General features: G+C 59.4%; 46 protein-coding genes, 1 tRNA gene and 6 pseudogenes. 36 read left to right on the plus strand and 17 right to left on the minus strand.

Features of this window, described 5'->3' with window-relative positions:
- Window positions 1-123 precede the first annotated feature (123 nt).
- Together IQK56_RS09590 and IQK56_RS09595 are read left to right on the plus strand one after the other, a co-directional pair.
- Window positions 124-1,056, plus strand: a complete 933-nt coding sequence (locus tag IQK56_RS09590; RefSeq protein ID WP_193861804.1) for an iron-sulfur-binding ferredoxin reductase — start codon at window positions 124-126, stop codon at window positions 1,054-1,056.
- A gap of 30 nt (window positions 1,057-1,086) precedes the next feature.
- On the plus strand, window positions 1,087-1,836 hold the full coding sequence (locus IQK56_RS09595; protein ID WP_150675596.1) for an enoyl-CoA hydratase-related protein: 750 nt from the start codon (window positions 1,087-1,089) through the stop codon (window positions 1,834-1,836).
- A gap of 63 nt (window positions 1,837-1,899) precedes the next feature.
- Here the strand turns inward: IQK56_RS09595 and pyk are convergent, their stop codons facing one another.
- Window positions 1,900-3,351: a pyruvate kinase gene (gene pyk, locus IQK56_RS09600; RefSeq protein WP_032890873.1), complete on the minus strand. Its 1,452-nt coding sequence runs from the start codon at window positions 3,349-3,351 to the stop codon at window positions 1,900-1,902.
- A 175-nt stretch (window positions 3,352-3,526) separates the two neighbouring features.
- Here pyk and IQK56_RS09605 point away from each other — a divergent pair.
- Together IQK56_RS09605 and IQK56_RS09610 are read left to right on the plus strand one after the other, a co-directional pair.
- A pseudogene (locus IQK56_RS09605) lies at window positions 3,527-3,900 on the plus strand (tetratricopeptide repeat protein).
- A gap of 225 nt (window positions 3,901-4,125) precedes the next feature.
- Window positions 4,126-4,485: a PilZ domain-containing protein gene (locus IQK56_RS09610; protein WP_122306497.1), complete on the plus strand. Its 360-nt coding sequence runs from the start codon at window positions 4,126-4,128 to the stop codon at window positions 4,483-4,485.
- Between the two features lie 63 nt (window positions 4,486-4,548).
- Here the strand turns inward: IQK56_RS09610 and IQK56_RS09615 are convergent, their stop codons facing one another.
- From IQK56_RS09615 to IQK56_RS09640, 6 genes and pseudogenes are all read right to left on the minus strand, one after another.
- Window positions 4,549-5,880 carry a DUF58 domain-containing protein gene (locus IQK56_RS09615; protein WP_193861805.1) on the minus strand — a complete coding sequence of 444 codons (1,332 nt, stop codon included), beginning with the start codon at window positions 5,878-5,880 and terminating at the stop codon, window positions 4,549-4,551.
- Between the two features lie 7 nt (window positions 5,881-5,887).
- A pseudogene (locus tag IQK56_RS09620) lies at window positions 5,888-6,882 on the minus strand (AAA family ATPase).
- The gene (locus IQK56_RS09625; RefSeq protein ID WP_193861806.1) at window positions 6,879-8,048 is read right to left on the minus strand and encodes a DUF4350 domain-containing protein; all 1,170 of its coding nucleotides are present in this window, start codon (window positions 8,046-8,048) and stop codon (window positions 6,879-6,881) included. Before IQK56_RS09625 ends, IQK56_RS09620 begins: the two are co-directional and overlap by 4 nt.
- Window positions 8,045-9,565, minus strand: coding sequence for a DUF4129 domain-containing protein (locus IQK56_RS09630; RefSeq protein ID WP_193861807.1), 1,521 nt, complete (start codon window positions 9,563-9,565; stop codon window positions 8,045-8,047). The genes IQK56_RS09625 and IQK56_RS09630 overlap by 4 nt, the downstream gene beginning before the upstream one ends.
- A complete protein-coding gene (locus tag IQK56_RS09635; protein WP_193861808.1) occupies window positions 9,552-10,532 on the minus strand; it encodes a stage II sporulation protein M in 981 nt (326 codons plus the stop codon). The genes IQK56_RS09630 and IQK56_RS09635 overlap by 14 nt, the downstream gene beginning before the upstream one ends.
- The gene (locus IQK56_RS09640; RefSeq protein WP_193861809.1) at window positions 10,529-11,221 is read right to left on the minus strand and encodes an RDD family protein; all 693 of its coding nucleotides are present in this window, start codon (window positions 11,219-11,221) and stop codon (window positions 10,529-10,531) included. Before IQK56_RS09640 ends, IQK56_RS09635 begins: the two co-directional genes overlap by 4 nt.
- A 167-nt stretch (window positions 11,222-11,388) precedes the next feature.
- On the opposite strand from IQK56_RS09640, the gene sbcB reads away from it, so the two are divergent.
- Window positions 11,389-12,816 (plus strand): exodeoxyribonuclease I, encoded by a 1,428-nt coding sequence (sbcB, locus tag IQK56_RS09645; RefSeq protein ID WP_150762053.1) that lies wholly within the window; start codon window positions 11,389-11,391, stop codon window positions 12,814-12,816.
- An 89-nt stretch (window positions 12,817-12,905) separates the two neighbouring features.
- On the opposite strand, the gene mvaT is transcribed toward sbcB, so the two are convergent.
- Window positions 12,906-13,280, minus strand: a complete 375-nt coding sequence (gene mvaT / locus IQK56_RS09650; RefSeq protein ID WP_003175830.1) for a histone-like nucleoid-structuring protein MvaT — start codon at window positions 13,278-13,280, stop codon at window positions 12,906-12,908.
- Between the two features lie 346 nt (window positions 13,281-13,626).
- On the opposite strand from mvaT, the gene purU reads away from it, so the two are divergent.
- Both purU and IQK56_RS09660 read left to right on the plus strand, forming a co-directional pair.
- The gene (gene purU, locus IQK56_RS09655; protein ID WP_122306505.1) at window positions 13,627-14,475 is read left to right on the plus strand and encodes a formyltetrahydrofolate deformylase; all 849 of its coding nucleotides are present in this window, start codon (window positions 13,627-13,629) and stop codon (window positions 14,473-14,475) included.
- Between the two features lie 86 nt (window positions 14,476-14,561).
- Entirely contained in the window at window positions 14,562-14,732 is a 171-nt protein-coding gene (locus IQK56_RS09660) for a hypothetical protein (RefSeq protein WP_177411569.1), read from the plus strand.
- 6 nt (window positions 14,733-14,738) lie between these two features.
- Here the strand turns inward: IQK56_RS09660 and IQK56_RS09665 are convergent, their stop codons facing one another.
- Together IQK56_RS09665 and IQK56_RS31735 are read right to left on the minus strand one after the other, a co-directional pair.
- Complete coding sequence (locus IQK56_RS09665; protein ID WP_425274646.1) at window positions 14,739-16,247, minus strand: methyl-accepting chemotaxis protein; 1,509 nt, start codon at window positions 16,245-16,247, stop codon at window positions 14,739-14,741.
- On the minus strand, window positions 16,208-16,627 hold the full coding sequence (locus tag IQK56_RS31735; RefSeq protein WP_425274645.1) for a hypothetical protein: 420 nt from the start codon (window positions 16,625-16,627) through the stop codon (window positions 16,208-16,210). Before IQK56_RS31735 ends, IQK56_RS09665 begins: the two co-directional genes overlap by 40 nt.
- Before the next feature lie 190 nt (window positions 16,628-16,817).
- Between IQK56_RS31735 and IQK56_RS09670 the strand changes: the two are divergent.
- Window positions 16,818-18,295 (plus strand): annotated as a pseudogene (locus tag IQK56_RS09670) (helicase HerA-like domain-containing protein).
- Between the two features lie 4 nt (window positions 18,296-18,299).
- Here IQK56_RS09670 and IQK56_RS09675 read toward each other — a convergent pair.
- The gene (locus IQK56_RS09675) at window positions 18,300-18,755 is read right to left on the minus strand and encodes a DUF721 domain-containing protein (protein ID WP_099585516.1); all 456 of its coding nucleotides are present in this window, start codon (window positions 18,753-18,755) and stop codon (window positions 18,300-18,302) included.
- Between the two features lie 294 nt (window positions 18,756-19,049).
- Between IQK56_RS09675 and secA the strand changes: the two genes are divergently transcribed.
- The 3 genes from secA to IQK56_RS09690 all read left to right on the plus strand — a co-directional run bounded on the left by secA (window position 19,050) and on the right by IQK56_RS09690 (window position 24,090).
- Window positions 19,050-21,785 carry a preprotein translocase subunit SecA gene (gene secA / locus IQK56_RS09680; protein WP_150675601.1) on the plus strand — a complete coding sequence of 912 codons (2,736 nt, stop codon included), beginning with the start codon at window positions 19,050-19,052 and terminating at the stop codon, window positions 21,783-21,785.
- Between the two features lie 124 nt (window positions 21,786-21,909).
- Complete coding sequence (gene argJ / locus IQK56_RS09685; protein WP_193861811.1) at window positions 21,910-23,127, plus strand: bifunctional glutamate N-acetyltransferase/amino-acid acetyltransferase ArgJ; 1,218 nt, start codon at window positions 21,910-21,912, stop codon at window positions 23,125-23,127.
- A gap of 18 nt (window positions 23,128-23,145) precedes the next feature.
- The gene (locus tag IQK56_RS09690) at window positions 23,146-24,090 is read left to right on the plus strand and encodes a Nudix family hydrolase (protein ID WP_193861812.1); all 945 of its coding nucleotides are present in this window, start codon (window positions 23,146-23,148) and stop codon (window positions 24,088-24,090) included.
- A 117-nt stretch (window positions 24,091-24,207) separates the two neighbouring features.
- On the opposite strand, the gene IQK56_RS09695 is transcribed toward IQK56_RS09690, so the two are convergent.
- Genes IQK56_RS09695 through IQK56_RS09705 form a run of 3 tightly spaced genes read right to left on the minus strand, consistent with a single transcriptional unit; the run spans window position 24,208 to window position 27,789 of the window.
- Complete coding sequence (locus IQK56_RS09695) at window positions 24,208-24,786, minus strand: cob(I)yrinic acid a,c-diamide adenosyltransferase (protein ID WP_122306510.1); 579 nt, start codon at window positions 24,784-24,786, stop codon at window positions 24,208-24,210.
- 2 nt (window positions 24,787-24,788) lie between these two features.
- Entirely contained in the window at window positions 24,789-26,825 is a 2,037-nt protein-coding gene (locus IQK56_RS09700; RefSeq protein ID WP_122306511.1) for a sensor histidine kinase, read from the minus strand.
- Between the two features lie 46 nt (window positions 26,826-26,871).
- Window positions 26,872-27,789 (minus strand): putative 2-dehydropantoate 2-reductase, encoded by a 918-nt coding sequence (locus tag IQK56_RS09705; protein ID WP_193861813.1) that lies wholly within the window; start codon window positions 27,787-27,789, stop codon window positions 26,872-26,874.
- A 123-nt stretch (window positions 27,790-27,912) separates the two neighbouring features.
- On the opposite strand from IQK56_RS09705, the gene IQK56_RS09710 reads away from it, so the two are divergent.
- Window positions 27,913-28,398, plus strand: a complete 486-nt coding sequence (locus tag IQK56_RS09710) for a YajQ family cyclic di-GMP-binding protein (protein ID WP_003209785.1) — start codon at window positions 27,913-27,915, stop codon at window positions 28,396-28,398.
- Window positions 28,399-28,534: 136 nt separating this feature from the next.
- On the plus strand, window positions 28,535-29,374 hold the full coding sequence (locus IQK56_RS09715) for a mechanosensitive ion channel family protein (RefSeq protein ID WP_193861814.1): 840 nt from the start codon (window positions 28,535-28,537) through the stop codon (window positions 29,372-29,374).
- A 278-nt stretch (window positions 29,375-29,652) separates the two neighbouring features.
- Here IQK56_RS09715 and IQK56_RS09720 read toward each other — a convergent pair.
- Window positions 29,653-30,992 (minus strand): annotated as a pseudogene (locus IQK56_RS09720) (OprD family porin).
- A gap of 742 nt (window positions 30,993-31,734) precedes the next feature.
- On the opposite strand from IQK56_RS09720, the gene IQK56_RS09725 reads away from it, so the two are divergent.
- Both IQK56_RS09725 and IQK56_RS09730 read left to right on the plus strand, forming a co-directional pair.
- Window positions 31,735-32,160, plus strand: coding sequence for an HIT domain-containing protein (locus IQK56_RS09725; RefSeq protein WP_193861815.1), 426 nt, complete (start codon window positions 31,735-31,737; stop codon window positions 32,158-32,160).
- 3 nt (window positions 32,161-32,163) lie between these two features.
- Window positions 32,164-32,370 carry a SlyX family protein gene (locus tag IQK56_RS09730; RefSeq protein WP_017847119.1) on the plus strand — a complete coding sequence of 69 codons (207 nt, stop codon included), beginning with the start codon at window positions 32,164-32,166 and terminating at the stop codon, window positions 32,368-32,370.
- Between the two features lie 70 nt (window positions 32,371-32,440).
- On the opposite strand, the gene IQK56_RS31400 is transcribed toward IQK56_RS09730, so the two are convergent.
- Window positions 32,441-33,043 (minus strand): cold-shock protein, encoded by a 603-nt coding sequence (locus tag IQK56_RS31400; RefSeq protein ID WP_032890906.1) that lies wholly within the window; start codon window positions 33,041-33,043, stop codon window positions 32,441-32,443.
- A gap of 427 nt (window positions 33,044-33,470) precedes the next feature.
- Here IQK56_RS31400 and IQK56_RS09740 point away from each other — a divergent pair, with 427 nt between their 5' ends.
- From IQK56_RS09740 to nadA, 21 genes and pseudogenes are all read left to right on the plus strand, one after another.
- Window positions 33,471-33,944: a Dps family protein gene (locus tag IQK56_RS09740; protein ID WP_003193874.1), complete on the plus strand. Its 474-nt coding sequence runs from the start codon at window positions 33,471-33,473 to the stop codon at window positions 33,942-33,944.
- 180 nt (window positions 33,945-34,124) lie between these two features.
- Window positions 34,125-34,466, plus strand: a complete 342-nt coding sequence (locus tag IQK56_RS09745; protein WP_122306514.1) for a ribbon-helix-helix domain-containing protein — start codon at window positions 34,125-34,127, stop codon at window positions 34,464-34,466.
- A gap of 170 nt (window positions 34,467-34,636) precedes the next feature.
- Window positions 34,637-34,858: an FmdB family zinc ribbon protein gene (locus IQK56_RS09750; RefSeq protein ID WP_010208103.1), complete on the plus strand. Its 222-nt coding sequence runs from the start codon at window positions 34,637-34,639 to the stop codon at window positions 34,856-34,858.
- 107 nt (window positions 34,859-34,965) lie between these two features.
- Window positions 34,966-36,741 carry an aspartate--tRNA ligase gene (aspS, locus tag IQK56_RS09755; protein WP_150675608.1) on the plus strand — a complete coding sequence of 592 codons (1,776 nt, stop codon included), beginning with the start codon at window positions 34,966-34,968 and terminating at the stop codon, window positions 36,739-36,741.
- 135 nt (window positions 36,742-36,876) lie between these two features.
- On the plus strand, window positions 36,877-37,623 hold the full coding sequence (locus tag IQK56_RS09760) for a YebC/PmpR family DNA-binding transcriptional regulator (RefSeq protein WP_099585504.1): 747 nt from the start codon (window positions 36,877-36,879) through the stop codon (window positions 37,621-37,623).
- Window positions 37,624-37,796: 173 nt separating this feature from the next.
- Window positions 37,797-38,321 carry a crossover junction endodeoxyribonuclease RuvC gene (gene ruvC, locus IQK56_RS09765; RefSeq protein WP_099585503.1) on the plus strand — a complete coding sequence of 175 codons (525 nt, stop codon included), beginning with the start codon at window positions 37,797-37,799 and terminating at the stop codon, window positions 38,319-38,321.
- A gap of 68 nt (window positions 38,322-38,389) precedes the next feature.
- A complete protein-coding gene (gene ruvA, locus IQK56_RS09770) occupies window positions 38,390-39,001 on the plus strand; it encodes a Holliday junction branch migration protein RuvA (RefSeq protein ID WP_099585502.1) in 612 nt (203 codons plus the stop codon).
- The gene (gene ruvB / locus IQK56_RS09775; RefSeq protein WP_122306421.1) at window positions 39,002-40,060 is read left to right on the plus strand and encodes a Holliday junction branch migration DNA helicase RuvB; all 1,059 of its coding nucleotides are present in this window, start codon (window positions 39,002-39,004) and stop codon (window positions 40,058-40,060) included.
- A gap of 139 nt (window positions 40,061-40,199) precedes the next feature.
- Window positions 40,200-40,654: pseudogene (ybgC, locus tag IQK56_RS09780) on the plus strand (tol-pal system-associated acyl-CoA thioesterase).
- 1 nt (window position 40,655) lies between these two features.
- Window positions 40,656-41,351 carry a protein TolQ gene (gene tolQ, locus IQK56_RS09785; RefSeq protein WP_032890916.1) on the plus strand — a complete coding sequence of 232 codons (696 nt, stop codon included), beginning with the start codon at window positions 40,656-40,658 and terminating at the stop codon, window positions 41,349-41,351.
- Window positions 41,352-41,374: 23 nt separating this feature from the next.
- Complete coding sequence (gene tolR, locus IQK56_RS09790) at window positions 41,375-41,827, plus strand: protein TolR (protein WP_160384999.1); 453 nt, start codon at window positions 41,375-41,377, stop codon at window positions 41,825-41,827.
- Window positions 41,827-42,900 carry a cell envelope integrity protein TolA gene (gene tolA, locus IQK56_RS09795; RefSeq protein WP_032890917.1) on the plus strand — a complete coding sequence of 358 codons (1,074 nt, stop codon included), beginning with the start codon at window positions 41,827-41,829 and terminating at the stop codon, window positions 42,898-42,900. Before tolR ends, tolA begins: the two co-directional genes overlap by 1 nt.
- 17 nt (window positions 42,901-42,917) lie before the next feature.
- A complete protein-coding gene (gene tolB / locus IQK56_RS09800; RefSeq protein WP_174244834.1) occupies window positions 42,918-44,198 on the plus strand; it encodes a Tol-Pal system beta propeller repeat protein TolB in 1,281 nt (426 codons plus the stop codon).
- 55 nt (window positions 44,199-44,253) lie between these two features.
- Entirely contained in the window at window positions 44,254-44,754 is a 501-nt protein-coding gene (gene pal, locus IQK56_RS09805) for a peptidoglycan-associated lipoprotein Pal (RefSeq protein ID WP_003209827.1), read from the plus strand.
- Between the two features lie 6 nt (window positions 44,755-44,760).
- Window positions 44,761-45,597, plus strand: coding sequence for a tol-pal system protein YbgF (gene ybgF, locus IQK56_RS09810; protein WP_122306420.1), 837 nt, complete (start codon window positions 44,761-44,763; stop codon window positions 45,595-45,597).
- A gap of 164 nt (window positions 45,598-45,761) precedes the next feature.
- Window positions 45,762-46,409 (plus strand): 7-carboxy-7-deazaguanine synthase QueE, encoded by a 648-nt coding sequence (gene queE, locus IQK56_RS09815; RefSeq protein WP_099585498.1) that lies wholly within the window; start codon window positions 45,762-45,764, stop codon window positions 46,407-46,409.
- Between the two features lies 1 nt (window position 46,410).
- Window positions 46,411-47,088: a 7-cyano-7-deazaguanine synthase QueC gene (gene queC / locus IQK56_RS09820; protein ID WP_193861816.1), complete on the plus strand. Its 678-nt coding sequence runs from the start codon at window positions 46,411-46,413 to the stop codon at window positions 47,086-47,088.
- A 63-nt stretch (window positions 47,089-47,151) separates the two neighbouring features.
- A tRNA-Lys gene (locus IQK56_RS09825) sits at window positions 47,152-47,227 on the plus strand.
- Between the two features lie 191 nt (window positions 47,228-47,418).
- Window positions 47,419-47,997 (plus strand): NAD(P)H-dependent oxidoreductase, encoded by a 579-nt coding sequence (locus tag IQK56_RS09830; RefSeq protein WP_193861817.1) that lies wholly within the window; start codon window positions 47,419-47,421, stop codon window positions 47,995-47,997.
- A 100-nt stretch (window positions 47,998-48,097) separates the two neighbouring features.
- Window positions 48,098-48,481: a MerR family transcriptional regulator gene (locus IQK56_RS09835; protein ID WP_193861818.1), complete on the plus strand. Its 384-nt coding sequence runs from the start codon at window positions 48,098-48,100 to the stop codon at window positions 48,479-48,481.
- 252 nt (window positions 48,482-48,733) lie between these two features.
- Window positions 48,734-49,792: a quinolinate synthase NadA gene (gene nadA, locus IQK56_RS09840; protein ID WP_193861819.1), complete on the plus strand. Its 1,059-nt coding sequence runs from the start codon at window positions 48,734-48,736 to the stop codon at window positions 49,790-49,792.
- A 135-nt stretch (window positions 49,793-49,927) separates the two neighbouring features.
- Here the strand turns inward: nadA and IQK56_RS09845 are convergent.
- Window positions 49,928-50,045: pseudogene (locus tag IQK56_RS09845) on the minus strand (RDD family protein); the annotation flags it as partial.

Consider the following 50,045-nt stretch of genomic DNA (forward strand, 5'->3'; position numbering starts at 1 on the left):
TTGTAGGCGCGACGCTAAAAAGGCGCGGCAGTATAACCCGGCGCGGTGGCCGATACACCCGACTATGGTCAAACTGTCGCAGGCATGATTCCCTGTGCGCCTCCCCTGTGATTGAGCCCTTATATGCCTGAACTGTACGTTGGCGAACGCCATTGGTCGGTAACTGCCGGTAGCAACCTGCTGGATGCCTTGAACCAGGCGGGCGTGGCCGTGCCCTACAGTTGCCGCGCCGGCAGTTGCCATGCGTGCCTGGTGCGTTGCCGGGGCGAGGTCGAGGACCGGCAGCCCGATGCCCTGAGCCCCGCGCAACTCCAGGACGGGTGGCGGTTGGCCTGTCAGTGCCACGTGACGGGTGATCTGCAGGTTGAAGCGTTTGATCCGCAACGTGATGGTCTGGCGGCTCGGGTGGTGGGCGTCGACTGGCTGAACTCGAATGTTGTGCGCCTGCGCCTGCAACCCGAGCGCGGCCTGCGATATCGGGCCGGGCAGCATCTGGTGCTGTGGGCCGGGAACGTGGCGCGACCGTATTCCTTGGCCAGCTTGCCCCAGGAAGATGCATTTCTGGAGTTTCATATCGATTGCCGGCAGCCCGGTCAATTCAGTGATCTCGCTCGGCAGTTGCAGGTCGGCGCTCCATTGCGCCTTGGCGAGCTGCGCGGCGGCGCTTTGCAATACGATCCCGACTGGCAAGCCCGGCCACTGTGGCTGCTGGCCTCCGGCACGGGCCTCGGTCCGTTGTGGGGCGTGTTGCGCGAGGCGCTGCGTCAGGATCACCAAGGCGCCATCCGTGTGATTCACCTGGCCCATGATGCCGACGGCCATTACCTGGCCGAACCCTTGGCAGCGCTGGCCGCGCAGCATTCAAACCTGTCGGTGGAGTTGTGGACGGCGGCTGAGTCGACCCAGGCATTGGCGCAACTGCGGCTTGTTTCCCGGCAAACGCTGGCCTTACTCTGCGGACACCCTGCCAGTGTCGAGGCGTTTTCCAAGCGCCTGTTCCTGGCGGGACTGCCGCGCAATCAACTGCTGGCCGATGTGTTCCTGCCCCGTGGTTGAGCGCTGAACCCTACAGCCGCGAGACGCACCATGACCGACGCCATCCTGCTGCACCGCGAGCGCGGGTTGCTGACCCTGCAGCTCAACCGCCCGGACAAGAAAAACGCCCTGACCCGCGCCATGTACACCCAACTCGCCGAGGCGCTGGAGCTGGCGGATGCCGATCCAGCGATCAGCGCCGTGCTGATCCACGGCAGCAGCGAGTGTTTTACCGCCGGTAATGACATCGGCGATTTTCTTGAACAGCCGCCCAACGACCTCGACAGCCCACCGTTTCACTTTATGAAAAGCCTGCTCAACTGTCGTAAGCCCGTGATTGCGGCGGTGGCAGGAGCGGCGGTGGGGATTGGCACAACCCTGCTGCTGCACTGTGACCTCGTGTATATCAGCCGTGATGCGCGCTTGCGCATGCCGTTCGTTAACCTGGGGCTGTGTCCTGAGTTTGGTTCGAGCCTGATCCTGCCGCGTTTGCTGGGGCATGCGAAGGCGGCTGAATTGTTGTTGCTGGGCGAGGGGTTTACCGGGGAGCAGGCTGCTGCATGGGGGATCGCCACCGAGGCGTTGGGCAGTGGCGAAGCGGCGTTGGCCAAGGCGCGGGAAATCGCCGAGCGCTTTGAAACGCTGGCGCCGGGGGCGGTGCAGGTGACCAAGCAATTGATGAAGAGTGTGGATCGTGAGCAGTTGCGGCAGGTGATTGAGGAGGAGGGCGCGTTGTTCGTCCAGCGTTTGAAGTCACCGGAGGCGATTGCGGCGTTATCGGGGTTTATCACCAAACGCTAAGCCACATCAAAAGCAAAAAGCCCTGCCATTCACATGGCAGGGCTTTTGTTTTCAGCGTTTGACTCAGACCATTGGGTCGCCAACGTGCAGGATTTTCATGCCGTTGGTGCCGCCGATGGTGTGGTAGCTGTCGCCCTTGGTCAGGATGACCCAGTCGCCTTTCTCCACGACACCACGCTTGATCAACTCGTCGATGGCCGCTTGGCTGACTTCATGGGGCGGCAACGAAGCCGGGTCGAACGGTACGGTGTACACGCCACGGAACATCGCAGCGCGGGCCTGGGTTTCGCGGTGTGGGGAGAACGCGTAGATCGGCACCGAGGAGCGGATGCGCGACATGATCAACGGCGTGTAGCCACTTTCGGTCAAGGCGATGATCGCCTTAACACCCGGGAAGTGGTTGGCGGTGTACATGGCGGCCAGGGCGATGCTCTGGTCGCAGCTTTCAAAGACCTTGCCGATACGGTGGCTGGAGGTCTTGCTGGTCGGGTGCTTTTCGGCGCCGACGCAGATGCGCGCCATGGCCTGCACGGCTTCCAGCGGGTACGGGCCGGCGGCGCTTTCAGCCGAGAGCATCACGGCGTCGGTGTAGTCGAGCACGGCGTTGGCCACGTCGGACACTTCGGCGCGGGTCGGCATCGGGTTCTGGATCATCGACTCCATCATCTGGGTCGCGACGATCACCGCTTTGTTGTGGCGGCGTGCGTGCAGGATGATCTTCTTCTGGATACCGATCAGCTCGGCGTCGCCGATTTCCACACCCAGGTCGCCGCGGGCAACCATCACGGCGTCGGATGCCTTGATCAGGCCGTCGAGGGTTTCGTCATCGGCCACGGCTTCGGCGCGTTCGATCTTCGCCACCAGCCAGGCGGTACCGCCGGCTTCGTCGCGCAGTTTACGGGCGTATTCCATGTCAGCGGCGTCACGCGGGAAGGACACGGCGAGGTAGTCCACTTCCATTTCGGCGGCGAGCTTGATGTCGGCCTTGTCTTTTTCAGTCAGGGCTGGAGCAGTCAGGCCACCGCCGCGACGGTTGATGCCTTTGTGATCGGACAGCGGGCCGCCGATGATCACGGTGCAGTTCAGTTCGGTCGGGGTGGCGGTGTCGACACGCATGACTACGCGGCCGTCATCCAGCAGCAACTCGTCACCGACGCCACAGTCCTTGACCAGGTCCGGATAGTCGATACCCACGACGTCCTGGTTACCTTCGGTCAGCGGATGGCTGGTGGAGAAGGTGAACTTGTCACCGATCTTCAGCTCGATACGCTTGTTGGTGAATTTGGCGATACGGATTTTCGGGCCTTGCAGGTCACCCAGCAATGCGACGAAGCGACCGTGCTTGGCGGCCAGGTCACGCACCAGCTTGGCGCGAGCCTTGTGCTCGTCCGGGGTGCCGTGGGAGAAGTTCAGACGGGCAACGTCCAAACCAGCCAGAATCAGCTGTTCGAGGACTTCCGGCGAGTTGCTGGCCGGGCCAAGGGTGGCGACGATTTTGGTACGACGGACGGACATGCACAGACTCCTGAGTTCAAGCGCTGAGGAAGGCTACTATGCTCTTTGGTTGTAGTCATTGTTCGTTTGCACTACTTATCGACGATTCGCTTGTTTTCGCTCCGATTGAATAGACCAACATCCTTGAAGATTTTCGACGAGGGGTCGATACACTGCACAAGACAGGAGAACCCTCATGCGAATTTTGCTCATTGCTGCCCTGGCCGTCAGTGTTGTCGGCTGCACCCGCTGGTCGATGGACCACCATTGAACAACGCTTACCGTGCGTACAAGGTCGGTGACTGCGAGCGTGTCACGCTGGAATTGTCCCAGGTCGACCGCGAGAGCCGTACCCGGCGCTATGTGCAGCCGGAGGTCTCGATGCTGCGCGGGCAATGCCTTGAACGACAGAAGCTGTTCGTCGATGCGGTGCAAACCTACCAATTCATCATTAATCAGTACCCGTCGAGCGAATACGCCTACCGTGCACGCGCAAGGTTGGACACCTTGCAACAACTGGGGCACTACCCCGGTGCAAGCGTTGCAGTGCCGCGTCCGGCCTCTTTGTAATGGCATTCGTCATTTAATAACTGGCCCATCGCCAGTCTTGAGCTATCCTTTGAATGTCCGTTTGTATAGGTTTCTATTGGAGCGGATGCGGGGCCCGGACTCGGCAGTTGTGCAGTGACAAGGCGTTGTCTTTCGTCACACCGAGGTCCAGGGAGAGCGAGCAATTGCGCTCGTTCCGAATCACTGGCACGGCCAGAGTCATGGCCACTGGATGGCGATCTCATCATGTTTACCGACCGTCGGATCGAGCGGCATCAACTTCCTTATTTCCTGCAGGTGTTTAACCGCCTGACCGACAAGCCCATCGGATATTTGGGTAACATCTCTGACGACGGACTGATGTTGATCAGCCCGTTACCCATGATGGTCGACGCGGAATTCGAGTTGCGCTTGAAAATTCCCGGGGCTGACGACACCTTCCATGCCATTGACCTCACGGCGACCTGCCTGTGGAGCCATGAAGATATCAACCCGCAGCATTACGATTCCGGGTTCAGCGTGCTTCAGGCGCCCAAGGAATATGGGCAGCTCATCAAGGTGCTGTTGCATTACTTCAGCTTCGATCCCTTGGAGGCTTCGGCCTAGAAGCAGCATGCAGTCGACATGTCCGGGGGAATGGTGCTGTCCCCCCGCAGTCGTGCGCTTTTTTCAGAAGACTCCAGCTTTCTTCCAACCCAGGTAGCGTGTTACCAGGGCTGCGCCCATGGCTGATGGCAGCGTATCCAGCACCGACAGACCGTGTGCGTTCAAACGGTCATGCAATTCATCCCGCGTATTGAGGTAGTCGACAGTGCCGCTGTAGGCCAAAGCCTCGGGCAACGTTTGTACGGGAGACTGGCGCAGTAGATCGAGGACTTCCTCCCGCATACTGGCCACCAGCACCCGATGTTGACGGCTGATGCGTTTGACCGCGCTGAGTAGCGCTTCATCGTCCTCATCCCGCAGATTGCTGACCACGATCACTAATGCCCGCCGCTTTTGTCGGGCTAGCAGTTGACTGGCCGCCGCCTCGTAGTCGGCAGTTCGTCGGGTGGTGTCCAGGTCGTAGACCGCATTGAGCAACAGGTTCAACTGGCTACTGCCCTTGACCGGCGCAAGGTAGCGTGACTGGTCAGAAGCAAAGGTGCACAACCCCACCGCATCGCCCTGGCGCAAGGCCACATAACTGAGCAACAGGCAGGCATTGAGGGCGTGGTCGAAGTGGGACAACTCATCATCCTGGCTGCGCATGCGTCGGCCGCAATCGAGCATGAACACGATCTGCTGGTCGCGGTCGTCCTGATACTCCCGAGCGATGGGAGTGCGTTGCCGGGCGGTGGCCTTCCAGTCGATCTGCCGCAGGCTGTCGCCGTCACGAAATTCGCGCAGTTGATGAAACTCCAGTCCCAAGCCCCGTCGTTGGCGTTGACGCACCCCCAGTTGGCTCAGCCAGTTATCCACCCCCAGCAGTTGTGCCCCGTACAGTCGGGCAAAATCCGGATAGACGCGGGTGGCGTCCTCGACTTCGATAAAGCGCCTGGCGGACCAGAGGCCCAGTGGGCTGGGCAGGTGGACTTCGCATCGACTGAACGTGAAATGCCCGCGCCGTAAGGGCCGAAGCCGATAGCCCAGCTCGCTGCGTTCACCGGGGCGCAACTCGATGGACTGGGGCAGGTTTTCCAGGCTCAGCCCGTCGGGAACGTGATCGAACACCTGCACCGTCAGCGCCTGTGGAGAGTCATGTTCCAGGGCCAGGCGTACTTCGCCCCAGCGTCCCAGCGCGAGGCTGCCCGGCATGTGCCGATGCACCTGCGGTGATGGTCTACGGCGCAGTCGCAGCGCGTCCAGCAAGGCCAACAGGAACAGCGCCAGGAGCAGGCCCCACGCCACGGAATGCAGGGTATCGGGTACCTTGAGCTGCAACGCGGCCGCAGTGCCCAGCAGGATGTTCAAGCCCAGCAGCACGCCAAGCCAGACCAATAGCAGACGGGTCGGTTTCATGGGCGTTTCATTGCCGGGGTGCCGGAATCTGGTCGAGCAGTTGCTTGAGTACCTGGTCGACCTCCAATCCGTCGATGTCCAGTTCTGGTGCAAGGCGTACCCGGTGACGCAGTACCGCAAGGGCGCAGCTTTTGATGTCATCCGGTGTGACGAACTCGCCCCCACGTAACAGCGCACGGGCGCGGGCGCCGCGTACCAGGGCGATTGACGCGCGTGGGCCTGCGCCGATGGCCAGGCCGGCCAGCTGCGCGTGGCTCGTGCCAGGCGCACGGCATAATCGAGTACGTGTTCATCCAGGGCCAGTTCACTGGCGATCTGTTGCAGTTGCAGCACATCTTCGGCCTGCAGCACCGTGCGCAAAGGTTGCACATCCAGCATGTCGGCCCGTGACGAGCGCGTCACTTCCCGCACCATATCCAGTTCCTGCTGCGCGTCGGGATAGTCCATGCGTACCTTGAGCATGAACCGGTCCAGCTCGGCTTCCGGCAGGGGGTAGGTGCCTTCCTGCTCGATAGGGTTCTGGGTAGCCAATACCATGAACGGCTGGCCGATGGGCAGGGCTTCACCTTCGAGGGTGACTTGCCGCTCCTGCATGGCTTCGAGCAGGGCCGCCTGGGTCTTGGCTGGGGCCCGGTTGATTTCGTCGGCCAGCAACAGGTGGGTGAACACGGGTCCCTTGCGCAGCTTGAACTGCTCGGTATGCAGGTCGTACACGGCATGGCCGGTGACATCGCTGGGCATCAGGTCCGGGGTGAATTGGATCCTCGCGAAGTCCCCGTCAAAGCAACGGGCCAGGGCACGCACCAGCAAGGTCTTGCCCAGCCCGGGGACACCTTCAAGTAATACGTGGCCGCCGGCGATCAGTGCGGTCAGTACGTCATCGATCACCTGATCCTGCCCGATCACCGCCTTACGCAGTTCAATACGCAGAGCCTGGGCTTGCTGGCTGGCGCGTTGCAGGGGGGCGCCGGTCGAGGCTGTGGTGCTGGGAAAATCGCTCATAGGGCATTCCTGAGGGTTTGCAGGCATGCCACCTGCCGGCTGAAATCGGCGCTGGAAAGCCGTTTTGCCGGGAGTGGGCCGAGGGCCTGGCTGATGACGTGAGAGGGTTGGCGCGTCAGGTGCTCCAGTACCCGCCATTGGTCTGCTGTGTCGAGATGTTCGAAGCCTGGATGGCGGGGTCGTGCCGCACGCAGGATATCGTGCTGCAAAGCCTGCAATAGCGTGCCTTGACCGCTGCGGCGCAGCAGAAAGTCGGCGCTGGCTTTCAAGTGTTCCTGCAATTGCCGGCGCGCCTTGGAGGCTGGGGCCTGGATCGGGCCCTGGCGCATCCAGGCCTGCCAGAGTGCCAGGGCTATCAGTGCAATGAGCGCAACCACTGCTTGGGGGAAATAACGCCATAACAGGGTGAACAGATCATCCGCGTTGCTGTTGGACAGCAGGGTGACGGCAGTGCCCTGGTTCAGGTACCACAGCAGCCAGGCATTATCGTGCTTGCCGATCTCGGGTGTTTTCCACAGTTCGCTGTCGGTGATTACCGTAACGCGGCCTTGCCCAAGGTCAAGTTGCATCAGGTGGCTCGACCTGGCGCTATTGGCTGAAAATTGTGCGAGGTGCCTGGGGTCGATAAGGTTGAAGTCGGTATCGAAGCTGAAGTAGGCCGGGGCGGTGTCATTGTCGATATAGAGTTTGGTCAGGTCCGGCGCTTTCTTTTTACTGGCTGGTGCGGGCTCTTCGGGTTCGTCACTCAGCGCCTGGTGGATGTGCAGGTGATCGAGCAACAGGTCGCCGCTTTTGCCGGTCTCTTCATCCCAGAGTGCTTCGGCCACTAACAAGAGATGTCCACCGGCCTTCGCCCAGTCCAGCAACTGCATGACCTGGCGTGGCGACATGTTGCTGCGTTCTTCCAGCAGCAACAGACTGTTGCCTGCGGCCGGCAGGGTGGCCAGGCGTTCGAGGCTATTGGCATGTTCCACGGGCAGGCCTTGCTGGCGCAGAAAGTGTTCGGCAGCCAAATAGGGATTGGCCAGGGCTTGCGGCGCGGGGCCGCGGTCCACCACCTCTTCATAGGGGATCGCCTTGCTCCAGGCGTAAAAGCCGCCGGCAGTGATCAGGCATGCCAGCAGCAGTCCTATCCCTAATCCTATCCCTAGTAAGCATCGGTTCATTGGGCGCCCCCCGAACTGAACAGGGCACGCCAATCGTTGCATAGTTTTTGCTGGGCCGAGGCGGGTGGGAGTTGATGGCCGTAGGCCAGGTTTTGCCAGTGCCGGGTCAACTCATCGCTGAACGCCATCAGTTGTGGTTGCTGTAACAGGTGAACGCGTTCCAGCACCTGGCCTTCAGTGTCGGCGCTTTTAAGGGGCAGGTTGAAGTCATGCAGCAAGCGGCTCAGCAGGCCACGATACAACAGGCCAAGGGCTTCCCGGGGTTGGGTCGACCAGAGTTGCTCGGCAGTGCTGGCGATATCCCTGGGCAGGCTCTCGGTGGCCAGTTCCAGGCCGAACAACTGCGCGGGTACTGGTTTGGCTGCTTTGGGTTTACGTGGCTCGCGCCGGCTGACAAAGGTGCGCAGCCATTCTCGATAACGCCATATCAGTAGGACCAGGCCGCCGATCAGTACGCTCCACAACAGCACTTCCAGACCTTGGGCGACATGCTTGAAAGTATTGCTGTTGAAGTTGTCCAGCAGTGCTTGCAGCCACGCCGGAAGTTTGCCGTCACTGTGAGCCTTGTTTTTAGCAACGGGCTTTTCTTCGCCAAAGCGATAGCGAGTGACGGTCTCCGGGTTTTTGAAGGGGGGCTGGTCCAGAAGCGACTTGATGGACTGGCTTGCGCTTTCATGGCTCAGTGGTTTGCCTTCCTCTGCCATGGCGTGCGGGCTGTATGGCAGTAATGTCAGCCCGAGCGCCAGGAGTAAAAGCGACGCTACGTTGCTCAGGCGCTGGCGCAGGCGGCGGAATACAAGCTCCAGGTCCCACGCCTCCAGCACGGTGCGGCGATTGAGATAAAGGCTGAAACCACAGGCGACATAAATGGGCTCCCAAAGCACCAGTATCAAGGCGTAGAACGCGTTGCCCAGATGCTCCAGCCACAAGGCTTCGGAGCCCGTCGCCAACGCCAACCGCTGCCAGTCCCAATCCAGTTCAAGTTGCTGCGGAATGAGTAGGTAGAACAGCGCCATGCAGCCAAACCACAGCCCGATTTCCAGGTGCACCCCGACAGTGGTCAACCAGCGTGCGGCACCGGCGTTACGCTGCAGCAGCACCCCCAGGCGTTGTTGACGCGCCTGGCCGTCCAGGCCTTCGAGCTGACTGACCGGCATCACAAAACTGCGGCTGAGGCTGAGTCTGCGCCAGGTCAGGCTGGCCAGCAGTTGGCTGTTAAGCAGTTTTGGCCATTGGCGCACCGCCTGCTTGAGGCCAGGCGTTTCGCCGAACAGGCTTTTGGAGAGAATGTATAAAGGCAAGCGGTCGAACGCCGGTTTGAACCACCAGAACAGGAAGATGGCCGTGGATGGGTAGTTCCATAGCAACGCGGTGAGCAGGGCAAACACCGGCAGGGTCACCAGCGCCCAGCTTCCCATCAACAGCACGCGATGCTCCCGGGCCATTAATACGCCAAGGTCCATGGCCTCCCATGCGGTTCGCGGGCGAATCGCCACGCTGGCATCACTCAGGCGCATGGCGAGTCCGTCCGGCAAAGGTCAGGTAAGCAGCCACCAACAGCCAAAGTGCAGTGCCCACCATGTATTTTATCCAAGGGTCGATTTGGGTGGTGGACGACCAGTAGGCTTCGATAAAGGCTGCGATCAGCAGGAACACCATGACACCGCACAGCAGCTGCACGCTTTTGCGAGCGGCAAGTCGCAAGGATTCGCTGCGTGTCAGTTGCCCAGGCGCAATCAGCGCCCAGCCCATTTGCAAGCCTGCGGCGCCAGCGAGGGCGATGGCCGTCAACTCAAAGGCTCCATGGCCGATGACAAATGACCAAAAGGTCTGCCCATAGCCGATTTCGGTCAGGTGCCCGGAAATCGCCCCGATGATCAGCCCATTGAATATCAGGAAAAACACGCTGCCCAGGCCGAACAGCAACCCGGCGGCGAATGTCTGGAAGGCGATGCCGACGTTGTGCATCACGTAGTAGCCAAACATCATCCAGTCTTCGCTTGACGCCCGTTCGGCGGCGCGACCCAGGCGGCTGGCATCGGGGTCATACATGCCCTGCATCTCGGCCACCTGCTGTGGGCTGACAATGCTGTAGATCAGGTCGGGAAACAGGTAGACCAGCAGGGCAATGCCCAGCAGGCTGCCAAAGAACAGCAGGCTGGCAATCAACACGAAGCGCCATTGTTCCCTTACTTGTCGCGGAAAGTCGGCCAGTAAGAAACTCAGTACATTCGCTGCCAACTGGCTGCGGTGGCGATAGAGTTGTTGATGGCCGCGCAATGCCAATTGTTGCAGCGGGTCCACCAGGTAACTGCTGTAACCACGCTCCTGGGCCAGGGCCAGGTGCTGGCACAGGCGGCGGTATTGATGAGGAAAGTCGGCGAGGTCACCGGCCTTGGCCTTGCCTTGTTCCAACTGCTTCAGTTGTTCGGCAAAGGCTTGCCATTGGGGCTGGTAACGGCTTTCGAAGAGGCTCTGTTTCATGCTGGCCCCAGCAGGCCGCGGGCCACGCCATTGAGTTGCTCCACGGCGCGGGCAGGGGATACCTGCAGCGGTGTCGCGAGGATGGAGGCAAGTTCGTGTACCCGCTCGGCCGACAGTTCAGCCTGGCGTTCGGCGAAACCCAGGATCGCCCGCTGCTCACTCAGGTCCAGGGCAAACGGTAGGCGCAGTGCCGCAGCTTGAGGTATCTGGGGGCGTGCCAGGGGCTGCTCGTGATAGACCACCAAGGTGCCGGCGGCCAGGTCGCCAAGGCGTTTGAAGTGAGGGTGCTGCAGGCAACTGATCGCGCCGAGGAAGTAGCCGAACGGAAGCATGTCGACGAACCGCAGCAGGTTGCGGATCAGTGACGCTGACCAGCCAACGGGCGTGCCATCGTCCTGTACTACCCGCAGGCCCATGACCTGTTTGCCCGGTGAACAGCCCTGGTTGAGGACTTCGAACAGCACCATGTACCACCAACTGACCAGGAACAGCAGCAGCGAGCCCAGGCCGATCCCGATATTGCCGAGCAGCGCTAATGGCACCAGCAATACGCCCATGATCACTGCGCGTGCGCCTAGGTCGAAGGCAAATGCCAGCGCCCGTGGCACCAGGCCGGCGGGGCGCAGTGGCAGGTCGATGCCCTCTGGGGTCTCGATCTGGTAGCGGGTATCCAATGGGGCTGATGGCATCGCGATCCTTGGCAGTGCAGAGCGGCTGGGTGACACGGATGCTAACAGCGTCCGCGATGGAAGCAACCACTCAAGGTTTTGCTGGATGTTTGTACAGTTGATTTGGTGCTGGCCCCGAACCGGGGTCAACGCCTAGACTTTGTCGATCTTCAGCACAGGAATAGCCCGTGACCTCCATTTTCTGGTACGACTATGAAACCACCGGCATCAACCCGCGCAGTGATCGACCGCTCCAGGTAGCCGGCATTCGTACGGATCTCGAACTCAACGAGGTCGGCCCGCCGGTCAACATCTACTGTCAGCCCAGCGACGATATCCTGCCCCATCCCGCCGCGTGTGCGATTACAGGGATCACCCCCGCCATACTGGCCGAAAAGGGCCTGGCCGAGGCTGATTTCATGACCCGCGTACATGCCGAACTGGCAACGCCGGGGACGTGTGGTGCCGGCTATAACACATTGCGGTTTGACGATGAAATGACGCGCTACAGCCTGTATCGCAATTTCTTCGACCCTTACGCGCGCGAATGGCAGGGCGGTAACAGTCGTTGGGACTTGATCGATGTGGTTCGCACCGCCTACGCCCTGCGTCCGGAAGGTATCGAGTGGCCGCAGCAGGACGGGCGTGTGACCCTCAAGCTTGAGCGTCTGACGGCTGCCAACGGGATCGACCATGGGCAGGCCCACGATGCGCTATCCGACGTGCGCGCCACGATCGCCCTGGCTAAATTGGTGCGCGAGAAGCAGCCCAAGCTGTACGACTGGCTGTTTCAATTACGCAGTAAACAGCGGGTGATGGACCAGGTGCGCCTGTTGCAACCAATGGTGCACATATCAGGGCGGTTTTCCGCCGAACGTCATTACCTCGGCGTTGTTCTGCCCTTGGCGTGGCACCCGCGCAACCGCAACGCGTTGATTGTCTGCGACCTTGGCCTCGACCCTCAGGGGCTGTTTGACACTGACGCCGACACCTTGCGCCAGCGCCTGTACACCCGTCGTGATGACCTTGCCGAAGGTGAGTTGCCGGTGCCGCTGAAGCTGGTGCATATCAATCGCTGCCCGGTGGTCGCGCCCTTGAACGTATTGCGGGCCGAAGATCGTGAACGCCTGCAATTGGATATGGACATTTACCAGGCGCGGGCACTGCGGCTAACTGACGCACAGGAACTGTGGCGCGATAAGTTGGCGGTCATTTATGCCGACGAAGATTTTTCAGAGAATACCGACCCGGAACAGCAGCTTTACGACGGTTTTATTGGCGACCGTGATCGACGCTTATGTGAACAAGTCCGGATGGCAGAGCCCGAGCAATTAGCAAGACAGCAGTGGCCTTTTGATGATCATCGATTGCCGGAATTATTATTTCGCTACCGTGCGCGTAACTTCCCCTATACGCTGAACAGCGAGGAGCTACAACGCTGGAAACTTTTCTGTCAGCAACGTTTGTCCAGCCCTGAATTTGGCGCACCCAATACCCTTGAGGCATTTAATCAGGCGCGGCAGGAGTTGGCTGTTAGTGCGACGCCGTTGCAGCAGCAGGTGCTGGTGCAGTGGCAGGAATATGCCGATGCGTTAGCGGCCCGTGTGAATCTGTAATTAGGTTGTACAGAATTGACGGCCAATAAAAAACGCCAGCAAGCTGGCGTTTTTAATGTGTTGCGTATCAGGCGCAGGCCTGGCAAAGCTTAGCCCAGCAGGGTAGCCCAGCCTTCAACCACGTCACCGCCCCACTTGGCTTTCCACTCTTTCAGCGTCTTGTGGTTGCCACCTTTGGTTTCAATCACTTCGCCGTTGTGCGGGTTTTTGTATTGTTTGACCTTGCGAGCACGCTTGGTGCCGGTAGTTTTCACGGCGCCACGAGGTGCTTTAACTTTCGATTCCGGATCCAGCAGCGCGATGATGTCACGCAGGGATTTGGAGTATTCACCCATGAGGGTACGCAGTTTGCCTTCGAATTCCAGCTCGGTTTTCAGCTTGTCGTCTTGGGACAGGTTCTTCAAACGGGCTTGCAGCTCTTTGATAGCTTCTTCGGTGGCACGGTATTCGTTGATCAGAGACATGTTGACTACCTTATGTAGAGCGCTGATTGACAGGGACAGTGGCCTAATAATAGTCAGGCAGTTTCCCCAAGTAAACATTTAGGTCGCATTTATGTGAATTACTTTGAATGTTTGTAGCACAGCTAATGCAATCGAGTTAATTATCACGGTGTAAACCTGAAGATAATATTCCTGACATCAGGGAACAGCCTCGGGGCACAGTAAATTCATAGTAGCGGTGGTAATCCTTGGGTTGGCGAGGGTGAGGTCGCGTGCAGGTGTACAGAATAAGCGCTAACGAATACTGCAGTTTTCCTGCGCAATCGCTAGAATGGCGGCCTTTGCGAAGTTCTGGAGTTTTCCCCTAATGCGCACTTTTCGGCTGGTGATTGCTTGCCCGGACCGGGTCGGCATCGTTGCCAAAGTCAGTAATTTCCTGGCCTCCCACAACGGTTGGATCACCGAGGCGAGCCATCACTCGGACAATCTCAGCGGTTGGTTCTTCATGCGTCATGAAATCCGTGCCGACACGCTGCCCTTTGGCCTTGAGGCTTTTCGCGAGGCCTTTGCGCCAATCGCCGAAGAGTTTTCGATGACCTGGCGTATCACCGACACCGAGCAGAAGAAGCGCGTGGTGTTGATGGCCAGCCGCGAATCCCACTGCCTGGCCGACTTGCTGCACCGCTGGCACAGTGATGAGCTGGACTGCGAGATCGCGTGTGTAATCTCCAACCATGACGACCTGCGCAGCATGGTCGAGTGGCACGGTATCCCGTACTACCACGTGCCGGTCAATCCACAGGACAAGGAGCCGGCGTTCGCCGAGGTTTCTCGCCTGGTCAAGCAGCATGAGGCTGACGTGGTGGTGCTGGCGCGCTACATGCAGATCCTGCCACCGCAATTGTGCCGCGAATACGCCGGCAAGGTGATCAACATTCACCACAGCTTCCTGCCGTCGTTTGTGGGGGCCAAGCCATACCACCAGGCGTCCCTGCGTGGCGTGAAGTTGATTGGCGCGACCTGCCATTACGTCACCGAAGAGCTGGACGCCGGTCCGATCATCGAGCAGGACGTGGTGCGCGTCAGCCATAGCGACAGCATCGAAGATATGGTGCGCTTCGGTCGTGATGTCGAGAAGATGGTGCTGGCCCGTGGCCTGCGTTACCACCTGGAAGACCGCGTGCTGGTACACGGCAACAAGACTGTGGTGTTCTGATCAAGGCGTTCCGATTGAAGAATGAAGGGCCTGGGCGTTAAGTCGCTGCAGGCCCTTTTTCTTTGTGTGCCATTGAGGATTGACTGATGAGTGACCCACTGGACAAAGCCACCTCCAAGGCACCCGCGACGTTGGGTGAGGGGTGCTTGAGCCGGTACGATCCGGATGACCTGGACAGTGAAGACGGCACCGAATTTCCGGGTGCCGCCGAGCTGTGGGAGCGTGAGCAGGCCAAACCGGATCCCGCTGCTGAATAACGCTGATCAGATCCGGAAGCTGCCCACCAATTGTTTCAACCGCGCCGCCTGCTGTTCCAGGTCAGAGCACGCGCGCAGGGTGGACTGCAGGTTTTCCACGCCTTCCTGATTGAGGGTGTTGATCTCGGTGATGTCCATGTTGATCGACTCCACCACCGAGGTCTGCTCCTCCGTGGCAGTCGCCACTGACTGGTTCATGCCGTCGATCTCGCCGATACGTTGGGTCACGCTGTTCAGGCGTTCGCCGGCCAGGTTGGCGATCTCCACACTGTCATGGCTGTGGCGTTGGCTGTCGCTCATGGTGCTCACCGACTCCCGCGCCCCGACTTGCAGTTCCTCGATCATCTTTTGCACCTGTTGCGCCGATTCCTGGGTGCGGTGGGCCAGGTTGCGCACTTCGTCGGCGACGACCGCAAACCCGCGTCCGGCTTCACCGGCACGGGCGGCTTCGATGGCAGCGTTCAGCGCCAGCAGGTTGGTTTGCTGGGAAATACTGGTGATCACTTCGAGAATCTGGCCGATGTTCACGGTCTTGCTGTTAAGCGCTTCGATATTGCTGCTGGAGGCGCTGATCATTGCAGACAACTGAGTCATCGCCTTGATATTGCGTTCAACCACCTGTTGACCGTCTTCGGCCAAGTGCCGCGCATCGCTGGCCTGGTTGGAGGCTTGTGCAGCGTTGCGCGCAATCTCCTGGGCGGCGGCGCCCAGTTCGTTGATGGCGGCAGCCACGCTGTTGGTGCGGTTGGCCTGTTCGTCGGAGTTGACCATCGACGAGTTGGACGCGCTGACCACCCGCAGTGCCACTTCATTCACTTGCTCGGTGGCCGAGGACACTTCGCGAATGGACGTGTGAATCCGCTCTACGAAGCGGTTGAAGGCATTACCCAGGATGCCGAACTCATCGTGGTTCTGGATGGTCAGGCGGCGCGTCAGGTCACCTTCGCCGTCGGCGATATCCTGCATGGCACGGGTCATCACATGCAGCGGTTGCAACAAGACACGAATCAGCATGCCCAGCAAGGCAATGATGATCACCACGGCAATGATCGTGGCGATCACCGCCGAGGTACGGAATTCGCTGAGCATGGCGAAGGATTTGTCTTTATCCACCGAAATACCCAGGTACCAGTTCACCGACGGCAGGCCTTTGATCGGTGTGAAGGTGACGATGTTGTCCTTGCCGTTGGCCTCGACTTCACTGAAGTCGCCACTGATCTTCGGCGTATGTTTTGGATACACATCGGCCAGGGTTTTCATCACCAGGTTTTTGTCCGGGTGTACCAGCACTTTACCGTCGGCGCTGACCAGGAACGCATAGCCCATGCCGCCGAAGTTCAGCGCGCCAATGTTATCCACCAGGGTTTGCAGGCTCAGGTCACCGCCCACCACGCCGATGCTCTGGCCGCCTTTGGCGCTGGGGGTGGCGATGGAAATGATCAATTGCCCGGTAGCGGCATCGATGTACGGTTCGGTCAGGGTCGAGCCATTGCTGGTCTGGGCGCCTTGTACCAGGGGCGAACGCGTGGGTCGAAGCCGTCCGGCATCTTGGTGTCGGGGCGGATGGTGAAAGCCCCTTTGCTGTCACCCACGTAGGTCGCCATGAAGGACGATGTCAGGCTTTTCTGTTCCAGCAGGCTGGCAACGGTCGAAGGCTCAGGGTTGATGGCGATGTTTTGTGCAGCGTTTTCCACCAGCGCAATGCGCCCGGTCAGCCAGGTCTGAATGTTGCTGGCGGTGACATCGCCCATTTCGTGCAGGTAATTGTTGAGGTCGTCACGGATAGCGTTACGTTGTAGGTAGTCGTTGTAGAGGGTGAACAGGGCAAAGGCCGCGATGACGATAAGGGAGGCTGCAAGCAGGATCTTGTGGCTGAAACGCAGATTTTTATTCATAGCTTGAAGGGTCCGCTAAGGTCTTAATATCCGAAGCGCGTCCTTGTGGAACACGCGAAAGGGTGGCGTAAAAAAAGTTTGATATTTCCGTTGGTCCCTGTAGGAACTATCTGGGCGATTTTTAGACTTTATGGGTCTCACACCTTTCTTATCGACCTGGCGACACTAAAGCTTAACCATGGGTGACGAAATGCCTGATTCCACGCAACTCCTAATCGGTGCCGGTCTTGATGGCCAGCCCATTGCCCAGGCCATGCGCCTGGCCAACCGCCACGGGTTGATCGCCGGCGCCACGGGCACCGGCAAGACCGTCACGTTGCAACGCCTGGCCGAAGCCTTCAGTGATGCGGGCGTGGCGGTATTTGCGGCGGACATCAAAGGTGACCTCTGTGGCCTGGGTGCCGCGGCCAATCCCCAGGGCAAGGTGGCCGAGCGTATTGCCGGGATGCCGTTCCTTAATTACACGGCCAGGGCGTATCCCGTTACGTTGTGGGATATCCACGGGCAGTCCGGTCATCCGTTGCGCACTACCATCAGTGAAATGGGGCCGTTGTTGCTGGGCAGTCTGCTGGAACTGACTGACAGCCAGCAGTCGGCCTTGTACGCAGCGTTCAAGGTGGCGGATCGCGAAGGCCTGCTGCTGCTGGACCTCAAGGATCTCAAGGCACTGCTCAACCATCTACGCTATCACCCGGAACTGCTCGGTGAAGACGCGGCGCTGATGACCACCGGCTCCAGCCAGGCGCTGTTGCGGCGCCTGGCTATCTTGGAGCAGCAGGGGGCCGAGGCGTTGTTTGGCGAGCCGGCCCTGCAGCTTGAAGACATCTTGCAGCCCACGGCTGACGGGCGTGGGCGCATCCATTTGCTGGATGCCAGCCGCTTGGTGCATGAGGCACCGAAGGTGTATGCGACCTTCCTGCTGTGGCTGTTGGCGGAGTTGTTCGAGCAACTGCCGGAGCGCGGCGATGCGGATAAACCGCTGCTGGCGCTGTTCTTCGACGAGGCACATTTATTGTTTGGCGACACGCCCAAGGCATTGCAGGAGCGCCTGGAGCAAGTGGTGCGACTGATTCGTTCCAAAGGCGTGGGTGTGTATTTCGTCACTCAATCGCCGGGCGACCTGCCGGACACCGTGCTGGCGCAACTTGGTTTACGGGTGCAGCACGGCCTGCGGGCGTTCACCACGAAAGAGCAGAAATCCCTTAGGGCGGTAGCGGACGGTTTTCGGCCCAACCCGACATTCGATGCCTTGTCGGTGTTGACCGAGCTGGGCACGGGTGAGGCGTTGGTGGGTACGTTGCAGGAAAAAGGCACGCCGGAAGTCGTCCAGCGCGTACTGGTCGCGCCACCGCAATCGCGGATCGGGCCGCTCAGTGCGGCGGAGCGCGCCGCACTGGTGGTGAGTTCGCCGTTGCAGGCCGCTATGACAAGCCGATTGATCGGGAGTCTGCCTATGAAGTGCTGATGGCGCGTAAGGAACTGGGTCCTACAGAAGAGGCCAGTCAGCCCGCCGAGGAGCCCAGCTTCACGGACAAGGCGGGTGCGTTTCTCGGAACCACCGCAGGCAAGGCGCTGAAATCAGCCATGCAGCAGGCAGCCAATCAGATGGGGCGCCAATTGGTACGGGGTTTGTTGGGGTCTTTGCTGGGAGGCAGCAAGCGCAAATAGCGCTTCAGGCCTTGGGCTTGCCATGGGCGGCCAGGCGCTCAAGCGCGGCGCGCAAGCCTGGATCGCTGATGCCGTCGGCCGTGGCCTGAATAGTCTCGGCCGCATTTTCCGACAGGTCCATAGTATGGCCGGCTGCCCCTTGCTGCACGGTCGGTGGTTGCACCTTGAACTGGATGCGGGTCAGGCTGGCGAACTCATCGAATGCCATCAATTGACGCTGCAGACGTTTTTGCTGATAGCGCAACCGGGTGGCCCAATGACCGTCGGTGACAATTAATAGCAAATTACCTTCACGCCACGACGCTACATGGCAGTGCTCGCGGGCGGCGGGTTGCAGTTGGCTTTCGAGCAGGCGTTGCAGATGGCCCAAGCGTTGCGCATGGCCAAAGATGGCTTTCAACGGCTTGGCTTCGCGAAGCAACACGCTGGGTGCGCGGGCTGTAAGAGGGCGAAATGCCATGATTGGACACCTTAAGTAACAGAGCGGCCATCTTAGCAGAATGCGTCTGCGCGGCCCCGGACAATGCATTGCTGGGGGTTTTCCCATGAAATCAATCGGCTCCATGGGTTGAAGTTCGCGCAAAAGCCCTTATTTTAAACAAGCCCTCTCACAGCGCCATGCCAGCATCGGGGAACAACGCCACTTTCCTCACCCACGATTCCGGGTAGAATGCGCGTTCGCATGCGGCCGTGAGGGCTGCTCGGGCCACTCACGGTGCGCCCTCCATCCCTATGTGTGGAAGAACCTGCCGATATGTTTGCGCCTTTGTTAAAGAAACTTTTTGGAAGCAAGAATGAGCGCGAAGTCAAACGCATGCTCAAGACGGTGCAGCTGGTCAATGCCTTCGAAGAGCAGATGGTTGCCCTGTCGGACGAGCAATTGCGCGCCAAGACCCAAGAGTTCAAGGCCCGCATAGCTAAAGGTGAAACCCTCGACAAGCTGCTTCCCGAAGCCTTTGCGGTCGCCCGTGAAGCCGGTAAGCGTGTCATGGGCATGCGCCACTTCGACGTCCAGTTGATCGGCGGCATGACCTTGCATGAAGGCATGATTGCCGAAATGCGTACCGGTGAAGGCAAGACCCTGGTAGCGACCCTGGGTGTTTACCTCAACGCACTGTCCGGCAAGGGCGTGCACGTTGTGACGGTGAACGACTACCTGGCTCGCCGGGACGCCAACTGGATGCGCCCACTGTATGAATACCTCGGCCTGACCGTCGGTGTAGTCACGCCGTTCCAGCCGCCGGAAGAGAAGCGCGCTGCCTACGCGTGTGACATTACCTACGGCACCAACAACGAATTCGGTTTCGACTACCTGCGCGACAACATGGCGTTCAGCATGGATGAAAAATTCCAGCGCGAACTCAACTTTGCCGTGATCGACGAAGTCGACTCCATCCTCATCGACGAAGCCCGTACCCCACTGATCATCTCCGGCCAGGCCGAAGACAGCTCGCGCCTCTACACCGAGATCAACAAGTTGATCCCGCGTCTGGAGCAGCACATCGAGGAAGTGGAAGGCGTGGTGACCAAAGAAGGTCACTTCACCATCGACGAGAAGACCCGTCAGGTCGAACTCAACGAGGCGGGCCACCAGTTCGTCGAAGACATGCTGACCCAGATCGGCCTGCTGGCAGAAGGCGAAAGCCTGTACTCGGCGCACAACCTGGGCCTGCTGACCCACGTGTACGCCGGCCTGCGCGCCCACAAGCTGTTCCATCGCAACGTTGAATACATCGTGCAGGATGGCCAGGTGGTACTGGTCGACGAACACACCGGTCGTACCATGCCGGGTCGTCGTCTGTCCGAAGGCCTGCACCAGGCTATTGAAGCCAAGGAAGTGCTCAACATCCAGGCTGAAAGCCAGACGTTGGCCTCTACCACCTTCCAGAACTACTTCCGTCTGTACAACAAACTGTCCGGCATGACCGGTACAGCGGACACCGAAGCGTTCGAGTTCCACCAGATCTACAGCCTGGCCGTGATGGTGATTCCACCGAACAAGCCGCTGGCGCGTAAAGACTTCAACGACCTGGTGTTCCTGACCGCCGAAGAGAAGTACGCGGCCATCATCAACGACATCAAGGACGGCCTGGCCCAGGGCCGCCCGATCCTGGTGGGTACCGCAACCATCGAGACTTCCGAGCACGTGTCCAACCTGCTCAACAAGGAAGGCATCGAGCACAAGGTCCTCAACGCCAAGTTCCACGAAAAAGAAGCAGAGATCATTGCCCAGGCCGGTCGCCCAGGCGCACTGACCATCGCCACCAACATGGCCGGTCGTGGTACCGACATCCTGTTGGGCGGTAACTGGGAAGTGGAAGTGGCGTCCCTGGACAACCCGACCCCTGAGCAGATCGCCCAGATCAAGGCTGACTGGCAGAAGCGCCACCAGGCCGTGCTGGAATCCGGTGGCCTGCAGGTGATTGCGTCCGAGCGTCACGAATCGCGTCGTATCGACAACCAGCTGCGTGGTCGTGCCGGCCGTCAGGGTGACGCCGGTTCCAGCCGCTTCTACCTGTCCCTGGAAGACAGCCTGATGCGCATCTTCGCCTCGGATCGGGTGAAGAACTTCATGAAAGCCCTGGGCATGCAGTCCGGTGAAGCGATCGAGCACCGCATGGTGACCAACGCCATCGAAAAGGCCCAGCGCAAGGTTGAAGGCCGTAACTTCGACATTCGTAAGCAACTGCTTGAGTTCGATGACGTCAACAACGAACAGCGTAAAGTGATCTATCACATGCGTAACACGTTGCTGGCCGCCGACAACATTGGCGAGACCATCGCCGATTTCCGCCAAGACGTGCTCAACGCCACTGTCAGCGCACACATTCCGCCACAATCCCTGCCAGAGCAGTGGGATGTTGCCGGTCTGGAAGCCGCGTTGAAGAGCGACTTCGGTGTCGACCTGCCGGTCCAGCAATGGCTCGACGAAGACGATCACCTGTACGAAGAGACGCTGCGCGAGAAGCTGATGACCGAGCTGCTGGCCGCGTACAACGAGAAAGAAGAGCAAGCGAGTGCCGAAGCGCTGCGCACCTTCGAGAAACAAATCGTGCTGCGCGTGCTGGACGACCTGTGGAAAGACCACTTGTCGACCATGGACCACCTGCGTCACGGCATCCACCTGCGTGGCTACGCCCAGAAGAACCCGAAGCAGGAGTACAAGCGCGAGTCGTTCACGCTGTTCTCCGAGTTGCTGGATTCGATCAAGCGCGATTCGATTCGCGTGCTGTCCCACGTTCAGGTGCGTCGCGAAGACCCGATCGAGGAAGAAGCTCGCCTGCGTCAGGAAGCCGAAGCACTGGCGGCGCGCATGCAGTTCCAGCATGACGAAGCGCCGGGTCTGGAAGCACCTGAAGTGTTGGGCGAAGAGGTCGATGTGGCCTTGGCTCAGGCACCGGTTCGTAATGATCAGAAGCTGGGCCGCAACGAACTGTGCTACTGCGGTTCGGGCAAGAAATTCAAACACTGCCACGGCCAGATCGAATAAGATTTTCGCCTGACGCTGCAATACCCCGCGCCGCGACCGGCCTCTGCCGTCGCGGCGTTTTGCCATTAATTTCACCGTCGATTACGACGGCACAGACATCATCTATTTTTTAAGGAGCGCGTTCATGGCTGTTGGTCTTGGTCCTTTGCCCACATTGCACCCGGTTGCCGGTTTCGAGCTCGGTATCGCGTCGGCCGGCATCAAGCGCCCGGGGCGCAAGGATGTGGTGGTGATGCGCTGTGCCGAAGGTTCGACCGTCGCCGGTGTGTTCACCCTCAACGCCTTCTGCGCCGCTCCGGTGATCCTGGCCAAGCAGCGTGTTGCCGGCACCATCCGTTACCTGCTGACCAACACCGGCAATGCCAACGCAGGCACCGGTGAGCCTGGTTTGGTTGCAGCAGCGCGCACCTGCGCCAAGCTGGCCGAGTTGACCGGCGTGGATGCCAGCCAAGTGCTGCCGTACTCCACCGGCGTCATCGGCGAGCCGCTGCCGGTCGAGAAAATCGAAGGCGCCTTGCAAGCCGCGCTCGACGACCTGTCTGTGGATAACTGGGCGGCGGCTGCCACTGGCATCATGACCACCGATACCCTGCCAAAAGGCGCTAGCCGTCAGTTCGCGCACGACGGCGTGACTGTTACCGTCACGGGTATCAGCAAGGGCGCGGGCATGATCCGCCCGAACATGGCCACCATGCTCGGGTATATCGCCACCGACGCCAAAGTCTCTCGCGACGTGCTGCACAGCCTGATCCTGGACGGCGCCAACAAGTCGTTCAACCGCATCACCATCGATGGCGATACCTCGACCAACGACTGCTGCATGCTGATCGCCACCGGCCAGGCCAACCTGCCGGAAATCACCGAGGCCAGCGGCCCGTTGTTCGCAGCGTTGAAGCAGGCGGTGTTTGAAGTCTGCATGGACGTGGCCCAGGCCATCGTGCGTGACGGCGAAGGCGCCACCAAGTTCGTGACGGTTGAAGTCAACGGCGGCGGCAATCACCAGGAATGCCTGGATGTCGGCTACACCGTGGCCCACTCGCCGCTGATCAAGACTGCACTGTTCGCCTCCGATCCTAACTGGGGTCGCATCCTCGCCGCCGTCGGCCGTGCCGGTGTGCCGGACCTGGACGTGAGCAAGATCGACGTGTTCCTCGGCGATGTGTGCATCGCCAGCCGTGGCGCCCGTGCCGAGAGCTACACCGAGGCCCAGGGGGCGGCAGTGATGCAGCAGGAAGAAATCACCATCCGCATTGAGTTGGGTCGCGGCGACTGCAGCGAAACCATCTGGACCACCGACCTGTCCCACGAGTACGTGAAGATCAACGCGGAATACCGTACCTGAGCCTGGAGGATAAGCGCGGTGAAACGAGTGCATGTAGCAGCAGCGGTGATCCGCGGTGTCGATGGCAGGATCCTGCTGGCGCGCCGCGCCGATACTCAGCATCAGGGTGGTCTCTGGGAGTTTCCCGGCGGCAAGGTTGAGGCCGATGAGTCGGTCGCCGCGGCCTTGTCCCGTGAGTTGCAGGAGGAACTGGGTATCCAGGTCACCACGGCGCGGCCGTTGATCAAGGTGCAGCATGACTACCCGGACAAACAGGTGTTGCTGGATGTCTGGGAAGTCTCGGCCTTTACCGGCGAGCCCCACGGTGCCGAAGGGCAGCCTCTGGAATGGGTGGCGCCTCGGGATCTGATCAACTACGAGTTCCCGGCCGCTAACGCTCCAATCGTTGCTGCCGCGCGCTTGCCCGCCGATTACCTGATCACGCCCGGCGAGCTGGAAACCCCGACGTTGTTGCGCGGGATTCAGAAGGCTATCGCGGGTGGCATCAAGCTGGTCCAACTGCGTGCGCCCAACGATTACGACCCTAAATACCGCGACTTGGCGGTGGATGCGGTGGGGCTGTGTGCGGGCAAGGCACAGTTGATGCTCAAGGGACCGTTTGAATGGCTGGGGGATTTTCCTGCCGCCGGTTGGCACATGACCTCGGCCCAATTGCGCAAATACGCGAGCAAGGGCCGGCCGTTGCCGAAAGACCGTTGGTTGGCGGCGTCCTGCCACAACGCTGAAGAACTGGCGTTGGCAGAAATGATGGACGTGGATTTTGTCACGCTGTCACCGGTGCAGCCGACCCAGAGCCATCCAGATGCCCAGCCTTTGGGTTGGGAGCAGGCGGCGGAGTTGATCCGTGGGTTCAGCAAGCCGGTGTTTCTGTTGGGCGGGGTGGGACCTGCTGAGCGGGAACAGGCTTGGGAAGCCGGGGCTCAAGGTGTTGCGGGGATTCGGGCGTTCTGGCCTGAGGGTTGATGTTGTCCTGACTGACCTCATCGTGGGCAAGCCCCCTCCCACCTTTGATGTGTGAATGCATTCAAGTGTGGGAGGGGCCTTGCCCCCGATAGGGCCCTGAAGGTCACCCAAAAAACATCAGTGTGGCTTGGCGGCAGCTTGCCACAGCACTTCAGCCACGCCTTGGCGCCGGGCAATCACCCGCGCCGCCACAAACAGCAAGTCCGACAGCCGATTGATATACGCCAGCCCGACCCCCTCCAACGGCTCCACTGCATTGAGGTGCTGACAGCGCCGTTCTGCACTGCGCGCCAGGCTGCGACATACATGCGCCTGGGCAATCAGCGCCGAGCCACCGGGCAGGATGAAGTTCTCCAGCGGCCCGACCTCTTCATTCCAGCGATCAATCGCGGCCTCCAGCCGATCCACTTCCGCTGCGTTCAACGCCTTGTACACCGGCATCGCCAGCTCACCGCCAAGGTCGAACAGCCGATGCTGGCAGGGCGTCAGGACCTCGATCACATCTTTCAGTTCTGGATGCTTGCCGCTCTGTTCTTCCAGCCCGGCCAGCAGCAATCCCAGTTGGCTGTTCAACGTATCGACTTCGCCGATGGCCTCCACTCGCGGGTGGTCCTTGGGCACCCGGCGACCGTCGCCGAGGCCGGTTTCGCCCTTGTCTCCGGTGCGGGTGTAAATCTTCGACAGGCGAAAGCCCATGGTCAGTGCTCCAGTTGGGTCAGTTCGTAGGGCGGCAGTTGGCTGCCGGCCAAGGGTAAGCGCAGGGTAAAGCAGGTGCCTTGGCCGAGGGTGGAGTGCACCTCCATCTGGCCTTTGTGGTTGTTGGTGATGATGAAGTACGACACTGACAGCCCAAGCCCGGTGCCCTGGCCGATTTCCTTGGTGGTGAAGAACGGTTCGAAGGTGCGTTTGCGCACGTTTTCACTCATGCCGATGCCGTTGTCTTCCACCTGGATCTCTGCCCATGGCGGGTTGAGACGTGTGCGCAGGATGATGCGCCCCGGTTCACGATCGTCTTCACGCAAGTGAATGGCCTGGGCCGCGTTTTTCAGCAGGTTGAGCAGCACTTGTTCCAGTTCGTTGGCGGTGCCCGGTACCGGGCCCAGCTGCGGGTCGAACTGGCGGGTGATCGCCTGCCCCTTGAAGTCGAAGCCGATGGCCAGGTCGAAGTCGTTACCGGCAATTTCCACGGCCTGGTCGATCAGCGCTGGCAGGTCGCAAGGCGCCATCTGCCGGTTGCTGCGGCGGCTGAAGCTGAGCATATGGGTGACGATCTTGGCCGCCCGCGCTCCAGCCTGCTGGATACCATCGAGCAGTTGTGGCACCTCACGGCCTTCAAGGTAGCGGTTGACGATTTCCAGCTCGATACCCGCCTGCTCGGCGTATTCCAGGTTCTTGGGCAGGTCGGACGACAACCGGCGGCGGATGTTCTGCACGTTGTGCAGGATCGCCCCCAGCGGGTTGTTGATCTCGTGGGCCATGCCGGCGGCAAGCCCGCCGACCGAGAGCATTTTTTCCGACTGCACCATCATTTCTTCCAGGGACAGGCGCTGGGTGATGTCGTCGATGCGGATCACCACGCCGCGCCCGGCGCCACCCATCAGTGGGTAGAAGGTCAGGGCGTAATGCTTGGGTTCGTCGTCCTTGATCCAAGTGACGCGCTCAATGCGCTCGACCGTGTGTTGCTCGACCGTGGCCTTGATCTGCGGCAGGTAGGGTTTGAGCGGTTGGAACGCGAGGTAGATCGGCTGATTCAAGGCCTCGTCCAGACGTGTACCGGAAAGCGCGCTGGCTTCCTGGTTCCACTGGGTGACGTAGAGCTGCTCGTCCAGGGCGATCAGTGCCGAGGGCATCGAGTCGATGATGCTGTTCAGGTAATTCTGAAAGCCGGTGAGTTTTTTCTCGATCTTGCTGCGAACCTGGACTTCCAGCTCCAGTTTCCGGTTGGTGTGGCGTGTCTCTTCGGCCAGGCCTTGGGCTTGGTCGTAAGCCGCCTGAGAGTCGTCCCGTGCGCGCTTGAGTTGTTGTTCGCGGGCTTCGATGCGCGACAACATGGTGTTGAAGGCTTCGGCCAGGCTGCCGATTTCATCGTGGTTGCCACGGCCGGCGCGCAGGGCGTAGTTCTCTTCGCGGGTGACCTGGCGGGACAGTTCTTCCAGTTCGTGGATCGGTCGGGTGATCAGGCGTTTGATCTGCCGGGCGATGATCAGCCAGAGCAACACACTGAAAATCAGGATCCCCAGGCTCGCCGTCAGCGTTCCGGTGTAGAAGGCCACCGGCAGCTCACTGCTGGCCACCAGCAGCAAGTGCCCGGAAGGCTGGCCAGCGCGGGGCAGGGTGATGACCTGGTTGCTGCGAAACTCAGTCACGCGCCACGCCTCGATATGCCGATAGTTGTCCGGCAGGTGCAGGCGGTCACCGTGTTGCATCTGTGCCAGGCGGTTGCCTTCGCCGTCATACAGCGCGGCGGCGCGCAATGGCGAATAGCTGGTCAGCTCACTGAGCAAAGCATCGGCGTTGGCAGGGGATTCGAGGGCTTCGGCGGCAAGGGCGGGGTTGGAGACCAGGCGACCGATGGCCTGCAGAGCCTGGGGCGCCATGCTTTCCTGGGAGATCCAGTAGGCGGCGCTGATAAAGGTCAGATTGGCCACCAGCAATACGGTGGTCAACAACACCAGCAGGGCGGCCAGCAGTTTCTGCCCTACCGGTAGATTTTCGAGGCGCTGGCGCAGCGGCATCAGGGTTGTCCCAGGTGATAGACAGGCGGGCAGGGTAGCGCGTGGCTCAGTCGCGGGGCAATCCGCGTGCAACTAACTGATCGATCAAGCGCACCTGCAACTGCTGCAAATGTGGCAGGTTCAATTGGTGGCGCTTGGCTACCTGGCAAGCATAGCCCAACAGGTAGCTGATTTCGGTGCGGCGGCCGTTGGCGACGTCCTGGTACATGGAGGAATAGTTGGCGGCGGTGGCGTGGATCACTCGTTCCACTTCGTGTTGCAGGTCCAGCGCGGCGGCCGGTTGGCCGCAACATTCCAGCAGCTCGCTGAGTTCAGCGCACAGGGTTGCCACTTCGCAGTGGTGGGTTTGCAGTTCGCCGTTGCGGCAGTGGTACAGCACGGTCAACGGATTGATCGCGCAATTGAGCGCCAGTTTGCGCCATAGCCGCGTAAGAATGTCGGCGCTCCACTCGTGGGGGATGCCGGCGGCGTGCAGGTCGTCCAACCACAGCGGTGGGGTCGGGTGACCCGCATCCCCCAGCCAGGTGTAGCCGTGGCCGGCAAATACCACGCGCCAATCGCCATCACGAAATGCGCCTTCGGTACTGGAGGCGAAGAGGCAGCGGGCCTGGGGCACCTGCGCGGCCACTGCGTCCTGGCTGCCGAGGCCGTTTTGCAACAGGATCAGTTCCGCGTCTGGCGCCAGCCGGTGTTGCAGCTGTGCGACGGCGCTCTGGGCGTCGTAGGCTTTACACGCCACCAGCAGGCGATGAATCGGCTCCGGGCTGTTGGGTGTTTCGCCAGTCACCGGGTAGGTCTGTTCCACACCATGCTCGACCAGGGTCAGCCCTGTGCTCGACTGATAGCTGGTCAGGCGCGCCTCATCACGCAGGATCAACCTCACAGGTACGCCGGCGCGAGCCAGGCGCGTGGCCCAGAGTGTGCCCAGGCTGCCGGCGCCGAGAATATGCCAGGTGGTCGACATCAGTTTGTGCTCCGTAGGGTCGCCTGCGGTGAACGGGGCGAAAGAACCGCTATAATGCCCCGGCATTTTAGCTCGGGCGCGCTCCATCTCTACTGAACCCGCCCCTTATATTGGAGAAATCACATGCCTTCGTTCGACGTGGTATCTGAACTGGACAAACACGAAGTCACCAACGCCGTCGAGAACGCCGTCAAGGAACTGGACCGTCGCTATGACCTGAAGGGCAAGGGCAGCTTCGAGTTCAAGGAAAAGGAACTGACCGTCAACCTGACCGCTGAAGCCGATTTCCAGCTGGAAGCGATGATCGAGATCCTCAAGCTGTCGCTGGTCAAGCGCAAGATCGACGCGCAGTGCCTTGAAATCAAGGACGCCTACGCCTCCGGCAAACTGATGAAGCAGGAAGCCGTGCTCAAGGAAGGCATCGACAAGGAGCTGGCGAAGAAGATCGTCGCTCATGTCAAGGACGCCAAGCTCAAAGTCCAGGCCGCCATCCAGGGCGAGCAGGTTCGTATCACCGGCAAGAAACGTGACGACCTGCAAGAGGCCATCGCGGCCCTGCGCGCCAAGACCTTCGACATGCCGCTGCAGTTCAATAACTTCCGCGACTGATGGCGCCTTGGGGAACCCGTGGGCGATTTTGACGTCCCACGCCCCATAACCAGTGCCTACACTTGAGCCCTACGGGGCTCATTTGCGTTTTCAGGCAGTCAATAAAGCCGCACATCCGCCAAACAGGAGAAGCTACATGGATTTAAACGCTGAAATGGATCACTTGATCAAGACCTCACAGTCATGGATCCCGATGATCATGGAATACGGCAGCCGGGTATTGCTGGCAGTGATCACCCTGGCCATCGGCTGGTGGCTGATCAACGTATTGACCCACCGTGTGGGGCGCTTGCTGGCCCTGCGTAATGCCGACCTGGCACTGCAACACTTCATCACCAGCCTGGCGAACATTGCGCTGAAGGTCATGTTGATTGTCAGCGTGGCCTCGATGATCGGCGTGGCGACCACCTCGTTCGTGGCGGCCATTGGTGCCGCAACCCTGGCTATCGGCCTGGCCTTGCAGGGCAGCCTGGCGAACTTTGCCGGTGGCGTGCTGATCCTGTTGTTTCGCCCGTTTCGCATTGGTGACTGGATCGAAGCCCAAGGCACATCGGGCACCGTCGACAGCATCCAGATTTTCCATACGGTGCTGCGCACCGGCGACAACAAGACCGTGATCGTGCCTAACGGCATCCTGTCCAACGGCATCATCACCAACACCAACCGCCAGCCGACCCGCAAGGTGGTGTTTGACGTGGGTGTGGATTACGAGGCTGATTTGCAGAAGGCCCGTGAAGTGCTGCTGGAGCTGGCAAAAGATCCACGCGTGCTGACCGATCCGGCTGCATTGGCGGTGGTTTCGACCTTGGGCGATAGCTCGATCACGGTTTCCCTGCGCTGCTGGACTAATACGCCGGATTATTGGGATGTAGTGTTCATGTTCAATGAACTGGCACGTGATCGCTTGAAGGCCGCCGGGATTGATATTCCGTTTCCGCAACGGGTGATTCGCGTGGTTCAGGAAGCCGCTGTGTAATCAGTCGCATTGTTAACTTGGCCACTCGGTCAGTTATAGCGGTTAAAAACAAGGGGCTTGAGGCCCCTTGTTTGTTGTCAGTTTCTATTGGGTAACTATCAAGTCCTAATTGTGTTGAGTGGCATAATTAGCGAAAGCGACTTGCTTAGTTAGCTTGCTATGTAAGTGCTCGATCCCATCAATACACTTTTTATTGGGCATAAAAAAACCGGCGACCTGATCAGGGCGCCGGTTTTTTATTAGCGTTACGCGTTAGCGCAATCAACTGACCACTGAAATTACAAAATGCTCAGTGGGTATTCCACGATCACACGAGTGTCGATCAGGTTGTCGTAGTTGGTCGCACGGTAGTCGCTGTTGGTGCCGCTGTAGATCGCGTTACGTACGCGGAAGGACAGGCCTTTGGCCGGGCCTTCTTGCAGCACGTACTTGGCTTCCACGTCCCACTCGTGCTCTTTGCCATCGCTGGAATCAGCAACGGTAACGTTGCTACCGCGAGTGTAGCGGGTCATGAAGCTCAGGCCTGGCACGCCGAAGGAGGCCATGTTCAGGTCGTAGCGAGCTTGCCAGGACTTCTCGTCTTCGCCAACGAAGTCGGAGATCTGCACGGAGTTGGCCAGGTAAATGGTACCGCCACCGTCGACGCCGTAGTTGTAGCCGGTTTTACCCGAGGACTGCTGGTAAGCCAGGGTGAACTTGTGGGCGTCGATGCTATAGGCAGCTGCCAGGCTCCAGACGCGGTTGTCCAGTTCGCCGGCCAGTTTCTTGCCGTCGTCATTGCTGCGGTAGCCGTTGAAGTCGAAACTCAACGATTGCTTGTCGCTCAGCGGCAGGGTGTAGAAGACGTTGACGTACTGCTTCTTCCAGTAGTCTTCAACATCGGACGCGTGGAACGCGAAAATGAAGTTCTCAAGACCCGAGTAGGTGAAGCCCGCGATGTTTGCTGCGGTCAGACCTGGGTTTTGCTTGCCGGTAACACGGCTGCGACCGTTGATGGTGTCGCGGCCCATGCCGGTTTGCGCGCTCAATGCGCTGAAGCGGCCGGCGGTCAATTCCAGACCTTTGATCTCGTTGCTGGTGATCAAGGTGCCGGTGGCGACTTCAGGCAGCAGACGGCCGTCATCGGTGGTGAAAACCGGGCTGGAAACGAATTGGTTGCCATATTTCAGTACGGTGTCGGAGATGCGCAGTTTCGCCGCACCAGCCACTTTGGACTGGGTGGTTTCTGGCTCGCCGGCGCCATTGGTTGCGAACAGGCCGTTACCGGCGCGGTCCGAAGTACCGTCGAGTCTGAAGCTGCCCATTGCCATGCATCGATGCCGAAGCCTACGGTGCCTTGGGTGAAGCCGGATTGGTAAGTGACCAGCTCGCTGATGCCGGTGTCCTGGCGGTAGCCGCTGACTTTGTCGTCGGTACCGGTGGTGTAGGTACCGTTACCACGACGTACGTTGCCCACGCCGTCCTTGTAGTCACGGTTCATGTACATTGCACGGGTTTTCGCGGTCAGGGTGCTATCTTCGATAAAACCCTTTGCGTCGTCCTGGGAGGACGCGATTGCGAATTGCGAGGTGCCTGCAGAAACAGCCAGGGCGATCATGCTCCACTTCATCACGCGCATCGTGATTTGCTCCTTTGGTTTTCGGAAGAGTACTGCCGTCCCACCTGTATTTTTATCTGGGCGGCTCTTTCTTTTTTGTGTCGGCGCAAAGTTATATCACGCAGACTCTATTGACGATACTTACCAAACTTTCCTTTCAGCTTCTTTACGAGGCTGTCGTAAATTGCTAGCTCCATGTCGCAAATTCACAGTCCTCAGTGCAACGGGACTGACAACTTCAATGCTGTTTTCAGACGTCTAGAGAAGTTTGAAATCTTCCTTGGATGCATTGAAACGCTGCGGTGCTTCTGTCGCGAAACACCTGCTTCCAAACCGGTGTCGTTGCCGACGATGTGAGTGTGAATGCAACAAGCGCGCCCAAACCGGTAACTGAATGTCATTTTTTCGTGAAAAACGTGAATGGTGCGTAAAAACCTCATAAGCACGGGCTTTTTACGCCGTTTTGTTTGGGCTTGACGTGCATGTGTTACGTCCCTTCAGTGGTACTGAAAAGCTGTGCGAGGGAAAAACGTTACCGGTCCACCCTACAAGTGGGTAGTCCGCGGATCCCTTTGATGCACAAGTGGGTCATTTTGGTGCGCCCTTGTGAGGCCCGGATTAGCCTAGCTCAAATATTCGCCTGCCTCTAAAGGGTGCAGGTTTTTATCGGTTTGCGTTACGTTGCCGCCATTCGCCGTGAAGCCGGGTGCGTTCAACGGTATGCTGGTGCCCTGAACCTGACCTGCCGAACGGAGTGCCCGTGGTGTTCGCCTTAGATCAACGCCTGCAACAAGACACACTGGTCATCGGGGACTTCCCGCTGTGCCGCCTGCTGCTGTCCAATGACGCTAACTACCCCTGGTTCATCCTGGTGCCGCGTATCAACGGTATCAGCGAAGTGTTTCAACTGGATGTCGCCAATCAACACACGCTGTGGCAAGAGACCACGGCCCTGGCGCAGTGGCTGAATGAGGGGTTTAGCGCTGACAAGATGAACATTGGTGCACTGGGCAACGTGGTCAGCCAGTTACACGTGCATGTGATCGTCCGCACACGTGACGACGCCGCCTGGCCCGCCCCCGTGTGGGGCAAACATCCGGCCCGACCGTACACGCAAGAGCAAGTGGCGGCCGTTCGTGCACGTCTGCGTGAATGGCTGCCTGCCGACTTTATTTTTACCCAGGGCTGAACCATGGATCTGCAAGACCGCGTCACCGACCTGGAAAGCCGCCTGGCCTTTCAGGACGACACCATCGAGACCCTCAATGACATTCTGGTCACCCAGCAGCGGGCCGTCGAACGCCTTCAGTTGCAGATGACGGCGCTGCTCAAGCGCCAGGAAGAAATGGGCGGGCAATTCGAGTCTTCCGAAGAAGAGGCGCCGCCGCCTCACTATTGATCCGCAGGCCAAAAAAAACCGCGACCCAGCCAGGCTGGATCGCGGTTTTTTGTTGCTGCAACCGCTGGAATCAGCGACGCGGCAATGCTGCAATCACGTCTTCGGCTTGCAGGCCTTTGTCGCGATTCATCACGGAGAACTCCACGCGCTGGCCTTCAACCAGAACACGATGGCCTTCGCCGCGAATGGCCCGGAAGTGGACGAAGATATCGTCGCCCGAATCACGGGAAATAAAGCCGAAGCCTTTGGACGTGTTGAACCACTTGACGGTACCGGTATCCCGATTGGTCATGTCGTAGTTTTGCGACGCGGCCGCTGGGGACGAACGGTAGAAGCTGATGGCCAGGTGAAGAGCGATGGCGACCACAGCAATCACCAGGCTGAGCAGGATGGCCGGATGGCCGCCGACTTCAGGCATAGGTGCCAGGAGGGTGAGGGTTTGTACGACAACGGTCAGTACCAGCAACGCGCTGACCAGATTTTGCAGTTGATGACGCGTGCCTTTGTTCCAGTAAGGGATTACTGGGGCGAGCGTGAGGTTAAGAAGGCCGAACAAGGCCAGGTACAAAGCATCATGTTGTTGCAGGTAGGGCAGGCTTTCAGGCTGCAGGCTCGGGATAAAGGACAGCAGCAACGCTGCAACGCCCGTTAGCAGGTGGACGATTTTCAACATTTTGATTAACTCACGTTAAGACGGATCGCAAGGAAGAGCTGACTGGCACGGTTCGCTTCTGAACTATGGGAGGCGTTGGGCACGTGCACGGGTATCAGCCTATGCCGCTTGCCGTGGGAAAAAACGGCGGCGACACGCTGCCTATTTAACAGCAAAGGCTGTGCCTACTCAAATCCAGCATTTGCAGGGTGTTTGGGGAGCAGGGCATTTCTGCGTCAAACGTTGGTCCTAGACGGGTGCACGTATTTTTAAAGGGGCGGCGGTGAACATTCCGGCCTTGCTCAAGGACGTGCCCGCCGCGCAGGAGGGCGTGAAGCGCAGGACCATTTGCCGCACCTTGTCCTCGGCGGGCTGCGCGTCAGCAGCACTCTTGCTACAGTGGTCCTGCACCTGATCAATGAATGCTAGTCAATTGAAGGGGATAAACATGGCAATCGATATCGGTATCAGCGAAGAAGATCGTAAATCCATCGTCGATGGGCTTTCACGCCTGCTTTCCGATACCTATGTACTGTACCTGAAGACCCACAACTTCCATTGGAACGTCACGGGCCCCATGTTTCGGACGCTGCACTTGATGTTCGAAGAGCAGTACAACGAACTGGCGCTGGCGGTGGACTCCATTGCCGAGCGTATCCGTGCCCTGGGTTTTCCGGCGCCGGGTGCCTATTCGATCTATGCCCGTCTGTCTTCCATCAAGGAAGAGGAGGGCGTTCCCAGCGCTGAAGAGATGATCAAGCAGTTGGTGGCGGGCCAGGAAGCGGTCACCCGCACCGCACGCGGTATCTTCCCGTTGCTCGACAAAGTCAGCGACGAGCCGACGGCGGACCTGTTGACCCAGCGCATGCAGGTTCACGAAAAAACTGCCTGGATGCTGCGCTCGCTGCTCGAAAACCAGTAAACCTCGAACCGGAGTGGCGCCGATCGGGCGCCACTTGCTGGTTTCCACGCATTTCCTGGCGTTGTCCTACGCTTATCAACGTCCCGTCTTCTGGCTGCCTGTCTCGTCCTGCTGTTTTATAGGGCCACTGCCCCATGGGAGACCCCGTGGGCTGCTGTTTGGCAATGGAGTGTCAGGTGTATGTCACGTGGAGTGGATACTGGAGTGATGGAAACCGGTGGTTTTCATAAGATAAACGTCGACCCTTTCGCCAAGGGGTTCGATATGGGGCTGGCCAAGCCATTGTCCCGATCGGTGCGTCTCAATGGGTTTTCCACTTGTCTGCGGCTTGAGCAGATCTATTGGAATATCCTCACGGAAATAGCCAGGATCAACGCCTGCTCTGTCAGTGCATTGCTGTCTTATGTCGATCGGGAAGTGCACTTGCGCTATGGAGGCGTGAAGAACTTCAGTGGCTTGGTCAGGGTGGTGTGCGTGGTTCATCTGTTAAAAGGTCGTGCCACGTCGCCAAACCCGGAGTGATCGGTAGGCTTTGGGGCCGGTCCGCCGTCGAGGTGGACCAGGCTCCGGGCAGAAAGCCGGCTGCGCTGCCTCGATTTACCAGATATAATCCCGCGCTTTGCTGCGCGTGCCGAGGCTTTATCTTTTGGGCAGGCGTGGCGCAGTAACGATTTGATCGCCGAGACATCGCCATGCCCATGTACGACTATCAATGTGCTTCCTGTGGACATCAGTTGGAAGCCATCCAGAAGATCAGCGCCGCGCCGCTGGTCGATTGCCCGGCCTGCCAGGCACCCGAGCTCAAGAAGATGTTGTCCATGCCAGGCTTTCGCCTGAGCGGCAGCGGCTGGTACGAGACCGATTTCAAGACCGGCTCGAAGAAGAATCTGGCCGGCGGCGACAAGGCAGACTGAGTTGAACTCCATGCGCAGGCTCCTGCATTATCCGTCCCCTGCTTAACTGTGCGGTGACGAGGCAAGCCTCCACCGAATTTCGAATTACGAGAAGTGAAACCACGACCATGATGCGCAGCCACTATTGCGGCCAACTGAACGAGACCCTGGATGGTCAGGAAATTACCCTTTGCGGATGGGTTCACCGTCGCCGCGACCACGGCGGGGTGATCTTCCTCGATATCCGTGATCGCGATGGTCTGGCCCAAGTGGTGTTCGACCCGGACCGCGCCGAGAGCTTCGCCGCCGCTGACCGCGTGCGCAGCGAGTACGTCGTGAAGATCACCGGCAAGGTTCGCCTGCGTCCGGCCGGTGCCGTGAACGCGAACATGGCGTCCGGTGCAATCGAAGTGCTGGGTTATGAGCTGGAAGTGCTGAACGAGTCGGAAACCCCGCCGTTCCCACTCAACGAATACTCCGACGTCGGCGAAGAAACCCGCCTGCGCTATCGCTTCCTGGACCTGCGTCGTCCGGAAATGGCCGAGAAGCTGCGCCTGCGTTCGCGCATGACCACCAGCATCCGCCGCTTCCTCGACGAAAACGGTTTCCTCGACGTCGAAACGCCGATCCTGACCCGGGCCACCCCGGAAGGCGCACGCGACTACCTGGTACCTAGCCGTACCCACCCTGGTTCGTTCTTCGCCTTGCCGCAATCGCCGCAGCTGTTCAAGCAGTTGCTGATGGTGGCCGGCTTCGACCGTTACTACCAGATCGCCAAGTGCTTCCGTGACGAAGACCTGCGCGCCGACCGCCAGCCGGAATTCACCCAGATCGACATCGAGACCAGCTTCCTCGATGAAAAAGAGATCATGGGCCTGACCGAGCAGATGATCCGCAAGCTGTTCAAGGAAGTGCTGGACCTGGAATTCGGCGAATTCCCGCACATGACCTTCGAAGAAGCCATGCGCCGCTACGGTTCCGACAAACCCGACCTGCGTAACCCGCTGGAACTGGTGGACGTCGCCGACCAACTGAAAGAAGTTGATTTCAAAGTCTTCAGCGGCCCGGCCAACGACCCGAAATGCCGCATCGCCGCCCTGCGCGTGCCTGGCGGCGCGAGCATGCCGCGCAAGCAGATCGACGACTACACCAAGTTCGTCGGCATCTACGGTGCCAAGGGCCTGGCGTACATCAAGGTCAACGAGCGCGCAAACGGTGTTGACGGTCTGCAATCGCCGATTGTGAAAAACATTCCGTTGGACAACCTCAACGCGATCCTGGATCGCGTCGGCGCAGTCGACGGCGACATCGTGTTCTTCGGTGCCGACAAAGCCAAGATCGTCAGCGAAGCCCTGGGCGCGCTGCGCATCAAGCTGGGCCACGACCTGGATCTGCTGACCTGCAAGTGGGCGCCGATGTGGGTTGTCGACTTCCCGATGTTCGAAGAAAACGACGACGGCAGCTTCAGCGCCTTGCACCACCCGTTCACCGCACCGAAGTGCTCGCCCGAGGAGTTGGAAGCCAACCCGGCCGGCGCACTGTCCCGTGCGTACGACATGGTGCTCAACGGTACTGAGCTGGGTGGCGGTTCGATCCGTATCCACCGCAAAGAGATGCAGCAAGCGGTCTTCCGTCTGTTGGGCATCAACGAAGCGGAACAGGAAGAGAAATTCGGCTTCCTGCTCGACGCCCTGAAATACGGCGCGCCGCCCCACGGTGGTCTGGCCTTCGGCCTTGACCGCCTGGTGATGCTGATGACCGGCGCCCAGTCGATCCGTGAAGTGATCGCTTTCCCGAAAACCCAGAGTGCTGCGGACGTCATGACCCAGGCACCGGGCGTGGTGGATGCCAAGGCCTTGCGCGAACTGCATATCCGTCTGCGCGAGACGCCAAAGGCTGAGTAAGGCTGCTGCGCGAAAGCGCTATAGGGTTTTACACAGTCAAAAAGGCGCATCTTCGGATGCGCCTTTGCGTTAAAGAGCTGTATCTCGCCTGGGGCGGGATTGATCAAGGTTTCTAGAGAATTTCGGAGTTGTGTTATGGCTGGCCATTCCAAGTGGGCGAACATCAAGCACCGCAAAGAGCGTCAGGATGCCAAGAAAGGCAAGATTTTTACCAAGTGGATCCGCGAGCTGACCGTCGCTGCCCGTCAGGGCGGCGGTGATCCAGGCTCCAACCCGCGCCTGCGCCTGGCGCTGGACAAGGCTCTCGGCGCCAACATGAGCCGCGACATCATCGACCGCGCCGTGGCCCGTGGTGCCGGTGCGGCCGACACCGACGACATGGTCGAACTGACCTATGAAGGCTACGGCCCAGGCGGTGTGGCGGTGATGGTCGAGTGCATGACCGATAACCGCAACCGGACGGCCGCTGCCGTGCGCCATGCGTTCAGCAAGTGCGGTGGCAACCTCGGCACCGACGGCTCCGTGGCCTACCTGTTCGAGCGCAAGGGCCAGATATCCTTCGCGCCGGGCGTGGATGAGGATGCGCTGATGGAAGCGGCGATGGAGGCTGATGCCGACGACGTTGTCACCAATGACGACGGCTCCATCGATGTGTTTACCTCGTTTGCCAGCTTCTACGCCGTGCGTAATGCGCTCGAAGCTGCCGGTTTCAAAGGTACTGACGCGGAAATCGTGATGCTGCCGACCACCAGCGCCGAGTTGGACCTGGACGGCGCACAGAAGGTACTGAAGTTGCTGGATATGCTGGAAGACCTGGATGATGTGCAGAACGTCTATTCCAACGCCGACATCCCCGAGTCGGTAGCCGAGCAGTTGGTCTGACGGACGATGTAGATCCAGATGTAGGAGAGGGGCTGGTATGGGAGGGGGCTTGCCCCCGATGGCGGTGGGTCAGTCACGAATGTGCTTGCTGACACTTCCTCATCGGGGGCAAGCCCCCTCCCACATTGGATTTTCTCTGTATCAAAATTGTTTTCATCCAACCCGCAGGCGTTATGACTTTAATCCTAGGTATCGACCCCGGTTCGCGCATCACCGGTTTTGGTGTGGTGCAACACACCCCGCGCGGCTGCGTCTACGTCGCCTCGGGCTGCATCCGCACCGGCGCGGGCGAGTTGGCCGAGCGCCTGCAGATTGTCTATCGCGGTGTGCGTGAAGTGATCCAGACCTACGGGCCAGTGACCATGGGCATCGAAAAGGTGTTCATGGCGAAGAACGCCGACTCGGCTCTGAAACTCGGCCAGGCCCGTGGCGCCGCCATCGTCGCCGGCGCCGAAGAGGGCCTGGAAATCGCCGAATACACCGCGACCCAGGTCAAGCAGGCCGTGGTCGGCACCGGCGCGGCCAATAAAGAACAGGTGCAGATGATGGTCATGCACATGCTCAAGCTGACGTCGAAACCGCAGATCGACGCCTCCGACGCCCTGGCCATCGCCATTTGCCATGCGCACACCCGCTCCAGCCTGCTGCCGCACGGCTTGGGCACTGCACGCAGTCGTGGCGGGCGGCTGCGTCTCTGATAGCATCAGCGCAATCGAATTGTGCGGTCAGACCTTGATCTGACCCCCACGCTTTAAGGATCTGAACCGTGATTGGACGTTTGCGCGGCACCCTGGCTGAGAAACAGCCGCCGCACCTGATTCTGGATGTAAACGGGTTGGGGTATGAGCTGGAAGTGCCCATGACCACCCTGTATCGCCTACCGTCGGTCGGTGAGTCGATAACGCTGCACACCCATTTGGTGGTGCGCGAAGACGCGCAACTACTCTATGGTTTCATCGGCAAGCGCGACCGGGACTTTTTCCGTGAGCTGATTCGCCTTAATGGCGTAGGGCCGAAACTTGCGCTGGCCCTGATGTCGAGCCTGGAAGTGGACGAATTGGTACGTGCCGTTTCAGCCCAGGACACCTCGGCGTTGACCAAGGTGCCTGGGGTCGGAAAGAAAACCGCCGAGCGCCTGCTGGTAGAACTCAAAGACCGCTTCAAGGCCTGGGAGGTCGTGCCGAGCATGTTTGCCCTGGTGCCTAACCAACCGGACATGCCTGCCGCGCAAGTCGCTAGCGCTGAAAGTGATGCCGTCAATGCGCTGATCTCCCTCGGCTACAAGCCTCAGGAAGCCAGCAAGGCGGTGTCAGCTATCAAGGACAAGAACCTGAGTGCTGAAGACATGATCCGCCGCGCACTGAAGGGAATGATTTAAGTGATTGAAGCTGATCGTCTGATCGCGGCCACTGGCCCGCGCGACCGTGAAGAAGTCCAGGACCGGGCCATCCGCCCGCTGAGCCTGGCCGACTACATCGGCCAGCCCACCGTGCGCGAGCAGATGGAGTTGTTTATCCAGGCCGCGCGCGGGCGCAGTGAGTCCCTGGACCACACGCTGATCTTCGGCCCGCCGGGGTTGGGTAAAACCACCCTGGCGATGATTATTGCCAATGAGATGGGCGTGTCGATCAAGTCCACCTCAGGCCCGGTGCTGGAGCGGCCGGGTGACCTGGCGGCGCTGCTGACCAACCTTGAACCTCACGATGTGCTGTTTATCGACGAGATTCACCGGCTGTCGCCCATCGTCGAGGAAGTGCTGTACCCGGCGATGGAAGACTTCCAGCTCGACATTATGATCGGCGAAGGCCCTGCGGCGCGTTCGATCAAGCTCGACCTGCCGCCGTTCACCCTGGTGGGCGCGACCACCCGTGCGGGCATGCTGACCAACCCGTTGCGAGACCGTTTCGGCATTGTTCAACGTCTTGAGTTCTATAGCACGGCGGACCTGGCAACCATCGTCAGCCGTTCGGCGAGCATCCTTGGCTTGCCGCTGGACCCGGAAGGTGCGTTTGAGATTGCGCGCCGGGCCCGTGGCACACCACGGATAGCCAACCGTTTGCTGCGCCGCGTGCGCGACTTTGCCGAAGTGCGGGCCAAGGGGCATATCACCAAAGCGGTGGCTGACCTGGCGCTGAACCTGCTGGACGTGGACGAACATGGTTTCGATCACCAGGATCGACGTCTACTCTTGACCATGATCGAGAAGTTCGACGGTGGCCCGGTGGGCGTCGACAGCCTGGCTGCGGCCATCAGTGAAGAGCGTCATACCATTGAGGACGTGCTGGAGCCGTACCTGATCCAACAGGGCTACATCATGCGTACGCCAAGGGGGCGGGTGGTGACGCGTCACGCTTATCTGCACTTTGGGTTAAACATTCCGTCACGATTGGGTGAGATGCCCGTGGTAGACGAATTCCTCGATGCAGTGGACGATTAAAAGCATCAGTGGGGTCGATTTATTCGAGGTTTGTGCTGTCCCAGTGTCTGGCGTCGTCATTCAGTCATTGGAAATGTTCGCGAGAATGCAAAAACAGTTGCCCAGCCGGATTGGCAACCTCAGGAGTAAGCACTAGAGTATGCGCGCGCAAAACGGGGATCAGTCGTTCGCACATCGTTGTCGCGTTTATTACGAGGACACCGATGCTGGCGGCATCGTTTATTACGTCAATTACCTCAAGTTCATGGAGCGGGCTCGAACCGAGCGGCTACGGGAGCTGGGCTTTGCCCAATCCCAGCTGGCAGGGGAGGACCTGTTATTCGTCGTGCATTCCAGCGAGGCGCGTTACCACGCGCGGCGCGACTGGACGACGAGCTGCTGGTCAGCGCTGAAGTAATCGAATTGAACCGTGCCAGCCTGCGTTTCAAACAGCAGGTCAGGCGGGCCACGGATGCAACGCTGCTCTGTGAGGGGCAGTTCCTGGTGGCGTGTGTGCGCACCAACAGTTTGAAACCTCGGGCCATTCCCGAAACTCTACGTGCGGCCTTTGCCGCCGTGAGCGGCGCGGGTAAACAATCAAAGCAGGAGATTTAGCGTGGAACCTACCGTCGTCGACCATTCCTCCATGTGGAGCCTGGTCAGCAATGCCAGTGTTGTGGTTCAACTGGTGATGCTGATCCTGGTAGCCGCATCGGTTACCTCTTGGGTCATGATTTTTCAGCGCAGCAACCTGCTGCGTGCCGGTCGACGTGCCCTGGAGAGCTTTGAAGAGCGCTTCTGGTCGGGTATCGACCTGTCCAAGCTGTACCGCCAGGCCGGCAGCAACCCGGACCCGGATTCAGGCGTGGAGCAGATCTTCCGTGCCGGCTTCAAGGAATTCTCGCGCCTGCGCCAGCAGCCGGGTGTTGATCCGGAAGCGGTGATGGAAGGCGTGGCCCGTGCCATGCGCGTCGCCATCTCCCGCGAGGAAGAGAAGCTTGAGCAAAGCCTGCCGTTCCTTGCCACCGTTGGTTCGGTCAGCCCCTACATCGGTCTGTTCGGTACCGTGTGGGGGATCATGAACTCCTTCCGTGGCCTGGCCCAGGCCCAGCAAGCGACCCTGGCCACTGTGGCTCCCGGCATCGCCGAAGCCCTGATCGCCACCGCGATCGGTCTGTTCGCCGCTATCCCGGCCGTTATCGCCTACAACCGTTTTGCCGCACGCGGCGAGAACCTGATTGGCCGTTACTACACCTTCGCCGATGAATTCCAGGCGATCCTGCACCGTAAAGTGCACACCAGCGAAGAATAAGCAGGTACTCCCCGATGGCTTTAATCACTCGAGCTCGAACCAAGCGCAAGCCGGTCGCCGAGATGAACGTAGTGCCTTACATCGACGTGATGCTGGTGCTGCTGGTGATCTTCATGGTGACCGCGCCGATGCTCAACCAGGGTGTGAAGGTTGATCTGCCCAAGGTTTCCAGCGAAGCCTTGCCCCAGGACAACAACACCCAGGTATTGACCATCTCGATCAAGGCTGACAAGACCTATTACTGGAACCTTGGCAGCGAAGTCGACACTCAGAAGCAGCAGGACAAGGCCCTGACCCTGCCGGCGATGACCGATGCGGTGACCAAGATCATTCGCTCCGGCAACGAAGGCGGCAAGCACACGCAGGTGTTCATTCGCGGCGACAAGTCGGTCGACTATGGCTCCGTCATGGGCGCCATGGGCGGGCTGCAGAAGGCCGGCGTCGGTAACGTTGGCTTGATTACCGAGGCGCCCTGATGCAGCAACAGCGAGAGCCGTCCGCCTCGGAAAGCTACTTCTGGCCTAGCGTCTGGGCAATTGCCCTGCACGTCCTGGTGTTTGGCATGCTGTTCGTCAGCTTCGCCATGACCCCGGACCTGCCGCCAGCCAAGCCGATCGTGCAGGCGACCCTGTATCAGCTGAAATCGAAAAGTCAGGCCACCACCCAGACCAATCAGAAGATTGCGGGTGAGGCCCAGAAGTCGGCTGCGCGCCAGACTGAAGTCGAACAGATGGAACAGAAGAAGGTCGAGCAGGAAGCGGTGAAGGCTGCTGCGGAACAAAAGAAAGAAGAGGCGGCTCAAAAGGCCGAGGAATCGAAAAAGGCTGACGAAGCGAAGAAGGCCGACGAGGCGAAAAAGGCTGATGAGGCCAAGAAGTCCGAGAAAGCTGCCGAAGCTAAAAAAGCCGAAGAGAAACAATTGGCTGATATAGCCAAGAAGAAATCTGAAGAAGAAGCGAAAAAAGCTGCCGAAGAAGAGGCCAAGAAAAAGGCCGCTGAAGAAGCCAAGAAGAAGATAGTCGAAGACGCGAAGAAGAAAGCCGCCGAAGACGCCAAGAAAAAAGCTGAAGCAGACGAGGCGAAGAAGAAAATCGCCGACGACGCGAAGAAGAAAGCTGCCGCCGATGCCACCAAGAAAAAGGCCCAGGAAGCAGCGCGTAAATCCGCCGAAGAGAAAAAGGCCCAGGCCTTGGCAGATTTGCTCTCCGACACGCCGCAGCGTCAGCAAGCCTTGGCCGATGAACGTGGTGATGAAGTCGCGGGCAGTTTCGACGACCTGATTCGGGCACGGGCAGCAGAAGGCTGGACACGTCCACCTTCGGCACGCAAAGGCATGACAGTAGTGCTGCAGATCGGCATGTTGCCGGACGGTACGGTGACTTCGGTCAGCGTGGCCAAGTCCAGTGGTGACGGTTCGTTCGACAGTTCGGCGGTTGCCGCGGTCAAGAACATTGGCCGGTTGACCGAGATGCAGGGAATGAAACCAAGCGACTTCGCTCCCTATCGTTCATTCAAGATGACATTCACACCTGAGGATCTAGCCTTGTGAGAAACCTTCTTCGAGGAATGCTTGTCGTTATTTGCTGTATGGCAGGGATAGCGGCGGCGGATGAAAAAAACATCCTGGTAACCAGCGGTAGCGACCGGGCCACCCCGATTGCTGTAGTTCCGTTCGGTTGGCAGGGCGGCAGCGTGCTGCCGGATGACATGGCCCAGATCGTCAGCGACGACCTGCGTAACTCCGGTTACTACGCGCCGATTCCGAAAGGCAACATGATCAGCCAGCCGAACCAGGCCAGCGAAGTCGTGTTCCGTGACTGGAAAGCCGTTGGCGCCCAGTACCTGATGGTCGGCAACATTGTGCCGGCCGGCGGTCGCCTGCAAATCCAGTACACCTTGTTCAACGTGGCCACCGAGCAGCAGGTCCTGACCGGCAGCGTTTCGGGCACCACCGAGCAACTGCGCGACATGGCCCACTACATCTCGGACCAGTCGTTTGAAAAACTCACCGGTATCAAAGGGGCGTTCTCGACACGCCTGCTTTATGTAACGGCTGAGCGTTTCTCTGTAGATAACACTCGCTACACCCTGCAGCGCTCGGACTACGACGGCGCACGTGCCGTGACCCTGCTGCAATCGCGTGAGCCAATCCTGTCGCCGCGCTTTGCGCCGGACGGCAAGCGTATCGCCTACGTGTCTTTCGAACAGAAGCGTCCGCGCATTTTCGTCCAGCATATCGATACTGGCCGTCGTGAGCAGATCACCAACTTCGAAGGCCTCAACGGTGCGCCAGCCTGGTCGCCGGATGGTTCGCGCCTGGCATTCGTGCTGTCCAAGGACGGCAACCCGGATATCTACGTGATGAACATGGCTTCGCGCCAGATCAATCGTGTGACCAGCGGCCCGGGTATCAACACTGAACCGTTCTGGGGCAAGGATGGTTCGACCATCTATTTCACCTCTGACCGGGGCGGCAAGCCACAAATCTACAAATCGAGCGTGAGTGGCGGCGGTGCGGAACGAGTGACCTTTATTGGTAACTACAACGCCAACCCTAAGCTTTCGGCTGATGAAAAGACGTTGGTGATGATTCACCGTCAGGATGGTTTCACTAATTTCCGGGTTGCGGCCCAGGATTTGCAGCGCGGAACCGTAAAAATCCTCACAGATACCAACCTTGATGAGTCAGCTACTGTTGCGCCCAACGGCACCATGGTAATCTACGCCACCCGCCAGCAGGGCCGGGGAGTCTTGATGCTCGTGTCCATTAATGGACGCGTAAGGCTCCCGCTTCCTACCGCTCAAGGCGAAGTCAGAGAACCGTCCTGGTCCCCTTACCTGAACTGACGCGGCGCTACAAAAAGAAGTACTTAACACACTGGGGTTCATTAGGAGTTTCACGATGGAAATGCTGAAGTTTGGTAAGTTTGCTGCTCTGGCTCTGGCTCTGTCCGTAGCCGTTGGTTGCTCGTCTAAAGGCGGCGACAATGCCGGTGAAGGCGCAGCTGTTGATCCAAACGCTGGTTACGGCGCTAACACTGGTGCAGTTGACGGCTCCCTGAGCGAAGAAGCTGCTCTGCGCGCTATCACCACTTTCTACTTCGAATACGACAGTTCGGACCTGAAACCAGAAGCCATGCGCGCTCTGGACGTTCACGCGAAGGACCTGAAAGCTAACGGCGCTCGCGTTGTTCTGGAAGGTAACACCGACGAACGTGGTACTCGTGAGTACAACATGGCACTGGGCGAGCGTCGTGCGAAAGCCGTTCAGCGCTACCTGGTACTGCAAGGTGTTGCTCCAGGCCAACTGGAACTGGTTTCCTACGGTAAAGAGCGTCCAGTTGCTACTGGCCACGACGAGCAGTCCTGGGCTCAAAACCGTCGCGTCGAACTGCGTAAGTAATTCGTCATGCGAACGTGCCGTCGTGCTCTAACTGTATTGGCTCTCAGCTTCGCACCGCTTGCGGTGTGGGCTGCGGTTCCTGTGGAAGATAGCAACTCTGGCTATAACAATAGCGGGAGCAGCTATCCGCCGGCAGGTTATGGCACGAACGGCGCCTATGCTGGGGGGGCGGCTACGTCCGCCCCCTCGGCACAGGGCGAACTGTTCAACCAGCTGCAACGCATGCAGGATCAATTGGCGCAGCAACAAGGCACCATTGAAGTTCTACAGAACGAAGTGCGTCAGCTGAAGCAAGAAGGCCTGGAGCGTTACCAGGATCTTGATCGACGTATAGGAGCCGGTGTTACACCTGCCGCTACTCCTGATAATTCTTCTGCCGGTGGTGCGCCAAGCGCCGCTGCCGGTGGTGCAGCAGCGGGGGCCGCAGCCGCGAGCCAAGCCCCGGCAGCCAGCAGCGAACCGGGTGATCCGGCGAAGGAAAAACTGTATTACGATGCAGCCTTCGACCTGATCAAGGCCAAGGATTTCGACAAGGCCAGCAAGGCCTTCACCGCATTCCTGGGCCGTTACCCAAACAGCCAGTACGCGGGCAACGCCCAGTACTGGTTGGGTGAGGTGAACCTCGCAAAGGGTGATCTGCAGGGGGCGGGCCAGGCATTTGCCAAGGTCAGCCAACTGTACCCCAAGCACGCCAAGGTGCCGGACTCGCTGTACAAGCTCGCTGACGTAGAACGCCGCCTGGGTCATACCGACAAGGTCAAAGGCATTCTGCAGCAGGTTGTTGCCCAATACCCGGGCACTTCTGCCGCACAGTTGGCCCAACGGGATCTGCAACGCTTGTAAGCGATGCCGCCCGTTTAGAAGAAACCCGCGCCTGGCGCGGGTTTTTTCGTTAGAATCCACGCCCTTTTATGACACCCGCTTCCTGGGGCCTACGCGTTGGCGGGGTTTCTTGAAGTGCCTGACGGAGGCGGACAGCCTGTTTAGCTGTTACGCCCGTGGCGACTATGCAAGACACATTACGCATCACCGAAGTTTTTTACTCGTTGCAGGGTGAAACGCGCACCGCCGGCCTGCCCACAGTATTTGTGCGCCTGACCGGCTGCCCGTTACGTTGCCAATACTGTGACAGCGCCTACGCCTTCAGTGGCGGCACCGTGCGTACTCTTGACGACATTCTTGAGCAAGTGGCCAGCTACCGGCCGCGCTACGTCTGTGTGACTGGCGGCGAGCCCCTGGCCCAGCCCAACGCTATTCCTTTGCTCAAGCAGTTGTGTGACGCCGGTTACGAGGTGTCCCTGGAAACCAGCGGTGCCCTGGATATTTCCGCGGTAGACCCGCGTGTGAGCCGAGTGGTCGACCTCAAGACCCCAGGCTCCAAGGAAGCGCACCGCAACCTTTACGAGAACATCGAACTGCTGACGCCCAACGATCAGGTCAAGTTCGTTATCTGTTCCCGCGAGGATTACGACTGGGCCAACTCCAAGCTGATCCAGTACGGCCTCGACCGCCGTGCCGGTGAAGTGCTGTTCTCCCCCAGCCACCATGACCTGAACGCACGGGATCTGGCGGACTGGGTGGTTGCCGATAACCTGCCCGTACGCCTGCAATTGCAGCTGCATAAATACCTGTGGAACGACGAGCCAGGGCGCTGAGATGACCGATCAAAAGCGTGCAGTCATTCTGCTGTCCGGTGGCATCGACTCCGCCACGTTGGTGGCCATGGTCCGAGCCCAAGGCTATAGCTGCTACACCATGAGCTTCGACTACGGCCAGCGTCACCGCGCTGAGTTGAACGCGGCTGCGCGTGTCGCCCGCGACCTCGGCGTGGTGGAGCACAAGGTGGTTGGCCTGAATCTGGGGGGCATGGGCGGTTCGGCCTTGACTGACAGCACCATCGACCTGCCAGAGGCGCCCTCGGAAGGCATCCCCGTCACTTACGTACCGGCACGCAACACGGTGTTTCTGTCCCTGGCCCTTGGCTGGGCCGAAGTGCTGAACGCCCGCGACATCTTTATTGGCGTCAATGCGCTGGATTATTCCGGTTACCCGGACTGCCGCCCGGAGTTCGTCGAATCGTTCGAGCGCATGGCCAACCTCGCGACCAAGGCCGGTGTAGAAGGGCAGGGGTTTCGTATCCAGGCGCCGCTGCAAAACATGAGCAAGGCCGATATCGTGAAGGCTGGCGTAGGACTTGGCGTCGATTACGCGCTGACTGTTTCCTGCTATCAGGCAGACGAAGGCGGTCGTGCTTGTGGGAAATGCGACGCCTGCCGACTGCGTGCCGAGGGCTTCAAAATGGCCGGAATTACGGACCCAACGCGTTATTTCTGATTTATTTCAAATAAGGTGTTGAATAATCCTTAGAAATCAGTATTATACGCGCCACCACACAGCGGGTCGTTAGCTCAGTTGGTAGAGCAGTTGGCTTTTAACCAATTGGTCGTAGGTTCGAATCCCACACGACCCACCATTTTTGGCGGTTTAGAAAATCCGGAAGGCCCACGCAAGTGAGGATTTCCGGGTTTTTTTTTGACCGCGATTTGGGGCTTACCTACCGGTGCGCAATGCATCCGGTTATACCCGCATTTGGCAAACTCCCCCTGTTGACTCTCCCGTTACGGGCACACCCTATTCTGAACGCTCTACTTTCAGGATGAGGTGATGATGAGTAAGCGCGTTCTGGTGATTCTTGGGCATCCTTCAAATGACAGTTTCTGTGGCGCCCTGGCTGACACTTATGTGAGGGCGGCCACACAGGCCGGGCATGAGGTGCGTCTGTTACGGCTGGATGCACTGGGCTTCGACCCCGTGCTGCACGAAGGTTACCAGCAGGTTCAGCCGTTGGAGCCCGATCTGCTCAAGGCCCAGGCCGATATCACATGGGCTGAACACCTGGCGTTTGTGTATCCCATCTGGTGGGGTGGCATTCCGGCGCTGATGAAAGGTTTTTTCGATCGGACTTTTCTTTCTGGTTTCGCCTTTAAGTATCGCGAGGGCAAAGCCTTTCCCGACAAGCTATTGAAGGGGCGCACCGCTCATCTGCTGGTCACGATGGATACTCCACCTTGGTACTACAAATGGATCTATCACATGCCGGGCCTGCACCAGGTGCGCAAGACCACGTTGGCGTTCTGTGGCATCAAGCCGTTGAAGACCCTAACGTTCGGACCGTTGCTTGGTTCCGTTCCCGCCCAGCGTGAGGCCTGGCTCAAGCAAGCCCGGGCAATCGCTGGCCGCTAACCCTGTTTTGAAGCCTTCGTTTCCCGACCCCGTATACCTGTGTGAAGATGCGGCGCGCCAAAGTGCGCGCCTCTTGTTGTGCCTTAAAAAGGACTTTTACATGTATATCGGCAAAGCCGCGCAGTTGTCGGGCACGACGGTCAAGACCATCCGCCACTATGAAGGCATTGGTTTACTGCCGCCGCCCATGCGCGAAGGTAAGTATCGGGTCTATAACCAGCAAAGCGTCGAGCTGCTGACGTTTATCAAATGCGCTCAGCAGTTGGGCTTCAAACTCAAGGAAATGCAGGCGATCATTCAGGCGCACAGCGGGCAGGCGCTGCCTTGGGATGTGGTCAGCCAGGCCATTGCCGCTAAAAAGCTGGAACTGAAAGCCCGGATAGAAGGGTTGCAAAACATCTATAACGGCCTTGAGCAATTCGAAAGCAGCCTCAAGGACGCCGAGTTCCAATGCCTGTTTGAACGCCCTTCCAAAACGGCCTGAATCGACAGGCCGCAGGAGCTTATGAAGCAGTGCGGGCATTGGCGAGCCGGCAGTTACCGTTTTTGCTCCGACAATCGCACGCGCCAACGCCAGATTTGGCTTTTGAATCCATTCGATATTCTGTAGCCTTGCGCAGCTTCACTTTTAGCCGTGCTTGATGAACACAATCACTTCGTCCGGCGGCGCCCGAAGGGCTCCAGAGCCGGTGGTACACTCGACTTTCGCGCAACTGCGCCTGCAGGTCTTGCGAACATGACGCAGATATCTGAACGCCTACTGGTTCAAGCCCACCTCGACGCCAAGCAGCCCAAGGCCCTTAGCGCCGATGAAGAGGCGAGCCTGCGTGCCGCCATCGCCGCCGAGCTGAAAGCTCAGGACGCGGTGCTGGTTGCCCACTTCTATTGCGATCCGGTGATCCAGGCCCTGGCCGAAGAAACCGGTGGCTGCGTCTCCGATTCCCTGGAAATGGCCCGCTTCGGCGCCGCCCACCCGGCCAAGACCGTACTGGTTGCCGGTGTGCGTTTCATGGGCGAGACCGCCAAGATCCTCACCCCCGAAAAACGCATCCTCATGCCCACCCTGGAAGCCACGTGCTCCCTGGACCTTGGTTGCCCGGTGGATGAGTTTTCGGCCTTCTGCGACCAGCATCCCGAACGCACCGTGGTGGTGTACGCCAACACTTCGGCGGCGGTCAAAGCCCGGGCCGATTGGGTGGTGACTTCCAGCTGCGCGCTGGAAATCGTCGAAAGCCTTATGGACAACGGCGAGACCATCATCTGGGGGCCGGACAAGCATCTGGGTACGTACATCCAGCGCCAGACCGGTGCCGACATGCTGCTGTGGGACGGTGCGTGCATCGTCCACGAAGAGTTCAAGTCCAAGCAACTGGAGGACATGAAGGCGCTGTACCCGGATGCTGCGATCCTGGTGCACCCGGAATCGCCGACGGCGGTGATCGAACTGGCGGATGCCGTGGGCTCTACCAGCCAACTGATCGCAGCAGCGCAGCGCTTGTCCAACAAGACCTTTATCGTCGCCACCGACCGCGGCATCTTCTACAAGATGCAGCAGCTGTGCCCGGACAAGGTCTTCGTCGAGGCGCCTACGGCCGGTAACGGCGCCGCATGCCGCAGTTGCGCGCATTGCCCGTGGATGGCGATGAACACGCTGGAACGCACGTTGCAGTGTCTGCGAGAGGGCAGTAACGAAATCTTCGTCGAGCCTTCGGTGATTCCTCATGCCGTGCGGCCGCTCAAGCGCATGCTGGATTTCACCCAGGCTGCGCGTTTGAAGCTGGCCGGCAACGCCTGAGCCAGCTGTGAATACAGTCAAAATGTGGGAGGGGCTTGCCCCCGATAGCGGTGTGACAGTCACAGGTGCATTGACTGAACCACTGCCATCGGGGGCAAGCCCCCTCCCACATTTGGATCTTCAGTGTTCCTGGGGTTACTTTTTCTGCTTCGGAATCCGCACCGGCTGCGTGTCCGAATAAATGTCATGCCAGCTGCGTTTGCGCTTATCAAACACCGACCAGATAAACCCCAGCCCCACGCACAACCACGAC

Origin of the sequence: Pseudomonas cyclaminis (assembly GCF_015163715.1) — a bacterium.
Taxonomy (GTDB): domain Bacteria; phylum Pseudomonadota; class Gammaproteobacteria; order Pseudomonadales; family Pseudomonadaceae; genus Aquipseudomonas; species Aquipseudomonas cyclaminis.

Excerpts from the sequence above, each read along its gene's own strand:
- IQK56_RS09590 (WP_193861804.1), top strand. The coding sequence starts at position 124 with ATGCCTGAACTGTACGTTGGCGAACGCCATTGGTCGGTAACTGCCGGT.
- IQK56_RS09595 (WP_150675596.1), top strand. The coding sequence starts at position 1,087 with ATGACCGACGCCATCCTGCTGCACCGCGAGCGCGGGTTGCTGACCCTG.
- pyk (WP_032890873.1), bottom strand. The coding sequence starts at position 3,351 with ATGTCCGTCCGTCGTACCAAAATCGTCGCCACCCTTGGCCCGGCCAGC.
- IQK56_RS09610 (WP_122306497.1), top strand. The coding sequence starts at position 4,126 with ATGTTTACCGACCGTCGGATCGAGCGGCATCAACTTCCTTATTTCCTG.
- IQK56_RS09615 (WP_193861805.1), bottom strand. The coding sequence starts at position 5,880 with ATGAAACCGACCCGTCTGCTATTGGTCTGGCTTGGCGTGCTGCTGGGC.
- IQK56_RS09625 (WP_193861806.1), bottom strand. The coding sequence starts at position 8,048 with ATGAACCGATGCTTACTAGGGATAGGATTAGGGATAGGACTGCTGCTG.
- IQK56_RS09630 (WP_193861807.1), bottom strand. The coding sequence starts at position 9,565 with ATGCGCCTGAGTGATGCCAGCGTGGCGATTCGCCCGCGAACCGCATGG.
- IQK56_RS09635 (WP_193861808.1), bottom strand. The coding sequence starts at position 10,532 with ATGAAACAGAGCCTCTTCGAAAGCCGTTACCAGCCCCAATGGCAAGCC.
- IQK56_RS09640 (WP_193861809.1), bottom strand. The coding sequence starts at position 11,221 with ATGCCATCAGCCCCATTGGATACCCGCTACCAGATCGAGACCCCAGAG.
- mvaT (WP_003175830.1), bottom strand. The coding sequence starts at position 13,280 with ATGTCTCTGATCAACGAATACCGTGCCACCGAAGAAGCTATCAAAGAG.
- purU (WP_122306505.1), top strand. The coding sequence starts at position 13,627 with ATGCGCACTTTTCGGCTGGTGATTGCTTGCCCGGACCGGGTCGGCATC.
- IQK56_RS09660 (WP_177411569.1), top strand. The coding sequence starts at position 14,562 with ATGAGTGACCCACTGGACAAAGCCACCTCCAAGGCACCCGCGACGTTG.
- IQK56_RS31735 (WP_425274645.1), bottom strand. The coding sequence starts at position 16,627 with ATGAATAAAAATCTGCGTTTCAGCCACAAGATCCTGCTTGCAGCCTCC.
- IQK56_RS09675 (WP_099585516.1), bottom strand. The coding sequence starts at position 18,755 with ATGGCATTTCGCCCTCTTACAGCCCGCGCACCCAGCGTGTTGCTTCGC.
- secA (WP_150675601.1), top strand. The coding sequence starts at position 19,050 with ATGTTTGCGCCTTTGTTAAAGAAACTTTTTGGAAGCAAGAATGAGCGC.
- argJ (WP_193861811.1), top strand. The coding sequence starts at position 21,910 with ATGGCTGTTGGTCTTGGTCCTTTGCCCACATTGCACCCGGTTGCCGGT.
- IQK56_RS09695 (WP_122306510.1), bottom strand. The coding sequence starts at position 24,786 with ATGGGCTTTCGCCTGTCGAAGATTTACACCCGCACCGGAGACAAGGGC.
- IQK56_RS09700 (WP_122306511.1), bottom strand. The coding sequence starts at position 26,825 with ATGCCGCTGCGCCAGCGCCTCGAAAATCTACCGGTAGGGCAGAAACTG.
- IQK56_RS09705 (WP_193861813.1), bottom strand. The coding sequence starts at position 27,789 with ATGTCGACCACCTGGCATATTCTCGGCGCCGGCAGCCTGGGCACACTC.
- IQK56_RS09710 (WP_003209785.1), top strand. The coding sequence starts at position 27,913 with ATGCCTTCGTTCGACGTGGTATCTGAACTGGACAAACACGAAGTCACC.
- IQK56_RS09715 (WP_193861814.1), top strand. The coding sequence starts at position 28,535 with ATGGATTTAAACGCTGAAATGGATCACTTGATCAAGACCTCACAGTCA.
- IQK56_RS09730 (WP_017847119.1), top strand. The coding sequence starts at position 32,164 with ATGGATCTGCAAGACCGCGTCACCGACCTGGAAAGCCGCCTGGCCTTT.
- IQK56_RS31400 (WP_032890906.1), bottom strand. The coding sequence starts at position 33,043 with ATGTTGAAAATCGTCCACCTGCTAACGGGCGTTGCAGCGTTGCTGCTG.
- IQK56_RS09740 (WP_003193874.1), top strand. The coding sequence starts at position 33,471 with ATGGCAATCGATATCGGTATCAGCGAAGAAGATCGTAAATCCATCGTC.
- IQK56_RS09745 (WP_122306514.1), top strand. The coding sequence starts at position 34,125 with ATGTCACGTGGAGTGGATACTGGAGTGATGGAAACCGGTGGTTTTCAT.
- IQK56_RS09750 (WP_010208103.1), top strand. The coding sequence starts at position 34,637 with ATGCCCATGTACGACTATCAATGTGCTTCCTGTGGACATCAGTTGGAA.
- aspS (WP_150675608.1), top strand. The coding sequence starts at position 34,966 with ATGATGCGCAGCCACTATTGCGGCCAACTGAACGAGACCCTGGATGGT.
- IQK56_RS09760 (WP_099585504.1), top strand. The coding sequence starts at position 36,877 with ATGGCTGGCCATTCCAAGTGGGCGAACATCAAGCACCGCAAAGAGCGT.
- ruvC (WP_099585503.1), top strand. The coding sequence starts at position 37,797 with ATGACTTTAATCCTAGGTATCGACCCCGGTTCGCGCATCACCGGTTTT.
- tolA (WP_032890917.1), top strand. The coding sequence starts at position 41,827 with ATGCAGCAACAGCGAGAGCCGTCCGCCTCGGAAAGCTACTTCTGGCCT.
- tolB (WP_174244834.1), top strand. The coding sequence starts at position 42,918 with ATGCTTGTCGTTATTTGCTGTATGGCAGGGATAGCGGCGGCGGATGAA.
- pal (WP_003209827.1), top strand. The coding sequence starts at position 44,254 with ATGGAAATGCTGAAGTTTGGTAAGTTTGCTGCTCTGGCTCTGGCTCTG.
- ybgF (WP_122306420.1), top strand. The coding sequence starts at position 44,761 with ATGCGAACGTGCCGTCGTGCTCTAACTGTATTGGCTCTCAGCTTCGCA.
- queE (WP_099585498.1), top strand. The coding sequence starts at position 45,762 with ATGCAAGACACATTACGCATCACCGAAGTTTTTTACTCGTTGCAGGGT.
- queC (WP_193861816.1), top strand. The coding sequence starts at position 46,411 with ATGACCGATCAAAAGCGTGCAGTCATTCTGCTGTCCGGTGGCATCGAC.
- IQK56_RS09830 (WP_193861817.1), top strand. The coding sequence starts at position 47,419 with ATGATGAGTAAGCGCGTTCTGGTGATTCTTGGGCATCCTTCAAATGAC.
- IQK56_RS09835 (WP_193861818.1), top strand. The coding sequence starts at position 48,098 with ATGTATATCGGCAAAGCCGCGCAGTTGTCGGGCACGACGGTCAAGACC.
- nadA (WP_193861819.1), top strand. The coding sequence starts at position 48,734 with ATGACGCAGATATCTGAACGCCTACTGGTTCAAGCCCACCTCGACGCC.